This window comes from Streptomyces sp. NPDC014864, assembly GCF_043081525.1.
In the GTDB taxonomy this organism is placed as follows: domain Bacteria; phylum Actinomycetota; class Actinomycetes; order Streptomycetales; family Streptomycetaceae; genus Streptomyces.
The window spans coordinates 1-56413 of record NZ_JBIBWT010000024.1; the positions used below are offsets into that span (position 1 = coordinate 1).

Genomic DNA, 56413 nt, shown 5'->3' on the forward strand with positions numbered 1-56413 from the left:
TAACTCACCCCGGAGCCGTTCCACCTCCCCCAGCCTCATGCCAGGAAGATGCCCACCACCAGACGAGATCACCCAAGGTAACGAAGCACTACTAGCCGCCGTTCTCACCCCGGGGGCCGCGGTTCCAGGGGTGGCGTGAGAGGCACACGAGGCCCGGTTCCCTTCGGGGGCCGGGCCTCCGCCCTGTCCGGCACCCCGGTTGTCGGTCCCGTTTGGTAAGAATGCAAGCGTGAGCAGCGAGAACGGGCCGGGGGACGGCGAGGCCGGTCAGGCCCCGCCGGAGCAGCTTGCGCTCATCCGGGAGAGCGTGCGCAAGGCCAGGGAACCCCGCGCCAAACCCCGCACCTGGCGCGGCGCCGCGCTCGCCGGGGAACTGCCCGTGGCCCGGGTGCTGGTCGACAAGGGCGTGCTCCACCTCGACCGCTCCTTCGACTACGCGGTGCCCGCCGAGCTGGACGCCGACGCGCAGCCCGGCGTGCGGGTGCGCGTGCGGTTCGGGGCCGGACGGCACCGGGTCCGGGAGGGGCGCCGCGAGGGCGGCGGCCTCATCGACGGGTTCCTGATCGAGCGGCGCGCCGCGTCCGACTACTCCGGCCCGCTCGCCGCCCTCGCCCAGGTCGTCTCGCCCGAGCCCGTGCTCGGCCCGGAGCTGCTGGGCCTGGCGCGCGCCGTCGCCGACCGGTACGCGGGCAGCCTCGCCGACGTGCTGCAGCTCGCCGTGCCTCCGCGCAGCGCGCGCGCCGAACGGCGGCCCTCGCCCGCCCCGCTGCCGCCGCCCCCCGCGCCCGAGCCGGGCCCCTGGGTGCGCTACGAGCGGGGGGCCGCGTTCCTGGCGGCGCTGGCCGCGGGCGGCACCCCGCGCGCGGTGTGGAACGCGCTGCCCGGCCCCGAGTGGAGCGAGGAACTGGCCCGGGCCGTCGCGGCGACGCTCGCCTCCGGGCGCGGCGCGCTGGTCGTCGTACCGGACGGGAGGGCCGCCGCCCGGGTGGACGCCGCGCTGACCGCCCTGCTGGGCGAGGGCCGGCATGTGCTGCTCACCGCCGATGCCGGGCCCGAGAAGCGGTACCGCCAGTGGCTCGCGGTGTCCCGGGGCTCCGTCCGGGCCGTCGTCGGGACCCGGGCGGCCATGTTCGCGCCGGTGCGCGACCTCGGGCTCGTCGCGCTCTGGGACGACGGGGACGACAGCCACAGCGAGCAGCACGCGCCGCAGCCGCACGCCCGCGAGGTGCTGCTGCTGCGCGCGGCGCAGGACAAGTGCGCCTTCCTGCTCGGCAGCTGGAGCTGCACCGTGGAGGCCGCGCAGCTGGTGGAGAGCGGCTGGGCCCGGCCCGTCGTGGCCGCGCGGGAGCAGGTGCGGCGGGCCGCCCCGCTCGTCCGGACCGTGGGGGACGGGGACCTCGCCCGCGACGAGGCCGCCCGGGCCGCCCGGCTCCCCTCGCTCGCCTGGCAGGCGGCCCGGGAGGGGCTGCGGCACGGGCCCGTCCTGGTGCAGGTGCCCCGGCGGGGGTACGTGCCGCGGATGGCCTGCGCGCAGTGCCGCGCGCCCGCGCGCTGCCGGCACTGCGCGGGCCCCCTCCAGGGGGAGGACGCCGGAGTCCCGCGCTGCGAGTGGTGCGGGCGCGAGGAGCCCGCCTGGCACTGTCCGGAGTGCGGATCCTTCCGGCTGCGGGCCCAGGTCGTCGGGTCCCGGCGGACCGCGGAGGAACTGGGGCGCGCCTTTCCCGCCGTGCCGGTACGGACGTCGGGACGCGAGCACGTGCTCGACACGGTGCCGGGGACGCCCGCGCTGGTGGTGAGCACCCCCGGCGCCGAACCGGTCGCCGAGGGCGGCTACGCGGCGGCCCTGCTGCTGGACGGCTGGGCCATGCTGGGCCGCCCCGACCTGCGGGCCGGCGAGGACGCGCTGCGACGCTGGATCGGCGCCGCCGCGCTCGTCCGGCCGCAGGAGGCGGGCGGGACCGTGGTCGTCGTCGCCGAGCCGACGCTGCGGCCGGTGCAGGCGCTCGTGCGCTGGGACCCCGTGGGGCACGCGGTGCGGGAGCTGGCCGAGCGGGCCGAACTGGGTTTCCCGCCGGTGTCCCGGATGGCGGCCGTGTCGGGCCCGCCGGAGGCGGTCGCGGAGTTCCTCCGCGCGGCCCGGCTGCCTCCCGAGGCCGAGGTGCTCGGCCCCGTGCCGTTCCCGGTCACGTCGCCCGGGCGGCCCCGCCGGTCGGGGGAGCCACCGCCGGGCGAGCACTGGGACCGGGCGCTGGTCCGGGTACCGCCCGGCAGCGGAACCGCGCTGGCCGCCGCGCTGAAGGCCGCGCAGGCGGCCCGGACGGCACGCGGCGGCGCCGACGCCGTCCGGGTGCGCATCGATCCGCCGGACATCGGGTGACCCGGCATCCTGCGCGGGCGGGCCCGGCTCCCGGTACCGCGGGGCCGGACACACCGCCGCCCTCCCGGACGTCCCGGGAGGGCGAGGCGGGGGTGGGTCAGCCGTTGCGGGGACCGGGGAAGGGCGTCGGCCGGACGTCCTCGCGCAAGGACGGGCTGCCCGCCGTCGGCTGGGTCGGCATGGAGCGGGCCGCGGGGACCGTCGGCACCACGGGGATCGAGCCGCCGACGACCGCGCGGCTGCCCGTCGGCTCCGGGGCCCGCTCGGGCTCGGCGGCCGCCTGGGCCGCGGCGCGGCGCGCGCCGTAACGGCGGTGGACCGCCTGCTTGGTGACACCGAGGGCCGAGCCCACGGCGTCCCACGAGAAGCCCAGTGAGCGGTCGAAGTCCACGGCGGCCGTGACCAGGGTCTCGACACTGTCCCGCAGTTCCTGCGCGAGACGGACCGTCGGGGCGGGGGCGCGTCCGTAGACGACGAAGCCCGTGGAGGGACCGGAGCGGCGCGGGCGGTAGACGTTCCCCAGCTGGGCGGTGAGCGTGCGCAGTGCGTCCACCTGCCGGCGGACCCGCTCGATGTCCCGCACCAGCAGGTGCAGGCTGGCCCGGGCCTGGGCGTCGTGGGTTGCGTGGTCGGCCATGAAAAAGCCTCTCGAACCGGCGTTGAAGGGAACCGGGCCGCGCGGGCGGCCGGCTGTGGTCAACTCTTTCTTGACCAACGCGCTCACCCTCCGCTGGTCACGCTCTGGGGCGTAAGAGCATCCGCGTACGCCCCCGCGGAAGGGCGTGCGCTGCGGGGTGCCCAGTCGCCGGACATCGCCGGAGGCCGCCGGTCCTCGTCGGCCGTCGGCCGTCGTCCGTCGTCCGTCGGCGGCGGCGCCGCGGCCATGGCCATAGACTGGTGCGCTGCCCGCCGCCCACCCTGCCCGAGAGGCCCAACTCCGCCCATGAAGCTCGTCTTCGCCGGTACCCCCGAGGTCGCCGTTCCCGCTCTGGACGCCCTGATCGCCTCCCGGCGGCACGAGGTGGCCGCCGTCGTCACGCGGCCCGACGCGCCGGCCGGCCGCGGGCGCAGGCTGGTCGCGAGCCCCGTCGCCGAGCGGGCGGAAGAGGCCGGCATCGAGGTGCTCAAGCCCCTCAAGCCGCGCGACCCCGACTTCCTGGCGCGGCTCGCGGAGATCGCCCCGGACTGCTGCCCCGTCGTCGCCTACGGCGCCCTGCTGCCCCGGGTCGCCCTCGACATCCCGGCGCACGGCTGGGTCAACCTGCACTTCTCGCTGCTGCCCGCCTGGCGCGGCGCCGCCCCCGTGCAGCACGCCGTCATGGCCGGGGACGAGATCACCGGTGCCTCGACCTTCCTGATCGAGGAGGGCCTCGACTCCGGACCGGTCTACGGCACCATCACCGAGGAGGTCCGCCCCACCGACACCAGCGGCGACCTGCTCACCCGGCTCGCCTTCGCGGGCGCCGGCCTGCTCGTCGCGACCATGGACGGCATCGAGGACGGCACGCTGAAGGCCGTACCGCAGCCGGCCGAGGGCGTCACCCTCGCGCCGAAGATCACGGTCGAGGACGCCCGGGTCGAGTGGACGACCCCGGCCCTGCGCGTCGACCGCGTGGTGCGCGGCTGCACCCCGGCCCCCGGCGCCTGGACCACGTTCCGCGGCGAGCGGCTCAAGCTGATGCACGTCGTCCCCGTCCCCGAGCGGACGGACCTCGCCCCCGGCACCCTGTCCGTCGGCAAGAACAACGTGTACGCGGGCACCGGTTCCTACGCGGTCGAACTGCTGTGGGTGCAGGCCCAGGGCAAGAAGCCGATGCGGGCCGCGGACTGGGCGCGCGGGGTGCGGATCGCGGACGGCGAGACCCTCGGGGGGTGACACCCGGCGCGGGGCGCGCGGAGCGGGACGTAGGGTAGGTGCACAGCGCACCCAGACTTCCGGAGCACCTTTTTCGTGAGCGACACCACCCGTCGGCCCCGCAAGCCCGCCAAGCCGTACCGCCGTCCCCAGAAGGACCCCGTCCGCGTCCTCGCCTTCGAGGCGCTGCGCGCCGTGGACGAGCGGGACGCGTATGCCAACCTCGTCCTGCCGCCGCTGCTGCGCAAGGCGCGGGAGAAGGGCGACTTCGACGGCCGGGACGCGGCGCTCGCGACCGAGCTGGTGTACGGCACGCTGCGCCGGCAGGGGACGTACGACGCGATCCTCGCGTCCTGCGTCGACCGGCCGCTGCGGGAGGTCGACCCGCCGGTGCTCGACGTGCTCAGTCTCGGCGCCCACCAGCTCCTCGGGACGCGGATCCCGTCGCACGCGGCCGTGTCCGCCACCGTCGAGCTGGCCCGGGTCGTGCTCGGCGACGGGCGCGCCAAGTTCGTCAACGCCGTGCTGCGCAAGGTCGCCCGGCACGATCTCGACGCCTGGCTGGAGAAGGTCGCGCCGCCCTACGACGAGGACCCCGAGGACCACCTCGCCGTCGTGCACTCCCACCCCCGCTGGGTCGTCTCCGCCCTGTGGGACTCGCTCGGCGGCCCACGCGCCGGGATCGAGGACCTGCTGGAGGCCGACAACGAGCGGCCCGAGGTCACCCTGGTCGCCCGGCCGGGCCGCGCCACCCCCGACGAACTGCTGCGCGAGGACGCCGCGGTTCCGGGGCGCTGGTCCCCGTACGCCGTGCGCCTCACCGAGGGCGGCGAGCCGGGGGCCGTGGACGCCGTCCGGGAGGGCCGCGCGGGGGTGCAGGACGAGGGCAGCCAGCTGGTCGCCCTCGCCCTGGCCAATGCCCCGCTGGAGGGCCCGGACGAGAAGTGGCTCGACGGCTGTGCCGGGCCCGGCGGCAAGGCGGCCCTGCTGGCCGCGCTCGCCGCCGAGCGCGGGGCGGCGCTGCTCGCCTCCGAGAAGCAGCCCCACCGGGCCGGGCTGGTGGCCAGGGCGCTCGCCGGGAACCCCGGGCCGTACCAGGTGATCGCCGCGGACGGGACCCGGCCGGCCTGGCGGCCCGGCAGTTTCGACCGGGTGCTCGTGGACGTGCCGTGCACCGGGCTCGGCGCACTGCGCCGGCGGCCCGAGGCGCGGTGGCGGCGCCGTCCGGAGGACCTGGACGGCTTCGCCCCGCTCCAGCGCGGGCTGCTGCGCACGGCGCTGGAGTCCGTGCGCGTGGGCGGAGTCGTCGGCTACGCCACCTGCTCGCCCCACCTCGCCGAGACCCGTGCCGTGGTCACCGACGTGCTCAAGCAGTTCCCCGGGGCCGAGCTGATCGACGCCCGGCCCCTGCTGCCGGGTGTCCCCGCCCTCGGGGACGGACCGGACGTCCAGCTGTGGCCGCACCTGCACGGCACCGACGCGATGTACCTGGCCCTCGTCCGCCGGACCGCCTGACCGGCGCTCAGCCCCCGGACTCCGGGGCGGTCTCCCGCCTCCGCCGAATCATCCGCCACCCCGGCATCACGTAGTGGGCGACCAGCGCCAGCCCGAACGGCAGGAAGCTGACGGTCAGCATGGTGAGCCGCAGCCCGTAGCTGAAGTCCAGCCCGAGGTTCAGCCCGGCCGACTGCCGGAGCAGGTTCGGGTCGTACACGGCGGTGCCCGGCGGGCTCACCGCCAGCTGGCTGCGTACGGCGTTCACGGCCTGCTCCGCCTGGGACTCGGAGAGCCCGCGCGTACGGGCGTCCGCCAGCCACTCGTGCTGGAAGTAGAAGTTCAGCAGCAACAGGTAGATGGTGGGCCCGAACGCGTTGCCGGTCATGGAGGCGGCCGACTGCACGGAGGACACCGTGCCGGTGCGCCCGGAGGGCGCGTGGGCGAGGACCGTCTCCGACACCGAGGTCGAGGTGATCGTGACGCCGAGGTTGCACAGCCAGGTGGCCAGCAGAAGCAGCCACATCGCCATCCGGGGGTCGGCGGAGCCCGCCATCACCAGGCCACTGGCCGTCAGCACCAGCAGACCGGTCACCATCACCGGTCGCGTGGTGTACCTGCCCATCACACGCCCGGCGAGGACCGCGGTTCCGGCGATCAGCCCGGTGCCGGGCAGGAACAGCAGACCGATGGTCTCCGGCGGCAGCGCCAGCACCGCGCCGCCGAACTGCCCCAGGGAGAAGCTGAACCCGGCGCCCAGGAAGTTCAGCGTGAGGGCGGCCGCCAGGGCCAGGTTGAACGCGGGGACCCGGAACAGCGCCAGATCCACGGCGGGTTCGGGGGCACGGCGCTCGTGGAGCACGAACAGCACGGCGGCGAGCACGGTGATGAGCAGGGGCACCCAGGTCGCGGGCCGGGCGACGCCGTTCTGTGCCGCGGACATGCCGACGACGAGGGACAGCAGGGCCACACCGATCAGCAGGACGGCGATCACGTCGAGCGGGCGCCGCTCGTGGGCGGGCGGCTCGGGGACGCGCCGGGCGGTCAGCCAGAACGAGCACAGGCACAGCAGCGGGGAGATCAGGAACAGCGACCGCCAGCCGACGGCCTCCACCAGCCAGCCCGCGACCGCGGGGGTCACCCCGACCACGAACATCTCGATGGCCATGAACACCCCGAGGGCGGCGGGCCGCTTCTCCGACGGCACCGAGGCCTTCAGCAGGGCCATGGAGACACCCAGCAGCGCGGTCAGACCCACGCCGTCCAGGAAGCGCATCGCCAGCAGGAAGCGGTAGCCGGAGGAAAGCGTCGAGAGCAGATTGGCGACCGTGACGATCACCAGCCCCACCATGAGCAGCCGCTTGAGCCCGAACGCGTCGCCCACGCCGCCCGCCGCGAGGACGGCGGCGGCCACCACCAGCGTCGCCGCGCCGCCGAGCAGCCCGACCAGGTCCTGCGGCACGTGGAGGGCCCGGCTCACCTCGGCCAGGTTCAGGCTGAGCAGCAGCGGGTCGAGGACCGTGACCGTGAAGGCGAGGGAGAGCCCGAGGACGATGGGCAGATTGCTTCCTCTGGTCTCTGACCGGGCCCTCGGCACCGCAAAACACCTCCCGTGGTCCCCCCGCGGGTCGTCTGCCGGTCGACGATAGAGCGGCCTTCCCACGACGGCGCGCTTTTGCGGTCCGACGCGCACGAGGCGACCGGCGTTCGAGTCGGCCGGGGCGCCGCCTGGAGCCCCGCGCGCTTCAGCCGGGTACCGGGGCGAACAACCGTGCCCGGGCATGGCAGTCTTGGGTCATGGCCGTGCAGATCAACCCCAGCATTCTGTCCGCCGACTTCGCGCGCCTCGCCGACGAGGCGAAGGCGGTCGACGGCGCCGACTGGCTCCATGTGGACGTCATGGACAACCACTTCGTCCCGAACCTGACCCTCGGCGTGCCGATCGTGGAGTCCCTGGCCCGGGCGACGGACACCCCGCTGGACTGCCACCTGATGATCGAGGACGCGGACCGCTGGGCCCCGCAGTACGTCGAAGCCGGTGCCTCCTCGGTCACCTTCCACGTCGAGGCGGCCGCCGCTCCCGTCCGGCTCGCGCGCGAGATCCGTGCCAAGGGCGCGCGGGCCTCGATGGCGCTCAAGCCCGCCACGCCCATCGAGCCGTACGAGGACCTGCTCCCCGAGCTCGACATGCTGCTGATCATGACGGTGGAGCCGGGCTTCGGCGGTCAGGCGTTCCTCGACATCATGCTGCCGAAGATCCGCCGCACCCGTGAGCTGATCAGCAAGCACGGTCTCGAACTGTGGCTCCAGGTCGACGGCGGCGTCTCGGCCTCTACGATCGAACAGTGCGCGGACGCCGGCGCGGACGTGTTCGTCGCCGGCTCGGCGGTCTACGGGGCCAAGGACCCCTCGGACGCGGTACGTGCATTGCGCACCCAGGCGGAAACGGCCGTCGCCCGGGCGTCGTGGGCGTGCGACCACTGAGCCACAGGTACGTGAACGGCTCCCATCAGGGCTGATCGAGTGCGCCGGATCTGCGAGGATGAACGGCGAATCCAGAGTGTGAACAGCAGTGAGGAGATCGCCGTGTCGGGTATGTCGGCGGGCCGGTCAGCCATGCGGATGGGACCCGCTGAGCTGGTGCAGGCGGCGGCCATGGCCCGCCGCTTCTACCTCGAGGGCAAGTCCAAGATCCAGATCGCGGAGGAGTTCGGCGTCAGCCGCTTCAAGGTGGCCCGGGTTCTGGAGACCGCCCTCGAACGGGATCTCGTGCGCATCGAGATCCGTGTCCCGGCCGAGCTGGACGCCGAGCGCTCCGACGCGCTCCGCGCCCGCTACGGCCTCAGGCACGCCGTCGTGGTGGAGTCCCCGGCCGAGGCCGAGGAGACGCCCGACCCGGAGAACCTCGGCGAGGTCGCCGCGGATCTGCTCGGCGAGCTGGTCGACGAGGGGGACGTCCTCGGTCTGGCCTGGGGCAGGTCCACCATCCACATGGCCGCGGCCCTCGACCGGCTGCCGCCGTGCACGGTGGTGCAGCTGACCGGCGTGTACGACGCCGGGACCTCCGAGCGCGGCTCGGTGGAGGCCGTGCGCCGTGCCGCGCAGGTGTCCGGCGGCGACGCCCACCCCATCTACGCGCCGATGCTGCTGCCGGACGCGGCCACCGCCGCGGCGTTGCGCCACCAGACGGGGATCGCGCGGGCCTTCGAGTACTTCGACAAGGTCACGGTCGCCTGTGTGTCCATCGGTTCCTGGGAGCCGGGCATCTCGACGGTGCACGACATGCTCAGCGAGGAGGAGCGCGCCCACTACGCCTCGCTCGGCGTGGCGGCCGAGATGGCGGCGCACCTCTTCGACACCGAGGGCCGCCGGGTCGGCCGGGACCTGGGGGAGCGGTGCATCACGGTCAAGGCCGACCAGTTGCGCCGGATCCCGGAGGTCGTCGCGATCGCGGGCGGTCAGCGCAAGGCGGCGGCGATCGACGCGGTGCTGCGGTCCGGGCTGGTCACCAGCCTGGTCACGGACACGTCGGCCGCGGACTACCTGATGACGGCGGGCCCGACGCCGAAGCCGGCCCTGAACCGGGCGGACCCCGACGGCGTCTGACGGGCGCCGGACGCCTCCGGCGACACGCCGTGCGGGGACGGGCCGCGGCAGCAGCGTGCCGCCGCGGCCCGTCCCCCGGTCGGTGCCCTCTCCTCCCGGGCGGTGCCGGGATGACGGAAGACCCGGCGGGCCGGCCCGCGGTCGTGCTGGACCTGGACGGCGTCAGGGACAAGGCGGGGCCGATGGACCGGTGCGTCCGCGCCCTCGCGCTGCCGGACTGGTTCGGACGGAACTGGGACGCGCTCGCCGACAGCCTCTCCGACTCCTCGGTGTGGCCCGGTGCGGGGGCGGCCCAGGGCCTCCTCGTGGTCGTACGGGGCCGGCAGCCGTACGCGAAGGCCCGCCCGAAGGATCGGGGAGACTGCGCGGGAGGTGTTCTCCCAGGCCGTGGGCACGACGCCCGCGCTCCGCGTGGCGCTCGCCTTGGACGTTCCTCCGAAAGGCCCGCTGACCAGCCTGGACGTTTCAACCGGGGATGACGATCCGGACTCCATGGGACAATGAAGTACGTGCTCTTCCCCCCTGGCTGACCTGTCGGGGGGCCACCTTGAGATCGACTGGGATGTGCAGCACGTGCGTTTCCTCAATGACATCCGGCCCGCCTACGACCTGACGTACGACGACGTCTTCATGGTGCCGAGCCGCTCCGCGGTCGGTTCGCGTCAGGACGTGGACCTCAGCGCCCCGGACGGCACGGGCACCACCATCCCGCTCGTCGTCGCCAACATGACCGCCATCGCCGGCCGCCGCATGGCCGAGACGGTGGCGCGCCGCGGCGGCCTGGTGGTCATTCCGCAGGACATCCCGATCGACGTGGTCACCGAGGTGATCTCCTGGGTGAAGAGCCGCCACCACGTCCTTGACACCCCGATCGTGCTGGCGCCGCACCAGACCGTCGCCGACGCCCTGTCCCTGCTGCCCAAGCGGGCGCACAACGCCGGCGTGGTCGTCGACGAGAACCATCGGCCGGTCGGCGTCGTCACCGACCGTGACCTCAGCGGCGTGGACCGTTTCACCCAGCTCGAAGTGGTCATGTCCCGGGACCTGCTGCTGCTCGACGCCGGGATCGACCCGCGCGAGGCCTTCAACACCCTCGACGCGGCCAACCGGCGCTACGCCCCGGCCGTCGACCGGGACGGCAGGCTGGCCGGCATCCTGACACGCAAGGGCGCGCTGCGCGCGACGCTGTACGCGCCGGCCGTCGACGCGGACGGCAGGCTCCGCATCGCCGCCGCCGTGGGCATCAACGGCGATGTCGCGGGCAAGGCGAAGCAGCTGCTGGACGCGGGCGTGGACACGCTCGTCATCGACACCGCGCACGGCCACCAGGAGTCGATGGTCAGCGCCGTCAAGGTGGTCCGCGACCTCGACCCGCGGGTGCCGCTCGTCGCGGGCAACATCGTCTCCGCCGAGGGCGTCAGGGACCTGGTCGACGCGGGCGCGGACATCATCAAGGTCGGCGTGGGCCCGGGTGCCATGTGCACCACCCGCATGATGACCGGCGTCGGCCGGCCGCAGTTCTCCGCCGTGCTGGAGTGCGCGGCCGAGGCGCGCAAGTACGGCAAGCACGTGTGGGCCGACGGCGGTGTCCGCCACCCGCGGGACGTGGCGATGGCGCTGGCCGCCGGCGCGTCCAACGTCATGGTCGGCTCGTGGTTCGCGGGCACCTACGAGTCGCCGGGCGACCTCCAGCAGGACGCGAACGGCCGGCTCTACAAGGAGTCGTTCGGCATGGCCTCGGCCCGCGCGGTGCGCAACCGCACCTCGGAGGAGTCGGCTTACGACCGCGCCCGCAAGGCGTTGTTCGAGGAGGGCATCTCCACCTCCCGCATGTTCCTGGACCCGGCGCGCCCGGGCGTGGAGGACCTGATCGACTCGATCATCGCGGGCGTCCGCTCCTCCTGCACGTACGCCGGTGCCGCCTCCCTGGAGGAGTTCGCCGAGAAGGCCATCGTCGGCATCCAGAGCGCGGCCGGCTACGCCGAGGGCAAGCCCCTGCACGCCAGCTGGAGCTGACCGGCGCCGCCCCGCCCCCGGCCCTCGTGCCCGGGAGAGCCCCCGCGCGGCGAGTGGAGGGCCGGAGGGCGGTCGGGCCCGTGTTCTACTTCGTATACGGCGACCGCCGTCCCGCCCCGCGGCGGCCGGCGGTGCCGTGACCGCCGACGGCCCCGCGACGGCGCAGAAGTGACCGAACCGAAGAAGTGATCCACACCCCGTGCTCAACGATCTCGACGAACGCATCGTGCACGCCCTCGCCGAGGACGCCCGCCGCTCCTACGCGGACATCGGGCAGTTGGTCGGACTGTCCGCCCCCGCCGTGAAGCGGCGCGTGGACCGGCTGCGCGCCACCGGTGCCATCACCGGCTTCACCGTCCGGGTCGACCCGGCGGCGCTCGGCTGGAAGACCGAGGGATACGTCGAGATCTACTGCCGGCGCAACACCTCCCCGGAGACCATCCAGCGCGGCCTGGAGCGCTACCAGGAGGTGGTGTCCGCGTCCACCGTCACCGGGGACGCGGACGCGGTGGCCCAGGTCTTCGCCGCCGACATGCGGCACTTCGAACGGGTCCTGGAGCGCATCGCGGGGGAACCGTTCGTGGAGCGGACCAAGTCCGTCCTGGTGCTCTCCCCGCTGCTGCGCAGATTCTCGTCCGGGGCGCCGACGTAGCCCCGGGGGCCGGGGCGAGACCGCGCGCCCGCCCACGCTATTCCGCGGTCTTGCGGGCCAGCGCGTTGTTCCCCGTCGAGTTGTGCACGCTGAAGCTGACGGCGTCGGAGCGGTAGCGGTCGTCGGACCACTCCACCGGCCGGCCTTCCCGGGTGGTCGTCACCCTGCGCACCCGTAGCAGCGGACTCGTGCGGCGCACCCCGAGCAGTTCGGCGTCCCGGGCGCCCGCCGCCACCGCGTCGATGACGTGCTCGCCGTAGGCGAAGACCAGGCCGGTGTCCTCGTAGAGCCGCCGGGTGACGGACGGGCAGTCCGGCGGGATCGACTCGACCGCGGGGGAGATCCAGTCCGCGTACACGGTCCGCTCCAGCAGCACCGGCTCCCCGTCCAGGCCGCGCACCCGCAGGACGTGCAGCACCGGTGTCCCCCCGGGCAGGTGCAGGCGCACGGCGTCCTCCTCGCCGGCCGGGCGGTACCCCTGCTCCACCACCCGGCCCGACGCCCGGCGGCCCATGGCCCGGGCCCACTGGGCGAAGCTGCGCAGTTCGGCGAAGCTCTGGCTGCGGCGGCTGGCCAGCACCACCCGGCGGGCGCCCTGACGGGACCCGATCAGGCCCTCGGCGGTGAGGGCCGCGACCGCCTGGCGGACCGTGCCGCGCGAGACGCCGTACTGCGCGGCGAGCTCCGTCTCCGGCGGCAGCCGGCTCCCGACGGTGTACTCCTCACGGCCGATCGCCCGCCGCAGGGCGTCGGCGATCTCCTCGTGTCGCGCCGGCATGTTCCCCCTCCGAGTCGGCGACTGTGCACAGCGTGAGCAGCCTAAACCAGATCCGGAGGTGCCCGGGGGCCGTGCGAAGTGTGCAAGCCGAAGGCGGCCGGGGTTTCGCGGCAGTTCACGGACAGGACACCGAGGGCGGGCGTACTGGGGTCGACTTGTTCAGACAAGTTCTCCGCACTGCCTCAAACCCCGTGTGCATCCCAGGAGAGTCCCGTGACCGTGTCCCTGCCGAGAACCGCCGTCCTGGGCGGTTCCCTCGCCGTCGTCGCCGCGCTCGCCCTGAGCGCCTGCGGTGCCGCCCCCGACAACGCGTCGGCCACCGCCGACGGCAAGAGCGCCGCCACCGCCGCCTCCGTCGCTGAGTTCGGCGGCATGGACGCGCTCGTGAAGGCGGCCAAGAAGGAGGGCATGCTGCACGCCATCGCGCTGCCCCGCGACTGGGCCAACTACGGCGCCCTCATCGACGGCTTCCGGAAGAAGTACGGCATCAAGGTCGAGGTGGAGAACCCCGACGGCTCCAGCCAGGACGAGATCAACGCAGTCACCTCCCGCAAGGGCCAGGACCGCGCCCCCGACGTGCTGGACCTCGGCAGCTCCTTCGCGCTCAGCGCCGCCCAGCAGAACCTGCTCGCGCCGTACAGGGTGACCGGGTACGCCGGCATCCCGGCCGCGCAGAAGGACCCGCGGGCCCGCTGGTACAACGACTACGGCGGCTACGTCTCCATCGGCTGCGACGCCGAGCGCGTCAAGCAGTGCCCCACCACCTTCAAGGACCTGCTGAAGCCGCAGTACAAGGGCCAGGTCGCCCTCAACGGCAACCCCACCAAGTCCGGCTCGGCCTTCGGCGGCGTCTACGCGGCCGCGCTGGCCAACGGCGGCTCCTTCGACGACATCCGGCCCGGCCTGGACTTCTTCGCCAAGCTGAAGAAGAACGGCAACTACACGCCCGTCGAGTCCACCCCGGCCACCGTCGAGAAGGGCGAGACGCCGATCAGCATCGACTGGGACTACCTGAACGCCGGCTACGCCGACGAGTTCAAGTCCAAGGGCGTGGACTGGAAGGTCACCGTCCCCTCCGACGGCAAGTACGCCCAGTACTACTCCCAGGCCATCACCAAGGACGCCCCGCACCCCGCGGCCGCCCGCCTGTGGCAGGAGTACCTCTACAGCGCCGAGGGCCAGAACCTGTGGCTCAAGGGCTACGCGCGCCCGGCCCTGATGGCCGCCCTGCAGAAGGACGGCACCCTCGACGCGGCGGCCGCAGCAAAGCTCCCCAAGGTCTCCGGCACGCCCCTCTTCCCCGCCGAGGCCCAGCAGAGCAAGGCCAAGACGGTCATCGCGCAGGGCTGGGGAAGGGCCGTCTCCGGATGACCACCGTCCTCACCCGGGTGGACGTGGCGCCCGCCGCTTCGGCGAAGCGGCGGCGCCGCGCCCCGGGCGTCCTCGCCGTGCTCCCGCTGCTCGCCTTCACCGCGGTCGCCTTCGGGCTGCCCGCCCTGGCCATGCTGAACGGCGCCTTCACCGTCGAGGACCAGGCCACCGGTGCCACCACCTACAGCACCGCCAACCTGACGACCTCGCTGCACGGCGCCTATCTGACCTCCCTGCTCGGCAGCGTCAGACTGTCCGCGATCTCCGCCGCCCTCGGTGCCGCGTTCGGCCTGCCGCTCGCGCAGGCCGTGGTGACCTCCCGCTCCCGGGCGCTGCGCGAGGCCGTGCTCACCGCCTCCGGGGTGCTCGCCAACTTCGGCGGCGTCCCGCTGGCCTTCGCCTTCGTCGCCACCCTCGGCAACGCGGGCGTGCTGACGCGGCACCTGGGCCTGACCGGGAAGGGCTGGGACCTCTACAGCTTCTGGGGCCTGGTGATCGTCTACCTGTACTTCCTGATCCCGCTGATGGTCCTCACCATCACCCCGGCCCTGGAGGGCCTGCGCTCCCAGTGGCGGGAGGCCGCCCAGAACAGCGGCGCGGGCGTCGCCCGGTACTGGCGGCACGTCGCCCTGCCGGTCCTCGCGCCGTCCCTGCTCGGAGGCCTGGTCCTCCTCTTCGGCAGCGCCTTCGCCGCGTACGCCACCGCCGCCGCCATGGTCGGCAGCTCGGTTCCGCTGGTCACCCTGCAGATCGCCGACGCCATCTCCGGCAACGTGCTGGTCGGCCAGGAGAACGTGGCGCTCGCCCTCAGCCTCGACATGGTCCTGGTCGCGGGCCTGGTCATGGCCGTGTACCTGCCTCTGCAACGTCGGAGCGCGCGATGGCTCGCCTGAATCCGTGGCGAGGGACCGTGCTCGGCCTCGCCGCGCTGTACTTCCTGGTCCCGCTGGCCGCGTCCGTGGTCTTCACCGTGGAGGTCCCCGGCCGGGGCGTCACCTTCGACGCCTACTCCCAGATCCTCTCCACCGACGGCTTCGGCTCCAGCCTGCTGCTGTCGCTGGAGCTGGCGGCCGCCACCATCGCCCTGGTGCTGCTGCTGATGGTGCCCGCCGTGGTCGCGCTCCGGCTCGGCGCCCCCCGGCTGCGGCCCGTCGTCGAGGTGGTGTGCTCACTGCCGCTGGTCGTGCCCCCGATCGCCTACGTCGCCGGCATCGCGACCGTGCTCAAGTGGGGCCCCGACCACCTCTCCCGCACCCTGCTGTTCCAGACGTTCGTGGCCGTCCAGAACCCGGACTTCCCGTTCGTGCTCGTCCTCGCCTACGTCGTGATGGCGCTGCCGTTCGTGTACCGGGCCCTCGACGCCGGGCTGCGCGCGATCGACGTGCGCACGCTGGTGGAGGCGGCGCGCAGCTGCGGGGCCGGCTGGCCGCAGGCCCTCCTGCGCGCCGTGCTGCCCAACCTGCGCGGCGCCCTGCTCAACGCCGCCTTCCTCACCCTCGCGCTGGTGCTCGGCGAGTTCACCGTGGCCCAGCTGCTGGGCTTCAGGCCCTTCGCCGTGTGGATCTACGGCATCGGCGGCTCGCAGGCCCAGCTGTCCGTCGCCGTCTCCGTGCTCAGCCTGCTCGTCACCTGGGCACTGCTCCTCGCGCTCGCCGGTGCCGGCGGACGCACCCGAACCGCTCCGTCCCGGGGATGATCATGACCGCCACTGCCCTTGAGAAGGCCGCCGAGACCCAGGCCGCCACCGTCGAGTTCCGCGGTCTGCGCCGGGAGTTCGGCTCCACCGTCGCCCTCGACGGGCTCGACCTGACCGTGCGGCCGGGAGAGTTCCTCGCGCTGCTCGGCCCCTCCGGCTGCGGCAAGACCACCGCGCTGCGGATGCTCGCCGGGTTCGAACACCCCGACTCCGGCGAGGTGCTGGTGGACGGCGAGGACGTCACCCGCGTCCCGGCCCACCGCCGCGACGCCGGGATGGTCTTCCAGTCGTACAGCCTCTTCCCGCATCTGAGCGCCCTCGACAACGTCGCCTTCGGGCTGCGGATGCGCAAGGTCCGCACCGCCGAACGGCGCTCCCGCGCGGCGGAGTTGCTGGACCTGGTCGGGCTCGCCGAGAAGGGCGACCGCTACCCGCACCAGCTCTCCGGCGGCCAGCAGCAGCGCGTCGCGCTGGCCCGGGCACTCGCCCTGCGTCCGCGCGTCCTCCTGCTCGACGAGCCGCTGTCCGCCCTCGACGCCAAGGTCCGGCTGAACCTGCGCGAGGAGATCCGCAGGCTCCAGCAGGAGCTCGGCATCACCACCCTGTTCGTGACCCACGACCAGGAGGAGGCGCTGTCGGTCGCCGACCGGGTCGCCGTCATGCGCGCCGGCCGGCTCGAACAGTGCGCCGCCCCGGCCGAGTTGTACGGCCGGCCCGCCACCGCCTTCGTCGCCGAGTTCGTCGGCACCATGAGCCGGATCCCGGGCCGGCCGGCGGGGGACACCGTCGAGGTGCTCGGCCGCCGGCTGCCGGTCGACGGCCCGGCGCCGGAGGCCGGCGAGGTGGACGTGCTCGTACGGCCCGAGTCGGTCCGAATACGGGCGGACGAGGACGGCGAGGCACGGGTCGTCGCCACCGCCTTTCTCGGCGCGGCCGTCCGGATCACCGCCCGGCTCGCCGACGGCTCCGAGGTGAAGGCGGACCTGCCCGCCCACGAGGCCGCCGGGCTCGCCGCCGGCGCCCTGGTGCACGTGTCGCTGCCGGACCGGCCCGTCCTGGTGACGGAACGCACCCCCCGGCCGTGACCTCGCAGCGGCCCTGACCCCCCCACTGCGGAAAGAGAGAGACGTGACCCCCCACCCCCGGCTCCCGCTCCAGGCCGTGCTGTTCGACATGGACGGCACGCTCGTCGACACCGAGCGACTGTGGTGGGAGGCGGTGGAGCACGTCGCCGGACGCCCGCTGACCGAGGCGGACCAGCCGGAGGTGCTCGGCCGGGCCGTCGAGGACACGGCGCGGTGGCTCGGCGCGGCCACGGGCGCCCCGGCCGGCCCTCTCGCGCGTGAACTGCACCGGGAGTTGGTCTCCCGCGTCCGCACCGGCGTCGTGCCGCGCCCCGGCGCCCTCGACCTGCTCGACGCCCTCGCCCGCGACGGCGTCCCCCTCGCCCTGGTGACCGCGTCCCCGCGCGCCGTCGCCGACACCGTGCTCGAAGCCCTCGGCCACGGCCGGTTCGCGGCCTCCGTCACCGCCGACGACACCGAACGCACCAAGCCCGCCCCCGACCCCTACCTCGCCGCGTGCCGCGCCCTCGGCGTGGACCCGGCGGCCTGCGTGGCCGTCGAGGACACCCGCACCGGCGTCCGCTCCGCGGAGGCGGCCGGGTGCGCGGTGCTGGCCGTGCCCTCCCTCGCCCCGATCGAGGCGGCACCCGGCCGGACCGTGCGCCCGAGCCTGGCCGGGGTCACCCCGCAGGAACTGAGCGCCCTGGTCCCCGTCGAACTGCGCGTCATGAGCTGGAACCTGTGGCTCGGCGGCGCCGAGGTGGCCGACCACCGGGCCAAGCAGCTCAAGGCGATCCTGGAGACCGGCGCCGACGTCGTCGGCCTGCAGGAGACCGGCGGCACCGCGGCCGGGGAACTGGCCGAGGCCCTCGGCTGGCACCACCACCGGGCCGGCGAGAACCTCGGCGTCATCAGCCGCCACCCGGTCACCGCCCGCCTCGGCGACCCGGACGTCGGCTTCTACGGCGCCGCCGGGGTCCGTGTCGCCGTCGCCCCGGGCCGCGAGGTCGACATCTGGACGGCCCACCTGCACTACACGCCCTACGGTCCCTACGAGGCCGCCTTCGACGGGCTCCCGGCGGCCGAGCTGATCGCCCACGAGGAGGTGCGGCTCGCCCAGATGCGGGACATGCTGCGGCGCATCGCCGACGAGGGGGACCCCGCCGTGCCGGTCGTCCTGGTCGGCGACTTCAACTGCCCCTCGCACCTCGACCGGCCCGACGTGGCATGGCCGGTGACGCGGGCCGCCGAGGAGGCGGGCCTGCGCGACTCCTACCGGGAGGCCCACCCGGACCCGACGGCCGACCCGGGCCACACCTGGTCGCCGGTCCACCCGGTGCACGAGGACGGCAGCGGGCGCCCCGAACCGCAGGACCGCATCGACTACGTCCTGCACCGCGGCCTGACGGTGCGCGACGCGCGGACGTTCGTCAGCGGCGTCCCGTGCCCCTGGCCGGACGTCGCCGCCAACGACTGGCCCTCCGACCACGCCGCCGTGATCACCACCTTCGCCGTGCCCGGCCCCGCGTGAGCGGGGACCGCCGGGGGTGACCCGCGCGGGCCCGGACGCTCGCGTGGGACGTCCCCGCGGGCCCGCCGGGGCGGCGGACCGGGGCAGGACGGACACGGCCGGCCGCGATCAGCGGGTGACGCCGGCGGAGGGGGTTTCCGGGGAGACCGGGGCGGGGGAGGGGGCCGGCGGCGAGGGCGCGCAACGAATCGCCGCGGGGCCCCGGTGGGACGCAACGATCCGCTCACCGGCGTGCAACGGCTCCCGCTTGTCGGCCCGAGCCCGCCGACCGTACGGTCTAACCGACCCCCGAACCCCCTCCGTCACCGGTGAGGACCACGCATGCGCACCGCCCTGTTCCAGAGCTCCGGCCGCCCCGGCTCCGTCGCCGAGAACCTCAAGGTCCTCGACGAGGCCGCGGGCCGCGCCGCCGCCGCGGGCGCCGGGCTGCTCGTCGCGCCGGAGATGTTCCTGACCGGGTACGCCATCGGCGACGGCGTCGGCCGCCTTGCCGAGCCCGCCGACGGTGAATCCGCGGACGCGGTCGCGTGGGTCGCCTCCCGGCACGGCCTCGCCGTCGCCTACGGCTACCCGGAGCGCGACGGCGAGGCCGTCTTCAACTCCGCCCAGCTGATCTCCGCCGACGGCACCCGGCTGGCGAACTACCGCAAGACCCACCTCTTCGGCGGCTTCGAGCGCGCCCACTTCGCACCGGGCGACCGGCCGGTCGTCCAGGCCGAGATCGGCGGCCTGACCGTGGGCCTGATGATCTGCTACGACGTGGAGTTCCCCGAGAACGTCCGCGCGCACGCCCTGGCCGGCACCGACCTCCTGCTGGTCCCGACGGCGCAGATGCACCCGTTCCAGTTCGTCGCCGAGTCCGTCGTCCCGGTGCGCGCCTTCGAGAACCAGATGTACGTGGCGTACGTCAACCGGGTCGGCACGGAGGGCGAGTTCGACTTCGTCGGCCTGTCCACCCTCGCCGGACCCGACGGCGTCGCCCGGACCCGCGCGGGCCGCGCCGAGCAGCTCCTCCTCGCCGACGCCGACCCGGCCTTCCTCGCCGCCTCCCGCGAGGCCAACCCGTACCTGAAGGACCGCCTCCCCGGCCTCTACGGCTCGCTGATCTGACCCCGCGGCCCGCCGTCCTTCCCCGACCTCCTCCCCCAGAACACCTTTTCGCGCAAGGAGTCCGTGCCCCATGACGTCCACCGTGCCCAACGCCGTCGAGCACGCCGACGGGCAGCAGCCGCCGATCACCATGTTCGGCCCGGACTTCCCCTACGCCTACGACGACTTCCTCGCCCACCCGGCGGGGCTCGGCCAGGTCCCGGCGACCGAGCACGGCACCGAGGTGGCGGTCGTCGGCGGCGGCCTGTCCGGCATCGTCGCCGCCTACGAGCTGATGAAGATGGGCCTCAAGCCCGTCGTCTACGAGGCCGACCGGATCGGCGGCCGGCTGCGCACCGTCGGCTTCGAGGGCTGCGACCCCTCCCTGACCGCCGAGATGGGCGCCATGCGCTTCCCGCCGTCCTCCACGGCCCTGCAGCACTACATCGACCTGGTCGGGCTTCAGACGCGGCCCTTCCCCAACCCCCTCGCCGAGACGACCCCGTCGACGGTCGTCGACCTCAAGGGCGAGACCCACTACGCCGAGACCATCGAGGACCTGCCGCAGGTCTACCGGGACGTGGCGGCCGCCTGGAACCGGTGCCTGGAGGAGGGCGCGGACTTCTCCGACATGAACCGCGCCATGCGGGAGCGGGACGTCCCGCGCATCCGCGAGATCTGGTCGAAGCTGGTCGAGAAGCTCGACAACCAGACCTTCTACGGCTTCCTCTGCGACTCCGAGGCCTTCACGTCCTTCCGGCACCGCGAGATCTTCGGCCAGGTCGGCTTCGGCACCGGCGGCTGGGACACCGACTTCCCCAACTCCATCCTGGAGATCCTGCGCGTCGTCTACACCGAGGCCGATGACCACCACCGCGGCATCGTGGGCGGTTCCCAGCAGCTGCCGCTCCGGCTGTGGGAGCGCGAGCCGGAGAAGATCGTCCACTGGCCCTACGGCACCTCGCTGAAGTCGCTGCACGTGAACGGCGAGCCCCGCCCGGCCGTGACCCGGCTGCACCGCACCGCGGGCAACCGGATCACCGTGACGGACGCGAACGGCGACGTCCGCACCTACCCGGCGGTGATCTTCACCGCCCAGTCCTGGATGCTGCTGTCGAAGATCGACTGCGACGACTCGCTCTTCCCGATCGACCACTGGACCGCGATCGAGCGGACCCACTACATGGAGTCCAGCAAGCTCTTCGTGCCCGTGGACCGGCCCTTCTGGCTGGACAAGGCCGTCGACGACAGGGGCAATCCGACCGGCCGGGACGTCATGTCGATGACGCTCACCGACCGCATGACCCGCGGCACCTACCTGCTCGACGACGGCCCGGACAAGCCGGCCGTCATCTGCCTCTCCTACACCTGGTGCGACGACAGCCTGAAGTGGCTGCCGCTGTCCGCGAACGAGCGGATGGAGGTCATGCTGAAGTCGCTCGGCGAGATCTACCCGAAGGTCGACATCAGGAAGCACGTCATCGGCAACCCGGTGACCGTCTCCTGGGAGAACGAGCCCTACTTCATGGGCGCGTTCAAGGCCAACCTGCCCGGCCACTACCGCTACCAGCGGCGCCTGTTCACGCACTTCGTGCAGGACCGGCTGCCCGAGGACAAGCGGGGCGTCTTCCTCGCCGGCGACGACATCTCCTGGACGGCGGGCTGGGCCGAGGGAGCCGTCCAGACCGCGCTGAACGCGGTCTGGGGCGTCATGCACCAGTTCGGCGGCGAGACCGACCCGGGCAACCCCGGCCCGGGCGACGTCTACGACGAGATCGCGCCCGTCGAACTTCCCGAGGACTGAGCCCCGTCTCCAGGGGCCGGGTCACACTCCGGCCGCCCGCGCCGTCCGGTGGACCTCCGCGGCGACGTCCTTCAACTCGCCGGCGTCGCGCGCGGAGCTCTGCAGATCGATCAGGATCTCCTCCAGGCCGATCCCGGCGTACGCGACGAGATCCTCGACGATCTGGTCGGTGCTGCCCTGGAAGGGGCGCCGGCCGGGGCCGTCGTAGGGCTTGGCCGTGTGCGCCGCGTTCACCCGGAGGACCGTCCGGATCGGTTCCCGGCGGCCGCGCTCGGCGGCGAGGTCCCGCAACGCCCGCCACTGGGAGGCGACCTGCTCGACGCCCATGCCGATCGGCAGCCAGCCGTCGGCGCGGTCCACGAGCCGGCGCCACGCCCTCGGGGTGCTCGCGGCCAGCAGAATGGGGATCGGCCGGGCGGGCTTGGGGCCGACCGCCGCCGAGTCGATCCGCGTGAGCGGGCCGACGTGCCGCACCGGGTCCGGGCCCCACACGGCGCGGCAGACGTCGATCACCTCGTCCAGCACCCGGCCGCGCTCCTCGATCGGCCGGATTCCCGAGGCCGCGTACTCGTCGCGGGACCAGCCGGTGCCCAGGCCCGCGATCACCCGGCCGCCGCTCGCCGCGTCCAGGGAGGCGAGGGCCCTGGCGAGCTGGAAGGGCATGTGCAGGGGAGCCACCAGCACGCTGCTGCCCAGCCGGACCCGCTCGGTGACCGCGGCGGCGAGGGTCAGCGTGACCAGCGGGTCGGCCACGTGGCGGTAGGACTCCGGCCAGGGGAGGCCCTCGATTCCGTACAGCCCCTGGGTGGCCGGCTCGGGGAACAGGGCCCGCTCGTACACCCACAGGCTGTCGTAGCCGATCCGCTCCGCGGTCCGGGCCACGTCCGGCACGTCCCGGCCGAGGTCGTACTGCCGGTTCTGCGGGAGACCGAGTCCCAGACGGGTCGCCATGACGGTGTGCTCCCTCGCGATCGCCGGTGTCCGGCGGCCAACGTAACCCGGACGCGGGGAGGTTCCGGGCAGAACGCCCGGAAGTGTCCGGATCAGTCCGGCAGTGGCGTGAGCAGCATGCGTCCGGCGAGGCCAACCGCCGCGTCCAGCCGTTCGGTGAACTCCCCGGCCACGTCGGGGAGTCGGCGCAGCGCCCACAGGGCCCGCGCCGCCGACCAGGTGGCCTCCCGGGCCTTCTCCAGACTCCACGCGCCGAGCAGGTGGGTGAGCGGGTCGGCGATCTGGAGCAGGTCGGGGCCCGGCATCAGATCCTCGCGGACGCGCTCCTCCAGGGAGACGAGCAGGTCGCCCACGCGGTCGAACTCGTCCTCCAGGGCGGCCGGTTCGCAGCCGAGCGCGCGGCAGGCGTCGACGACGGCGAGAGCGAGGTCGTGGCCGATGTGCGCGTTGATGCCCGCCAGGGCGAACTGCAGCGGCCGTACGCCCGGATGCCGGCGGAACTGGAACAGCGGACGCCAGCAGGCCGGCGGGCGGCCCTCGCCGTCCGCCGCGTCCACGGCGGCGAGGTACCGCCGCGCGAACCGGACGTCCAGCGTGGCCGCCGCCCGCGCGTCGGCGAACCGCCCCGCGGCCAGGCGCCGCCCGACCTCCTCGGTCACGGCGAGGTAGACGCGGTTGAACACCGCGAGCCCGTCGTGCTCCGGAAGAGCGGCGTCCAGGGCGCGCATCCGGGCGACGACCGCGTCAACGGTGTCCACGTCATGGGTGAGTTGTGCCGATTGCCCCATGGGGGCAGGGTCCCAGTCCCGGCCCGGCCCGGGGGCCGACGGGCCCGGCGCTTCCCCAGATCGGGGGAACGCCGCCGTCACGCCGGCGAGCGAACGCCCGGCCCGGAGGGGAACGGGCCGCGAGGCGGGGGAGCGGCAGCGTACCCGGATCAGGTGCCCGGTCCACGTGCCCCGGGCGGTGGTCAGCGGGTGCGGTGCCCTGCGTCGGTGTCGGCCCCGGTCGTCCCGGTCGCCTCGGCGGCCTCGGCCGTCTCGTCGTAGGAGGACGTGCCCTCGTCCAGCAGCGGTTCCTGCGGCTTGAGGTGGGCCGGAGCGCACACCCGCAGGGCGTGGTAGCCGGTGATGACGACCAGCGTGCCGAGCGCGATGCCGCTGAGCGAGAAGGTGTCGGTGAACTTCATGGTGACGTTGCCGACGCCGATGATGATGCCCGCCGCGGCCGGCACCAGGTTCAGCGGGTTGCGCAGGTCCACCCGGGCGTTGGTCCAGATCTGCGCGCCGAGCAGGCCGATCATGCCGTACAGGATCACGGTGATCCCGCCGAGCACACCGCCGGGGATCGCGGCCACCACCGCGCCGAACTTGGGGCAGACGCCGAACAGCAGCGCGAACGCGGCGGCGGCCCAGTAGGCGGCGGTGGAGTAGACGCGGGTCGCGGCCATCACGCCGATGTTCTCCGAGTACGTGGTGTTGGGCGGCCCGCCGACGGCGGTGGACAGCACCGAGGCGACGCCGTCCGCGGAGATGGCGGTGCCCAGCTTGTCGTCGAGCTTCTCGCCGGTCATCTCGCCGACCGCCTTGACGTGGCCGGCGTTCTCCGCGACCAGGGCGATGACCACGGGCAGCGCCACCAGGACCGCCGACCACTGGAAGGACGGCCCGTGGAAGGAGGGCAGCCCGATCCAGTCGGCCTTGTCGACGCCGGAGAGGTCCAGGCGCCAGTGGTCGGTGAGCTTGCCGCTCGCGTCAACTGAGTGGATCTTGCCCAGGACGCGGTCGAAGACCCAGGAGATGCCGTAGCCGAAGGCCAGGCCGATGAAGATCGCGATCCGGGACCAGAAGCCGCGCAGGCCGACCACGGCCAGCCCGGTGAACAGCATCACCAGCAGGGCCGTCCACTGGTCCTGCGGCCAGTAGGTCGAGGCGGTCACCGGGGCGAGGTTGAAGCCGATCAGCATCACGACCGCGCCGGTGACGATCGGCGGCATCGCGGCATGGATGATCCGCGCCCCGAACCGCTGCACGGCGAGGCCCACCAGGAACAGCGCGACGCCGACGACGAGGACCGCGCCGGTCACGGTCGCGCTCGTGCCGCCCTGCGCCCGGATGACCGCCGCGACGCCGACGAAGGACAGCGAGCAGCCCAGGTAGCTGGGCACCCGGCCGCGGGTGGCGAGCAGGAAGATCACGGTCGCCACGCCGGACATCATGATCGCGAGGTTGGGGTCCAGGCCCATGAGTACGGGGGCGACGAAGGACGCGCCGAACATGGCCACGACGTGCTGGGCGCCGAGTCCGACCGTGCGGGGCCAGGAGAGCCGTTCGTCGGGCCGCACCACCGCTCCGGGTGCGGGCGTCCGCCCGTCACCGTGCAGCTTCCAGCGCACGCCGAGGTCCATGGTGGGGTTTCGCTTTCTCTGTACTGAAGACTGTCCGGTCCATTGTCGGGGGTGCCTGGCGGTCCTCCGCACCCGAGGTCCTCCCCGTGGACCGTGTTCACGGATGTGATCCGCCGCTCCGGCCGGGGAAGGGATCCCGCGCAGGAAGGGCCGCTGAGCGTCCGCTTAGGATGGAGTCGTCCCACCGCTCGACCGCGATGTCCCTGGAGTCCCGCCGTGACCGCCGAAGCCCCGACCGCCCCCGCCCCGTCGTACGGCCGGCTCGTCCCGGTCGCCGTCCACTTCGACGACCTGGACGCCCTCGGACTGCTGCACAACGCCCGCTACCCGCTGATGGTCGAGCGGGCCTGGGCCGAGCTGTGGCGGGAGCACGGCTTCCACTTCGAGGGCGACTGGGTGGCCGCCGGTGACGCCTGCAACGCGGTCAAGGAACTGCGGATCACCTACGAGGCTCCGGTGACCCGGCCCGGCGCGTACGCCGTCCATCTGTGGCTGGAGCGGCTCGGCACGAGCGGGCTGACGTACGGCTTCCGCTTCTGCTCGGCCGACGGCGCGGTGACCTACGCGCACGGCACTCGGGTCCTGGTCCGGCTGGACGCGAAGACCCTGCGGCCCGCGCCGTGGAGCGAGACGTTCAGGGCCGCGGGTCGGGAACTGCTGCGGGCCGCGGACTGACCTTCGGCCGGTCCCGGTCGCCCGCCCGCAGCACCCCGGCGAAGGCCGCGAGCCCGCAGGCCAGCACGGTCACCAGACCGAACGACACCACCAGGCTGGTGGCCTGGGCCAGGCCGCCGATCGCGCTCGGCGCGACCAGCCCGGAGGTGTACGTGATGGTCGCCACACCGGCGATCGCCTGGCTGGGATTCGGCCCGCTGCGGCCCGCCGCCGCGAAGCACAGCGGCACGACCACCGCGATGCCGAGCCCCATCAGCGCGAACCCGGTCATCGCCACCGCCGGACGGCCACCGGCGACGATCAGCAGGCCGCCGAGGACGGCCAGCGCACCGCTCGCCCGCACCGTGCGCACCGAGCCGAAGCGGTCCACCACCCGGTCGCCGGCGATCCGGGCGACGGCCATGGTCAGCGTGAAGCCCGTCGTGCACGCCGCCGCGAGAGCGGCGGAGGTCCCCAGGCGGTCCCGCAGATACACCGCCGACCAGTCCAGGCTGGCGCCCTCCGCGAACACCGCGCAGAACCCGATCGCCCCGATCAGCAGGGCCGACCTCGGCGGCAGCGCGAACCGCGGCGGCGGCTCCTCGTCCTCGGCCGGCTGCAGGTCGAGCACCCAGGCGCAGGCTCCCACGCCCACCACGGTCAGCACGGCGGCCGCCAGGACGTGGTGCAGCCGGGCGTCCGCGCCGAGGTGCGCGGCCAGCGTGCCGGCCGCGGAGCCGATCAGCGCGCCCGCGCTCCACATGCCGTGCAGCCCGGACATGATCGACCGGCCGAGCCGGTTCTCGACCTCCACGCCGAGGGCGTTCATCGCGACGTCCGCCATGCCCGCCGTGCCGCCGTAGACGAACAGGGCCAGGCACAGCGTGAGGAGGTTCGGGGCGAGGGACGGCAGGACCAGGGCGAGTGTCCACAGGGCGATCAGCCCGCGCAGGGCGTTGCGGGCGCCGAAGCGGTGGCTGATCCCGCCCGCGAGCGGCATCGCGAGCGACGCGCCGAGCGCGGGGAACGCCAGCGCGAGGCCCAGCTGGCCCGCGCCGACCCCGGCGTGGTCCTGGATCCACGGCACTCGGGTGGCGAACGAACCGGTGACGGCACCGTGCACGGCGAAGACGGCCGCCACGGCGTACCGGGCGCGCCTGACCTGGCGTCGTTCGCAGACCACTGCGCTCATTCTCGGGCCCCTCCCCGGCTGGCTGTCTCCCCCACTGGCGCCGTAAACTATCAGGAACCCTGCCTGATAGAAAAGGGGGCTCACGGCCGTCCGTCCGCACGCGGCGCGGCCCCGCAGATCTGGGAGGATTCCCGGCATGCCCGCATCCCCGAGCACCGCCCGGGCCATCAACGACCGGCTCGCCCTGCGGCTGATGCAGCGGGAAGGACCGTTGACGGCAGGGCAGTTGAAGCAGCTCACCGGCCTGTCCCGGCCGACGGTCGCCGACCTCGTCGAACGCCTCACGGCCTCCGGCCTGGTCACCGTCGTCGGCGAGTCGGGAGCACAGCGGCGGGGCCCGAACGCCCGGCTGTACGGGATCGTCGCCGACCGCGCCCATCTGGCCGCGCTGGACGTCCGCACCGAGAGCGTCTCCGTGACCGTGTCCGACCTGCTCGGCCGGGTGCTCGCCGAGGCGTCCGTACCGATCGGCGGGGACACGGGCACCGGTGCCGCGGTGCAGCGGGCGGTGGCCCTGGTGGAGCGTACGGCCGCGGAGGCCGGTGTGGCGGGCGTGCCGCCGGGGGAGGGTCCGGGGCGGGGGAGCCTGCACACGGTCGGCATCGGCGCGCCGGGACTGATCGACCCGGTGTCCGGCGAACTCCGGGACTCCACCGGTCTGCCCGAATGGCACCGCCGACTGGTGGCCGCCCTGCAGGAGAGGCTTCCGCGGGCCCGCGTCATCGTCGAGAACGAGACCAACCTCGCCGCCGTGGCCGAGCAGCGCGAAGGGGCCGCCCGGGACCGGGACACCTTCGTCCTGCTGTGGCTCGGCCACGGCACGGGCGCGGCCGTCGTCCTGGACGGCGCGCTGCGCCGCGGCGCCTCCGGCGGCACCGGCGAGATCGGCTTCCTCCCGGTACCGGGCACGGCCGCGCTGCCGTCCGCGACGGACTGCGCGGGCGGCTTCCACTCGCTGGCGGGCTCGGCGGCGGTCGTGGAACTGGCGGCGAGGTTCGGCCTGGTGGCGGAGCCCGGGCCGGCCCAGCCCGGCCGGAGGCGCAAGTCCGGGCTGACGGAGCCGCGGGCGCTGGGACCCGTGGGGACGGAGCCGGGGCCGCTGGGACCCGTGGGGACGGAGCCGGGGGCGCTGGGGCCCGGACGGGCGGAGTCCGCGCTGACGGAGCCGGGGGTGACCGTGCCCGGGCAGACCGAGCCCGAACCTGCGGAGTCTCGAAGGACGGGGGAGTCCGGCCTCGACAGGGCCGGGGGCGGGCCGGTCGCCGTCACCGGGGCCGGCGGGGACGGGGCCGAAGCAGTGTCCCCAGCCCGAGCGCGGACCGGAGCCGAAGGCGGAGCCGCCTCCGGCGTCGGGCCGGAGCCGGTCGCCGCGGAGGTGGTGCGCGGGGCGGTCGCGGCGGTCGCGTCGGACCCCGGCGACCTGGACCCGGCGGCCCGCGCCGACCGCTTTCTCGACGCGCTCGCCGACCGGCTGGCGGTCGGGGCCGCGTCGGTCGTGGCCCTGCTGGACCCCGGATGCGTGGTCCTGGGCGGTGAGGTGGGGCAGGCCGGCGGAGAGGTGCTCGCCGCGCGCGTGGCCCAACGGCTGCGCCGGATGTCCCCCCTGCCGACCGAGGTGCGGCCCGCCGTCCTGGGCGGAGGAGCCGTACTGCGCGGGGCCCTGCTGACCGCCCGGGACCACGCCCAGGACGAACTCTTCACCCCGCCGGACCGCTGACGCCGGACACGGCCCGCCACGGCGCGGCCCACCCGCGGGCGGCCGTCACCCCACCGCGCGCGGGCGGCCGGTCCGGTGAGTCACGTGCGGGCCGCCGTAAGGTCACCACCGGCCGGGGCCCGTCACCCCGCCAAGCCCCGTTCAGGCCCCGCCCCCGCCCCGAAGCGCTCCGCGAGGTGCTCCTCGAACGTGCGCTTGCCGACCGCGTTGCCCGGGGTCAGGTGGCCGCCGCCGCGGAAGCCCCGGTACGTGCGGCCCGGCAGCGGCACGTTCAGGACCGGGCGCCGCCGCCCCGCGGCCTTCAGGTACGCCCGGGCCAGCGACTCGAAGGAGCGCACCTCGGGGCCGCCCACATCCGCCACCCGCCCCGCGGGCGCCCCCACCGCCAGCTCGGCCAACCGTTCCGCGACCTCCGCCGCCTCGACCGGCTGGTCGCGCACCCCGGCCGGAAGCAGCATGACCGGCGGCTTGGCCAGCACCCCGAACAGCGTCACCAGCAGATCGTGGAACTGGGTGGCGCGCAGCACCGTCCAGCCCAGCCCCGACTCCTCGATCAGCTTCTCCACGGCGAGCTTGGAGCGGTAGTAGCCGTACGGCACCCGGTCGACGCCCACGATGGAGATGTAGACCAGATGCCCCACCCCCGCCTTCCGCGCCGCCGCGATCAGATGCCCGGCCGCCTCCTCGTCACCGCCGCGGGGGGAGCTCGCGCAGTGCACGACCGTGTCCACGCCCGCGACTGCCGTGTCCAGAGCGGGCCCGCCCGCGCGCAGATCGACGGCGTACGGCGGGGTGTGCCGGCTGAGCACCCGCACCTCGTGCCCGTCCGCGCGCAGCCGCTCGACGACGAGCCGGCCGAGCGTGCCGGTGCCGCCGGTCACCAGGATCGTGGTCATTCTGTTCCTTCCCTTCGCGTGCCGGCGCCCCCGGACGGAGCGCCCGCCGCCCACTGAGACCGGGCAGCCCCGCGCCGTGTGACAGCCCGCCGTCAGCGCGCCAGCTGACGTCGTACGAAGTCCAGCTTGTCCGGGTTCACCACGGCCCGCACCTGCGCGACGAGCCCGTCCCGCAGTGTGAAGGAGACGACCCCGGCCAAGGTGTCACCCGCCCACGCCGCGAGTCCCGGCGCGCCGTTGACCTCGGCCACCGTGAAGTCCAGCCCCGCCGCGAACCGCCCGCCGCCGCCGGTCAGCAGGCGTACGACCTTCTCGCGCCCCTCTATCGGCCGCCGCGCCGCGGACACCCTGCCGCCGCCGTCGCCCCACCAGGTCACGTCGGCAGCGAGCAGCTTCTCCAGACCAGCCAGGTCACCGCCGCGGGCCGCCGCGAGGAACGAGGCGAGCAGTTCCTCCTGCCGCTCGGGAGCGGGCTGGAAGCGGGCACCCGGATCGCCCACCCGCCGCACCGCCCGCCGGTACAGCTGACGGCAGTTGGCCTCGGCCAGCCCCAGCACCCCGGCGATCTCCCCGTGCGGGTAGGCGAACGCCTCCCGGAGCACGTACACCGCCCGCTCGGCCGGGGTGAGCCGCTCCAGCAGCACCAGCACAGCCATGGACACCGCGTCGCGCTGCTCGGCCGACTCCAGGGGGCCGAGCGTGCCGTCGGAGGTGAGCACGGGCTCCGGCAGCCAGGGCCCGACGTAGCGCTCGCGCCGGGCCCTGGCCGAAGTCAGCCGGTTCAGGCAGAGGTTGGTGACGACCTCGGCGAGCCAGGCCGCCGGGTGCTCCACGGCCGGGCGGTCGGCGCCGAGGTAGCGCAGGTACGCGTCCTGGACCGTGTCCTCGGCCTCGTGGGCGGAGCCGAGCATCCGGTAGGCCAGGCCGAACAGGCGCGGCCGGTGCTGCTCGAACTCCTCGGCGCTCGTCATGAGTTCACCCTGCCAGACGGGTCGGGCCAGGACGGGACCCGGCTGGTCCGTACCTGTTGACCGCCCTGGTCTAGTCCTCTTAGGGTCGAGTCCGGCCGGCCCGTGTGCGGGCGCCCGCGCAGACAGGTCCGGCGGCGGTGACGACGGCCCTTGCCCGCCGCCGGGCCGCCGGCCCGCGTGGGGCGGACGCCACGGTCTGTGAGGCACTGCACACCGATCGTCTGTCGGGACCTCGATCAGGCGTGGCACACTGGCCCTGTACCAGTAGCAGCGCACTCCGGGGTCGGTGAAAGTCCGAACCGGCGGTTACAGTCCGCGACCCGGTCGCTTCCAGCGGCCGGTTGACCAGGTGAAATTCCTGGACCGACGGTTAAAGTCCGGATGGGAGGCAGTGCGCGGCGAGCGAGCACACACGTGCGAGCCGCCGACTACGGGCTCGCCCTCACGGGCGGATCCCGTCCGGCGTCGTACCCGGTGTCCTCGCTCGTACCTTCTGTCGTCATCGACAGCCCCGGAGTCCGTGCCCGAAGAGGCAGGAGGACCCGGGAAGTGTTCACCGGAATCGTCGAAGAGCTGGGCGAAGTCACCGCCGTGGAGGACCTCGGCGACGCCGCCCGCTTCCGGCTCCGCGGCCCGGTCGTGACCGACGGCGCGCGGCACGGCGACTCCATCGCCGTGAACGGGGTCTGTCTCACCGTCGTCGAGCACGAGGGCGAGGAGTTCACCGCCGACGTCATGGCGGAGACCCTGAAGCGTTCCAGCCTGGGCGTCCTGGCCGTCGGCTCCCGCGTCAACCTCGAACGCCCCACCGCCGTCGGCGCGCGCCTCGGCGGGCACATCGTGCAGGGACACGTCGACGGCACCGGCACGATCCTGGACCGAACCCCCTCCGAGCACTGGGAGATCGTCAGGATCTCACTCCCCGCGGAACTCGCGCGCTACGTCGTCGAGAAGGGCTCCATCACCGTCGACGGCATCAGCCTCACCGTCGTCGAGGCCGGCCCCGACTACTTCACCGTGAGCCTCATCCCCACCACCCTCGCCCTGACCACCCTCGGCCTCAAGCAGAGCGGCGACCCGGTCAACCTCGAGGTGGACGTCGTCGCCAAGTACGTCGAGCGGCTGCTCGCCCATCCGGGGGCCACCAAGTGAACTGGCTCAACTCGGAGGCCTTCACCCTCCTCGGCCAGCACATCAAGTGGTCGGACATGATCGGCAACGTCATCGGCCTGATCGCCCTTGCGTTCGGCTGGCGGCGCTCCCTGTGGAGCTGGCCCACCCAGTTCCTCTCCGGTCTCGTCCTCTTCGCCGCCTTCGCCACCGCCCACCTCTCGGGCAGCGCGGGCAAGCAGATCGTCGTCATGGCGGTCGCGGTCTACGGCTGGTGGCAGTGGAACCGCGGCAAGGACCGGGCGGCGGACGGCCACATCGCCGTACGGTTCGCCACCTGGCGGGAGCGGGCCGCCCTGCTCGGCGCCGCGGCCGTCGGCACGGTCGCGGTCGCGAGCCTGTTCCAGGCGTACCCGTCGCTGTCCTGGGACCCCTGGCCGGACGCGTACATCTTCGTCGGCACCGTCGTCGCCATGTACGCCCAGGCACGCGGCATGGTCGAGTTCTGGTTCGCCTGGCTGCTCGTCGACGTCGTCGGCGTCCCGCTGAACTTCACCAACGGCTTCGCCTTCTCCGGCTTCGTCTACGTCATCTACGGCGCACTCGTCCTGTGGGGCATGCGCGACTGGTGGCTGCGCTCCCGCAGGGAAGCGCGGCCCGTCCTGGAAGGAGCGCCGGCATGACCGCGGCACCGATCCTGTACAGCACGGACGGCATGGAGGACTTCGCGCTCGACCCGATCGAGCAGGCCGTCGCGGACATCGCGGCCGGCCGCCCGGTCGTGGTCGTCGACGACGAGGACCGCGAGAACGAGGGCGACCTCGTCATCGCCGCCGAGAAGGCGACCGAGGAGATCGTCGCCTTCATGATGAGCGAGTGCCGCGGCCTGATCTGCGCCCCGATGGAGGGCCCGGAGCTCGACCGGCTGAAGCTGCCGCAGATGGTCGACGACAACACCGAGTCGATGAAGACCGCCTTCACCGTCTCCGTCGACGCCTCCGCCGCGCACGGCGTCACCACCGGCATCTCCGCCTCCGACCGCGCCACCACGCTCCAGCTGCTGGCCAGCGGCACGGCCGAGCCCACCGACCTCGTCCGCCCGGGCCACGTCTTCCCGCTGCGCGCCAGGCCCGGCGGCGTCCTGGTCCGCAACGGCCACACCGAGGCCGCCGTCGACCTGGCCCGGCTCGCCGGACTGCGCCCCGCCGGCGCGATCGTGGAGATCGCCGGCGAGGACGGCCGGATGCTGCGCCTGCCCGAGCTGATCCCCTTCGCCCGCAAGCACGGCCTGACGATCATCTCCATCGAGGACCTGATCGCCTACCGCCGCTCCAGCGAGCCCACCGTCCGCCGCGAGGCCGAGGTCCACCTGCCCACCGCCCACGGCACCTTCACGGCCCACGGCTACCGGTCCACGGTCGACGGCGTCGAGCACGTCGCCCTGGTGCACGGCGAGATCGGCGACGGCGAGGACGTCCTGGTCCGGATCCACTCCGAGTGCCTCACCGGCGACGTCTTCGGCTCCCAGCGCTGCGACTGCGGCCCCCAGCTCGACGCCTCCCTGGAGCGCATCCAGAGCGAGGGCCGGGGAGTGGTGGTCTACCTGCGCGGCCACGAGGGGCGCGGCATCGGCCTGATGTCCAAGCTGCGCGCCTACGAGCTCCAGGAGCGCGGCCGGGACACCCTCGACGCCAACCTGGAACTCGGCCTGCCCGCCGACGCCCGCGACTACGGCGCCGGCGCGCAGATCCTGCAGGACCTCGGGGTGCGCAGCGTCCGCCTGATGACCAACAACCCCGACAAGAGCGACGCTCTCGTCCGCCACGGCCTGCAGGTCACCGGACGCGAGCCGATGCCCGTCCAGGTGGGCGAGCACAACCTCCGTTACCTGCGCACCAAGCGGGACCGGATGGGGCACGACCTGCCCTGGCTGGACACGACGGCCGTGTCCAGCTGCGGCAACCAGTAAGCAGAGAGCACCGAGGAGACACGTGAGCGGCAAGGGCGCACCGGAACTGTCCGTACGGAACGTCGGGGACCTCAGGGTCGCCGTCGTCGCGGCGCAGTGGCACGAGAAGGTGATGGACGGGCTGGTGGACGGCGCGCTGCGCGCCCTGCGCGAGCTGGGGATCGACGAGCCGACCCTGCTCAGGGTGCCCGGCAGCTTCGAGCTGCCGGTGGTCGCCAAGGTCCTCGCGGGCCGCGGCTACGACGCGATCGTCGCCCTCGGCGTCGTCATCCGCGGTGGCACGCCCCACTTCGACTACGTGTGCCAGGGCGTCACCCAGGGCCTGACCCAGGTGTCGGTGGAGACCGGCGTCCCCGTCGGCTTCGGCGTGCTCACCTGCGACACCGAGGAGCAGGCCCTGGACCGGGCCGGGATCGAGGGCTCCCGCGAGGACAAGGGTCACGAGGCGGTGACGGCGGCGGTGGCGACGGCCGCCACGCTGCGTTCGGTATCCGAACCCTGGCGCTGAGGAGTCGCCCGGACCGCGTAGGGTGGGGACCACCATGTCCAAGAAGACGTTCGAGGAGCTCTTCACCGAGCTCCAGCACAAGGCCGCACACGGCGACCCCGCCTCCTCCCGCACCGCCGAACTGGTCGGCAAGGGGGTCCATGCCATCGGCAAGAAGGTCGTCGAAGAGGCCGCGGAGGTCTGGATGGCCGCCGAGTACGAGGGCAAGGAGGCGGCCGCCGAGGAGATCTCGCAGCTCCTCTACCACGTCCAGGTCATGATGGTCGCCCGGGGCATCTCCCTGGACGACGTCTACGCCCACCTCTGAGCACCACCCCGCACACCGCCGTACGCACACCACGCAAAGGAAGCCGACCTCATGCTGCGCATCGCCGTGCCCAACAAGGGTTCACTCTCCGGCCCTGCGGCGGAGATGCTCCATGAGGCCGGCTACCAGCAGCGCCGCGAGTCCAAGGAACTGCGCATCGTCGACCCGGGCAACGAGGTGGAGTTCTTCTACCTCCGCCCCCGCGACATCGCGATCTACGTCTCCTCAGGCCGCCTCGACATCGGCATCACCGGTCGTGACCTGCTGATCGACTCCGGCGCCAACGCCGAGGAGATCCTGCCCCTCGGCTTCGCCCGCTCGACGTTCCGCTACGCCTCCAAGCCCGGCACGGCCGACGCGGTGACGGACCTCAACGGCAAGACGGTCGCCACCTCCTACGAGGGCATCGTCGCCAAGCACCTCGCCGACAGCGGCATCGACGCCTCCGTCGTCCACCTCGACGGCGCCGTCGAGACCGCCATCGAGCTCGGCGTCGCCGAGGTCATCGCGGACGTCGTGGAGACGGGCACCTCGCTGCGCAACGCGGGCCTGGAGGTCTTCGGCGAGCCGATCATGAAGTCCGAGGCGATCGTCGTCCGCCGCACCGGCGCGGACGCCGGGGAGCCCAAGGTCCAGCAGTTCCTGCGCCGCCTCCAGGGTGTCCTGGTGGCCCGGACCTACGTGATGATGGACTACGACTGCCGGGTCGAGCAGCTGGAGAAGGCCGTCGCGCTGACCCCCGGCCTGGAGTCCCCGACCGTCTCCCCGCTGCACAACGAGGGCTGGGTCGCCGTGCGCGCCATGGTCCCGGCCAAGGAGGCCCAGCGGATCATGGACGACCTGTACGCGATCGGTGCCCGGGCCATCCTGACCACGGCGATCCACGCCTGCCGCCTCTGAGGGGGCACACAGAGATGTCCGACCTGCCCGCACTCCCGGTCACCTTCCGGCCGGGCCGCACCCGCGCCGTGCTGCTCACCGCAGCGGTCGCGATCTTCGCGGTCATCACGACCGTCGCGCTGCTGCTGGAGCGGCTCGGCCCCGGCGAGCGCCTCAGCTTCGTCCTCACCGGCGCGCTCCTGTCCGGCGTGCTGCTGATGCTCGCCCGGCCGAAGGTGGTCGCCGACGAGACCGGCGTCACCGTCGTCAACATCGTCTCCCGGCGGCACCTGGACTGGGCGGAGATCCTTCAGGTGAACCTGCGCCAGGGCGACCCCTGGGTCTTCCTCAACCTCAGCGACGGCACCAGCCTGCCCGCGCTCGGCATCCAGCCGGGCATCGCCAGGCAGCGCGCCGTCGCCGACGCGCGGACCCTGCGCGCACTGGTCGAGGCGCGTTCCCTCCAGGATCCCGAGCACTCCTCCGGGGACGCTCAGGGCTGACCCGGTGACGTCGCCCCTGCCGCATCGGCCGGGGTCTTGATTAATCTGGTGACGGAGGCGTTTTTCGCTGTGCCTCCGCCCCTGTGCTCCGACCGGCGCCAGGGGTTCCTGCTACCCGAGGAGTGACTCCCTCCGGCGATGGACGGACCGTCCTGCAGTACCTGCGCCGCCCCCTGCCGACATAGCGCGGACCGAAGTCTCAAGGTCCGCGCGCACGCGGAGGCGGCGGCATCATGACCATCCCCCTGCTGCTCCTCGGAGCGGCTTTCCTGCTGATTCTGGCCAACGGCTTCTTCGTGGCGGCCGAATTCGGCCTGGTGACCGTGGAGCGGCCGGAGGCCGAGAAGGCCGCCGCCGAGGGCGACCGACGCGCCCACACGGTCGTCGAGTCGCTCAAGGAGCTGTCCTTCCAGCTCTCCGGCACCCAGCTCGGCATCACCATCACCTCACTCGTCGTCGGCATGCTCGCCGAACCGGCGCTGGCCGCGCTCCTGCACGGCCCGTTCACCGCGATCGGTGTCCCCGAGGGCGCCGTGTCCGGGGTCGCCGTGGTCGTGGGCATGCTGCTCGCCTCGGCCATCCAGATGGTGATCGGCGAGCTCGTGCCCAAGAACTGGGCCGTGTCCCGGCCGCTGCAGGTCGCACGGTTCGTGGCCGGCCCGCAGCACCTGTTCTCGCGGCTGTTCCGCCCCGTGATCGCCGCGCTGAACGCCGTGGCCAACCGGCTCGTCCGCGCCCTCGGCGTCGAGCCGGCCGAGGAGCTGGCCTCCGCCCGCACCCCCGGCGAGCTCGTGTCCCTGGCCCGCCACTCGGCGCGGGCCGGCGCGCTGGAGCAGGACACCGCCGACCTGTTCGTGCGGACGCTGTCCCTGGGCGACCTGACCGCGCAGCACGTCATGACCCCGCGCGTGAGGGTCAGCGCCCTGCAGTCCTCGGCGACCGCGGAGGACGTGGTGAACCTGACCCGCGCCACCGGCCTGTCCCGCTTCCCCGTCTACCAGGAGCGGATCGACGAGGTCGTCGGCATGGTCCACCTCAAGGACGCGCTGGCGGTCCCGTCCCACGAGCGGCTGCGCACCCCCGTCGGCCGCATCGCGCGCCGGGCGCTGCTCGTCCCCGAGACCCTGCCCGTCCAGCCGCTGCTGGCGCAGCTGCGCAGCGAGCAGCCCATCGCGGTGGTCGTCGACGAGTACGGCGGCACGGCGGGCGTCGTGACGCTGGAGGACATCGTCGAGGAGATCGTCGGCGAGGTCCGCGACGAGCACGACGCCAAGGACCTGCCCGAACTGGCCCCGGTCCCGCCGGAGGACGGCCGGCCCGCGTGGGACGCCGACGGCAGCTGCCGGGTCGACCTCCTGGGCCGCATCGGCCTCGACGTGCCCGAGGGGCCGTACGAGACCGTCGCAGGCCTGGTCGCCGACCTGCTCGGCCGTATCCCGGCCCCCGGCGACCGCGCCGAGCTGCCCGGCTGGCGGCTCTCCGTGCGCCAGGTCGGGCACTACCGCGCCGAGCGCGTCCGCCTGGTGCGGACGGCCGCCGCGACGGAGTCCGCCGCCCGTGCGGAGGCCGCCCGATGAGCGTCCTCCAACTCTTCTTCGCCGCTCTGCTGGTGCTGGCCAACGGCTTCTTCGTGGGCGCCGAGTTCGCGCTCGTGTCGGTCCGCCGCAGCCAGATCGAACCGCTCGGCACCGCCCGGGCCCGCCAGGTCCTGTACGGCCTGGAGCGGCTGCCGCAGATGATGGCCGCCGCCCAGTTCGGCATCACCGTGTGCTCGCTGACCCTCGGCGCGGTGGCCGAGCCGACGGTGGCCCACCTGCTGGAGCCGCTGTTCGAGTGGATCCACCTGCCCGACGGGGTGATCCACCCGCTCGGCTACGTCATCGCGCTGGCGGCCGTGGTCTTCTTCCACCTCGTCATCGGCGAGATGGTGCCGAAGAACCTCGCGATGGCCGCGCCGGAGAAGGCCGCGCTGTGGCTCAGCCCGGGCCTGGTCGCCTTCGCCCGGCTCTGCCGGCCCATCACCGTGGCCCTCGGCGCCTGCGCCCAGGGCATCCTGCGGCTGTTCCGCGTAGAGCCCAAGGACGAGATCGAGGCGGTGTTCACCAGCGAGCAGCTCAACCGGCTGGTGGAGGACTCGGGACAGGCCGGCCTCCTCGACCCCGAGGAGCAGGAGCGGCTGGAGGACGCGCTGGAGCTGGGCTCCCGGCCGGTGACCGACGTACTGCTCAGGCGGGAGGCCCTGGTGACCGTCAGCCCGTCGGTCACCCCGGGCGAGATCGTCGCCCTGACCGCCCGCACCGGCTACTCCCGTTTCCCGGTCGCCGCGGAGTCCGGAGCCTTCATGGGCTATCTGCACGTCAAGGACGTCCTCGACCTGGAGGAGTCCGAGCGGGCCGTGCCGCAGCGGGTCTGGCGGCCGATGACCACGCTCAGGTCGGAGCTGCCGCTGGACGACGCGCTGACCGTCATGCGGCGGGCGGCGACCCACCTGGCCCAGGTCGCCGACGCCAAGGGCAGGGTGCTCGGCCTGGTCGCGCTGGAGGACGTACTGGAACTGCTGGTCGGTGAGGTGCGCGACCCCGCGCACCGGGTGGCAGCTGCCCCGGAGGTCAGGCTGACGGAGCCGCGCAGCAGCGGGGAGCAGGAAGAGGCGCTGGCCTCCTAGGACCCGCTCCGGCCGGCCGCCCCGCGTGCGCGGCGCGGCCGGCCGGAGCGGGCGCCACCGGGCGCGGTCGCCGGGGGCTCCTCAGAGAGCCGACGGGTCCTGCGGCCCCCGCCCCGACAGCACCTCTCCGTACGCCTGCATCAGGTCCGGCAGCCGCAGCGTGGCCAGATCGTCCCGCGACAGCGTGCCGGGATACGCCGACAGGCGCAGGTCCCGGTACGCGCAGCTCTTCTCGTACAGCGTCCGCAGGAACCGCCCGTTGCCGAGTTCGTCGATCCATCCCTGGTCGACCACGTGCCCGGCGATGGAGCGCAGCTCGTCCAGGGCCTCCTCGTCCCACCGGTCGCCGTTCTCCGCGGCGAGTACCTTGCCGATCTCGGTCAGCTCCAGGGGCCGGTAGGAGGGGAAGTCGACGCGGGTGGTGAAGCGGGAGGACAGGCCCGGGTTGGCGGCGAGCAGACGGTCCATGCCCTCGGGGTAGCCGGCGAGGATCACCACGAGGTGGTCGCGGTTGTCCTCCGCCCGCTTCAGCAGCACCTGCAGGGCCTCGTCGCCGTACGCGTCGCCCTTGCCGTATCCGGAGTTGGACAGGGAGTAGGCCTCGTCCACGAAGAGCACTCCGCCGATCGCGGAGTCGATCAGTTCGTTGGCCTTGACGGCGGTCTGGCCGAGGTACTCGCCGACCAGGTCGGCGCGCTGGGCCTCCACCAGATGGTCGCCGCCGAGCAGGCCGAGCGCGTAGAAGACGCGGCCGAGGATGCGGGCGACCGTGGTCTTGCCGGTGCCCGACGGGCCGGAGAAGACGAAGTGGCGTTTCGGCGGCTGTACGGGCAGGCCCTGCCCGGCCCGCAGCCGGGCCATGTTGAGCTGTGCCGACAATGCCTTGACCTGGCGTTTCACCGGCTCCAGGCCCACCATGCGCTCGAGCTCGGCAAGCGCCTCCTCCAGTAAGCCCGGGTCGGTCGGCCCGGTGGGCAGCGGCTGGGCGGGGACCGCGGTCCGCTGCCGCACCGCCGGGTCGGCGGCCGACGGCAGCGGCCCGGACGCCGGCAGTTCGGGCTCGGGGAGCCTCAGGTCGCGGCCCTCGACACCGAAGAGCGGGTCCAGGACGTCCGGACCGTCCACGGCGTCCTGCCCGAGACCGGTGAGCGTGATCGCCGCGAGGCCGGCCGCGTCGTCGTACCCGTCGCCCTCGGAGATCGCCGCGAGCCGGGCCGAGGTGTCCATGAACGCGGGGTCCACCCGGTGCACCGCCCGGTACAGGGGGAGCGCGGCGGCGCTGCGGCCGGTGCCCTCGTGCGCCCGCGCCAGCCAGTACCGCAGCTCCTTGCGCTGCGGCTGCTCGCTGCGGCACCGCATCAGCGCGGCCGCCAGCAGCGGCTCGGCCTGCCCGTACATCTCCAGCCGGACCCGCGCCATGCCGCCGAACAGGCCGGCCTCGATGCCGAGCATGGGGTCGTCGAGCAGGGAGTCGGTGTGCCGGACGAGCTGCTCCCAGTCCTTGACCAGATAGGCGCGGCAGGCCTGCAGGAAGCGGACCTGGGCGTCGGTGTCCACGGGCGGCAGCCCGGCCAGCGCGCGGTCCAGCTCGGGGACGTGCCGGCCGTCCAGCCAGTGCGAGGCGTGCGCCAGCAGCAGGTCCCGGGGGCTCTCCAGTACGGGCTGCACCCACCAGCCCAGCCAGTACCAGGAGTTGAGGGCGCGGCGGTGCCGGGCGCGCTGCTCGCCGAAGCGGTCCCGGTGCCGGAACATCCTGAGCAGCGCGGTCGTCGTGTCCACCCGCAGCGCGTGCAGCCCGAGCCAGCCGTCGGCCATCCCCGGATCCATCCGCACCGCGGTGCGGAACTCCTCCTCCGCCTGCGGATAGGCGCCCATGGTGTAGGCGTCCACGCCTCGCAGCCAGGCGAGGTCGGCCGGCGCCTCGGGGCCCCGCGTGCCGAAGTCCATCACGTCCCCCACAGACCGTGCCCCCGTAGGTTCACCGCCCGACCGTCGTCGGCGGCTTCCTTGGTCGAACGGCTGTGCCGCGGACCGGAGTTGCCGGTGCGCGAAGCAGCCGTTCGAAGGTCGCACCGAGGGCATCGTACCTGCGGGACCGGTGCCCGCCGAAGGGTGCCGCACGGCCCGTTCGGCGGGGTGGGGGCGGGCGGGGCGCGGACGGCGCGGTGACCGAGGGTGACCGGATGGCGTCACGCGGCGTCCGGAAAGCGGGACGCGGGCAGAACGAAGCCCCCGATCACGGGGGAACAACCGGGGGCTTCGCGTCTGGGGGCGGTCCCGATAGACCGCACATTGAGAACGTAAGACCTGTACGTCCCCCCGGTCAAGCCGAGTTGAAGCACTCGGCGAAGTTCGCCCGCACGGGTTTTCACAGCTTCAGCACACTGCCGATGGCCCGTCACGGTGGGTGACATTCTGGTGCGGTTCAACCGCTTTTTCCTGCCCCGGCAGCACCTCGTACCCCTGCTTCACCTGCCGCACCAGAAGGTCGGCGTACGGGCGGGAGGGGTCCGCGGCGAAGTGCCGCCGCTCCGCCTCGACCCACCCGGCCCAGAACTCCCGCTGCTCCTCGCCGTCCCGGGACCGGCCCCGCGTCCACGCCTCCTCGCGCGGCAGTTCCATCCACAGCAACTGGGTCAGGTAGGGGCGCAGGGCCCGGCGGCCGGCGCCCACGCCCTCGACGAGGATCACCGGCGCCGGCGGCAGTGCCCGGGCGGGGCCGAAGTCCCGGGCGCGCCAGTCGTAGGGGGCGTAGTGCGCCGTCCGGCCCCGGGCGAGCGGCTCGACCACGTCGGCCAGCAGCCGCCGGTCCCACGCGAACAGCTCCTCGTGGCTGGCGACGTCGTCCAGATGCAGCACGGGGGCGCCGTCCAGGGCGGCCGCCAGCCGGCCGGCGAAGGTGGACTTGCCGGACCCGGCATGCCCGTCCACGCCGACGAGGCGCACGGGGCCGCACAAGGGCGGCAGGCGCCGCAGGCGGGAGGCGAGGGCGTGAATGACGGTTCCCGGGGGCTGATCGGGCGGGGGCTCGGGCGGTGGCATATTTCCGCGGAACATTCTAACCGGGCGTTTCCAAGGGCCGGGCAGCGGGCCGGGAAATTGGTGTCCCATTGAACTATCGCGGCCGCGGCCGTCGCACGCCGTTATTGGCCGGCGAATGGCCTCCGGGTAGATCGAAAACTGCGTTCCGGTTGTGCTCCGTGGTGAGTAAAGTGCCCCCTGCGCACCCGCGTGGCAGTGAACGGGGACGGACGGGGACGATGGCCGCTGGGCTTTTCGAGGGGCAGTACGTGTGGCATCCGGCGGCCGACGACCGGGTTCTGGCGACCGTGTGCGTGGACGTCAGGGCCGGACGCTGGGGCAGCGCGCGCGAGGCCCTGGCCGAGACGCGCGGCGCCTTCGGTCTGCGGGCCCACCGCTCCCTGGTCCTCGCCTCGGAGGCGGCCGATTCCGACCTCGCGGAACGCTGGCTGGCCGAGGAGCCCGAACCCGAGGCCGCGCTGCTGTGGGCGCGGGTGGCCGTGCTCCGGGCGCTGCGCGCCGCCGACGCGCGCGACGAGCGGGCCGGCGCCCTGGAGCGGATCGCCCTGTCCGCCTGCGACCGTGCCTCCGGCCTCGACCCGGCGGACCCCACTCCCTGGGTGGCGAGGCTCGCCATGGCCCGGCTGCACCGGCTGCGCGACCCGGCGCCCCAGGGCCTGCTCACCGCCCCACCCGGCCCCTGGCGGCTGTTCGCGCACGTCCTCTCCCTCGATCCCTGGCACCGCGAGGCCCACCACCGCTTCCTGGCCTGCTTCTTCGCCCGCCACGGCGGTTCGGCCAACGCGGCCTGGGACGTCGCCGCCTTCCTGAGCCAGCGGGCGCCCGCCGACTCCGCGCTGCGACTGCTGCCGCTGGTCGCGCTGGTGGAGAGCCACAACCCCGCCCGACGGCTCGCCGACCGGGTCTGGGAGGAGCCGCCGTGGCGCTCCACCGCCCTCGCGCTCCACCGGAACTGGCTGCCCACGGTCGCCGGCGGACCGTTCACCCCGGTGCTCGACCTCGCCTATCTCGCCCACGCGCTGGTGATGGCCCGGCGGCTGTCCGAGGCCCGCGCGGTCCTGATCGCCATGGGCCCCTACGCCTCGCGGATGCCGTGGTGCGCCTTCGGCGACCCCGCCGAGCAGCTCTCCCGGGCGCGGCGGGCCTGCGGCCTGCCGGTGCCCGGCGGCCCCTGACCCTCGTCCCAGCCCCCCACCCCCCACCGAGAGGAAGGTCGATCTGTGTCCGAACGGATATCGGCCCCGCACACCGGAGCCGGCGGCGCCGGGGACCCGGCCGCGCTCGACGACGACGCGACCCTGCACGCGATGGGTTATCCCAGAAAACTCACCCGGCGCTTTCAGGCCTTCGACAATTTCGCCATATCCTTCACCATCATCAACGTCATCTCCGGCATTTTCTCGTCCTTCGGGTTCGGGATGAACGCGGGCGGTCCCCGCATTCTCGTTTTCGGCTGGATCGGCGTCTCGGTCATGGTGCTGTTCGTCGGAGCGGCCATGGCCGAAGTCGCCTCGGCCTACCCGACGAGCGGGGCGCTGTATTTCTCCGCCGGAAAACTCGCCCGACGGTGCAAGGGCGCCTGGTCCTGGTTCACCGGCTGGCTGAACTTCGTCGGCCAGATCGGCGGCACCGCCGCCACCGGCTACGCCGCCGCCACCTTCGTCCAGGCCTTCCTCGCCCTCCAGTGGTCCTCCTACCGGCCGACCATGCACCAGACGGTGCTCCTCACCGCGCTGATCATCGTGCTTCAGGGGCTCGCCAACACCTACACCGTCCAGTTGGTCGCCGTCCTGAACCGGATCTCCGTGTGGTGGCTGCTGGTCGGGCTCGTCGTGATCGTGACCGCCCTGGCCGCCGTCCCCGACCACCACCGTCCGGCCTCCTTCGTCACCCATTTCGCGAACAACACCGGTTTCACCAACGGGCTTTACGGCGGGATGCTCGGCCTGCTGGTGACGAGCTGGACGTTCACCGGATTCGACGGCAGCTTCCACATGTCGGAGGAAACCGTCCGGGCGACCGTGAACGCGCCCAAGGGGATCACCCGGGCCATCGGGTGGTCGGCGCTCACCGGACTGGTGCTGATGCTCGCCCTCGTGGTCAGCATCCGCGACTACGACCGGGTGGCGGCCTCCGCCGCGCCGCCCGTCCAGATCCTCATCGACGCCCTCGGGCTCGGCACCGCCAAGGCGCTGCTGCTGATCGTGATCGGGGCCATGCTCTTCTGCGGACTGGCCAACCTGACCAGCAACACCCGGCAGATCTTCGCCTTCTCCCGGGACGGCGCCATGCCCGGCTCCCGCTGGTGGCACTCGGTCTCGCCGCGCACCCGCACCCCGGTCAAGGCGGTCTGGCTGGCGGTGGCCTGCTCGCTGGCCCTGGTGCTGCCCGGCTGGTGGTCGCACACCGCCTTCACCGCCATCGTCAGCGTCAACGTCGTCGGGCTGTTCCTCGCCTACGCCGTGCCGATCCTGCTCCGGCTGCGGCTCGGCGACGACTTCCGGCCGGGGCCCTGGCACCTGGGCCGCTGGGGGCGGCCGGTCGGCGTCGTGGCCGTGACCTGGATCGTGCTCAGCAGCGTGCTGTTCATGCTGCCGCAGGCCTCGCCCATCACCGTCGACTCCTTCAACTACGCCCCGATCGCCCTGGCCGTCGTCCTGCTCGTGGCCACGGTGTGGTGGTTCGCCACCGCCCGCCGCCGCTTCCGGGGCCCGGTCAGCTACGGCCGTCCGGACGAGGTCGCCGCGATGGACCTGGTCTGAGCGGACGGCCCCGGTCGAGCGCGCGCCGCGCTGCCGGGGCCGCCCCCGCCCAGCTCACGCCAGTGGTGGAGACCAATATTGGTGGGCGTGGCGTGGGGCGAAGTGCTGGCCGCGGGCGGTCGCCGCGGCCATAGTGGGCGCACTGTCGTGCACGGACCCGCCCCGACTCGGAACCTGGGGGTCTTCCACCCATGAGCAGAGCCGAACAGCCGTCCCGCAGATCCGTCCTGGCCGCCGCGGTGGCCGCCGCCGCGGCGACCGCAGCGGCCGCCGGCGCGGCCCCGGCGCTGGCCGCCGGCGCCGGCCCGGCCGTCGGGACCGGCCCCGCCGCTCCCGCCGGCCGCGCCCCGGCCCGCCCGGTCGACTACCGCTCCTGGACCACGTACGCCGACTGGCGCGGCGGCGGGGCCGACGGCACCGAGGCGGTCGCGGGCCTCCGCCCCGGCCTGCGCATCGCCGCCGCCGCGGGCACCACCGACTACACCGACCCGCACACCGGCAGGACGGCGTCCTGGGAGTACGCCACCTGGACCTCGCCGGTCCACCCGCTCGCCGTCCCCGCCACCGAGGCGGTCGCCTCCTGGAACGCGAGCACCCCCGCCGGAACCTGGCTCCAGGTGGAGCTGAAGGGCACGTACTCCGACGGCACGGACACCCCCTGGTACGTGATGGGCCGCTGGGCGGCCGGCGACCAGGACATCCGGCGGACCTCCGTCGACGGCCAGAGCGACGGCCGGAGCACGATCTGGACCGACACCTTCTCCGTCGACGGCCCGGCCTCCGGGCTGCGCCTGGCGTCGTACCGGCTCCGCCTCACCCTCCACCGCCGGCCCGGCACCGGGCTCACACCCACCGTGTGGCGGGTCGGCGTCATGGGCTCGGACGTGCCGGACCGCTTCACCGTCCCCGCCTCCGCGCCGGGCGTGGCCAAGGAGCTGGCGGTCCCGCGCTACTCGCAGGAGATCCACAGCGGTCAGTACCCGGAGTACGACAACGGTGGCGAGGCCTGGTGCAGTCCCACCTCCTCGCAGATGATCGTCGAGTACTGGGGCGGGCGCCTCACCGCCGCGCAGCTTGCCTGGGTCGACCCCGGCTACGCCGACCCGCAGGTCTGTCACGCGGCCCGCTACACCTACGACTACCAGTACGCCGGCTGCGGCAACTGGCCCTTCAACGCCGCCTACGCGGCCACCTTCCCCGATCTGCAGGGCGTGGTGACCCGGCTCGCCTCGCTCACCGACCTGGAGACGCTGATCGCGGCCGGCATCCCGGCCATAACGTCCCAGTCGTTCCTCAGGACCGAACTGACCGGCGCCGGTTACGGCACCTCCGGCCATCTGATGACGGTCGTCGGCTTCACCGCCGACGGCGACGTGATCGCCAACGACCCGGCCTCGCCGGACGATGCGGCGGTCCGGCGCGTGTACCGGCGCCGCGAGTTCGAGAACATCTGGCTGCGGACCAAGCGGTACAACGCCTCCGGCAAGGTCGTCTCCGGCACCGGCGGCGTCTGTTACCTGTACTTCCCCGCCCGGCCCACGGCCCACCAGCGCATGGCGCTGGCGGCGGTCGGCGTGCGCTGACGGCGGCGCACGCGGGCGAAGGCCCCTGGAATCCGCCCGGTGGTCCGGGGCCTTCGCTGTGACCAAGCTCTCCGCCGCGCCGGCGGCCGCGCATGGCAAGGTGGATCGGGGCGGGGGAGACCACCGAGCACGTCCGAGCACTGCGAGAGCCCATGACCGCACAGTCGGCGACCACCGCCCGCGCCCGCACCGGAGGCCCCCGGCGCGACGGGTCCGAGACCCTCGAACACGTCCTGGGCTGGATCCTGATCGTGGTGATCGCGATGCTCGTCACCCGGCTCGGCCTGCTGTGACCTGAGACAGGGCCCACCTGCCATACTGCGGGTCCCACCGCCAGTCGGAGACCCGGGGCCTGAAGTGCACATGAGCCAAGAGCGTGACGCCGTCCTCCCGGAGGCCCGCCACTACGTTGCGGCGGAGACCACCCCGCCCCGGGCCCGCGGCACCGAGCGCTCCGTGGCCCGTTGCGCCGAACTCATCGCCATCGGACGGCGGTTGTTCGCCGACACCTCCTACGACGCCCTGTCGATGGACGACATCGCCCGGCAGGCCCGTGTCGCCAAGGGGCTGATCTACTACTACTTCCGGTCCAAGCGGGGCTACTACCTGGCGATCATCGAGGACTCGGTCGAGGACCTGGTCGCCTTCGCGGGGAGCGGCCGCGAACTGCCGCCCGTGGACCGGCTGCACCGCACCATCGACGGCTATCTGCGCTACGCCGAGCACAACCAGGCCGCCTTCCGCACCATCGTCAGCGGCGGCGTCGGCTTCGACGCCCAGGTGCACGCCATCCGCGACGGGGTGCGTGAGGCGATCGTGGCGACCATCGCCGAGGGCGCCTACGGGCGCGCCGTCGTGGCACCGACGGCCCGGATGGGACTGCTGAGCTGGGTGTGCGGCGTCGAGGGCGCCACCCTCGACTGGATCGACCGCCCCGGACTGACCCGGGACACCATGCGCGACCTGCTCGTGAGGACGCTGGGCGGCGCGCTGCGGGCGGTCGAGGAGCTGGACCCGTCCTACCCGGCCCCCGTGCCCGCGCGCCGGGAGGGCTGAGGGCGAGAGGTCCTTGGGCTGGACCGGCCGGGTCAACGGCCCGGGCCGGTCTGAGGTCGCGGACCCTTTCTTGAAGTAAGCGGTCGTTAACCGGTGACTCCCTGCCGCCGATCGGGCATACTCACAGCGCACAGCCGCTGGTCAGCAGCTTCCGTGACCCGGGAGTGCGCGCACCGGCCGGCCTTCGAGAACGACCCGGCGGAGCCGCCCCCACCCAAGGCGCACGTCCGCCGATGTGCCCGAGAGGGAGGAGAGCGTCGCCATGCCCGACCGCGCCCCGCAGCCGGTGGACCGGCAACTGCCCACGGACGAGGCCCGGGATCTGATCTCGCTCGTCCGCGACATCGCGCAGCGTGAGATAGCCCCGAAGGCGGCCGAGGAGGAGGACGCCGGACGCTTTCCCCGCGAGGTCTTCGCCCTGCTGTCGGAGTCCGGCCTGCTCGGCCTGCCGTACGACTCCGAGTACGGCGGAGGCGACCAGCCCTACGAGGTCTACCTCCAGGTGCTCGAAGAGCTCGCCGCCGTCCGGCTCACCGTCGGCCTGGGCCTGAGCGTGCACACCCTCGCCGCCTACGGGCTCGCGACCTACGGCACCAAGCAGCAGCAGGTCGAGCACCTGCCGGCGATGCTCGGCGGCGGGCTGCTCGGCGCGTACGCCCTCTCCGAGCCGTCCTCCGGCTCGGACGCCGCCTCCCTGCGCACCCGGGCGGTCCGCGACGGCGACGGCTGGGTGATCACGGGTACCAAGTCCTGGATCACGCACGGCGGGGTCGCCGACTTCTACACGGTCATGGCGCGCACCGGCGAGGACGGCCCGCGCGGCATCACCGCCTTCCTGGTGCCCGGTGACGCCGAGGGGCTGAGCGCCGCGGCGCCGGAGAGGAAGATGGGGCTCAAGGGCTCGCCGACCGCGCAGATCCACCTCGACGGGGTGCGTGTGTCCGACGGCCGGCGCATCGGCGAGGAGGGCCAGGGCTTCGCCATCGCCCTGTCCGCGCTCGACTCCGGGCGGCTCGGCATCGCCGCCTGCGCGATCGGCCTCGCCCAGGCCGCGCTGGACGAGGCGGTCGGCTACGCCGCGGGGCGGCAGCAGTTCGGGCGGCCCATCGCCGACTTCCAGGGTCTGCGCTTCATGCTCGCCGACATGGCGACCCGGATCGAGGCCGGCCGCGCGCTGTATCTGGCGGCGGCGCGGCTGCGCGACGCGGGCCGGCCGTTCGCCCGGCAGGCGGCCATGGCCAAGCTGTTCTGCACGGACACCGCCATGCAGGTCACCACGGACGCCGTCCAGGTGCTCGGCGGGTACGGCTACACGGCGGACTTCCCCGCCGAGCGGTACATGCGCGAGGCCAAGGTCCTGCAGATCGTCGAGGGCACCAACCAGATCCAGCGGATGGTCATTGCCCGTCATCTAGCGGGTCCGGAGACCCGCTGAGCGATTCGAGGCCCGCCGGAGGCGCCGCCAGCCGGACCCACTCCGGGTCGTCGCGCCCCGGCAGGGTACGACCGCGGTCGGCCCAGGTGCGGACCAGATCGCGGTAGATCGGCGGATCCTGCGGCTGCGGCGGCACCGGCGGAACCGATTCTGCGGGCGGCACCGATTCTGCGGGCGGCGGCACGAAGATGAGGCGCTGACGCCCGGTCGCCGTGTACGAGGGAGCCATACCCCGCCAACGCGGCGACGGGCGCTCAGGTCACCGCCGTACGGAATCGGCCGTGCGTTCAGGGGTGTACCGCTCACGGGGGGCGGGGCGCCCCCCGCCGGCGTCGACCCCGGGACCGCTCAGGCGGCTTCGCGGCGCATCACCGGCACCCGCATCGGGCGCGAGCCCGGGCCGCCGACGTGCGAGAAGGGCTGCTTCCGCCAGTCCAGCCCCTGAGGGAGCGTCAACAGCAGCGCGGTGTCCTGCTCCTGGGGCCGGAAGGACTCGTCCGCGGGCCGGGCCTCGGTCGCGCGGCGGCCCGTACCGGCACAGACCGTGAGTCCGAACGGGTTCCACGGCGAGGCGCACCGGGCGTGCTCCGGGAGGACCTCCTCGTCCGCCAGCAGGGCGATGGGCTGCGCGCAGTCCGGGCAGATCACCCGGTACATCTCGAAGGTGTCGTAGGCGTCGAGTTCCTCGCCGTCGATGTCGTCGATGTCGTCGAGGGCGTCGGGTTCGACGCCCTCCGGCTGGGGCTCGACGACCGGCTGCTGCCGCTTGGGCACAGATCGACCAGGGCGCTTAAGACTCTGCATGGGATTCTCCCCCTAAGGCTGGGCCGTGAAGGCGCTGCGGCCTCGACCACAGCAAGCACTTCCCGCCAGGTCTCGGGGGTAACCACGCGGCCGTCACGGAGAGCGCCCAAGGGCTGTGGCGTTCGTCACATGGCGCCCGCAGGTGCCCGCCGCGCCCGTGTTGTCCCCCAGGTGGCGCACCGGTCGCTCCCGAGTCCCGCGCGAACCGGGGCATGACCTGCGGGGCCGAAGTGCCCGCGGAGATCACGGGCACTGTAGGTTCTTGCGCCATGGAGGAGCTGGACCGACAGATCGTGCAGCTGCTCGTCAAGGACGGGCGGATGAGCTACACCGACCTGGGCAAGGCCACGGGCCTGTCCACGTCCGCCGTGCACCAGCGGGTGCGGCGGCTGGAGCAGCGGGGCGTCATCCGCGGGTACGCCGCGGTCGTCGACCCCGAGTCCGTGGGGCTGCCCCTGACCGCGTTCATCTCGGTGAAACCGTTCGACCCCAGCGCCCCCGACGACATCGCGGACCGCCTGGCCGGCGTTCCCGAGATCGAGGCCTGCCACAGTGTCGCCGGCGACGAGAACTACATCCTCAAGGTGCGTGTCGCCACCCCGCACGAGTTGGAGGAGCTGCTGGCCCGGCTGCGGTCGCTGGCCGGGGTGTCGACGCGGACGACGGTGGTGCTGTCGACGCCGTACGAGGCGCGGCCGCCGCGCGTCTGAATCGACCTGCCTGCCGGGGCGCTCACCCCAGGGGCGAGACTGTTCCCCATGAGTGAGCGCACCGCCGAGCCCCAGACCGTCCTCCTCCGCCGCGGTGAGGTCCACAGCCCCGCCGACCCGTTCGCCACGGCGATGGTCGTCGAGGCGGGACACGTGGCCTGGGTCGGCTCCGAGGGCGCGGCCGACGCCTTCGCGGACGGCGTCGACGAGGTGGTCGACCTGGACGGCGCCCTGGTCACCCCGGCCTTCACCGACGCCCATGTGCACACCACCGCGACGGGACTCGCGCTGACCGGCCTCGATCTGTCCGGCGCCCCGACCCTGGAGGCTGCCCTCGCGGCGGTACGGGACTTCGCAGCCGCCCGCCCGGACGACCGTGTGCTGCTCGGCCACGGCTGGGACGCGGCGCGCTGGCCCGGTGGCCGCCCCCCGACCCGCGCGGAGCTAGACGCCGCCACCGGCGGCCGTCCCCTCTACCTGACCCGGATCGACGTCCACTCGGCGGTCGTCACCACCGCGCTGCTCGACCTCGTGCCGGGCCTCGGACCGGTGGACGGCCCGCTCACCGCCGACGCCCACCACGCCGTGCGCGCCGCCGCGTTCGCCGCCGTCACCCCCGCCCAGCGCGCCGAGGCCCAGCGCGCCGCCCTGGCCCGCGCGGCCGCCCTCGGCATCGGCTCCGTGCACGAGTGCGCCGGACCGGACATCTCCTCCGAGGAAGACTTCACCGGCCTGCTGCGGCTCGCCGCCGAGGAGTCCGGCCCGCGCGTGACCGGCTACTGGGCGGAGGCGGGCGAGGAGGGCGTCGCCCGGGCCCGCGCGCTGGGCGCGGCCGGCGCGGCGGGCGACCTCTTCGTCGACGGCTCCATCGGTTCGCACACCGCCTGCCTGCACCGCCCGTACGCCGACGCCGGCCACACCGGCACCGCCTACCTGGACGCCGAGGACGTCGCCGCCCACGTCGTCGCCTGCACCGAGGCGGGCCTCCAGGCGGGCTTCCACGCCATCGGTGACGCCGCCGTGACCGCGGTCGTGGAGGGGGTGCGCGCCGCTGCCGACAAGGTGGGCACGGCCCGCGTCCGCGCCGCCCGCCACCGGGTCGAGCACGCCGAGATGCTGACCCCCCGGACGATCGCCGCGTTCGCCGAACTGGGCCTGACCGCCTCCGTGCAGCCCGCATTCGACGCCCTGTGGGGCGGCGAGGACGGCATGTACGCGCGGCGCCTCGGCGCCGAGCGGGCCCGCACGCTGAACCCGTTCGCGGCCCTGCTGCGCGCCGGGGTCCCCCTCGCGCTCGGCTCCGACAGCCCCGTCACCCCGCTCGACCCGTGGGGCACGGTCCGGGCGGCGGCCTTCCACCGCACCCCCGGGCACCGGGTCTCGGTGCGCGCCGCGTTCACCGCGCACACGCGCGGCGGCTGGCGGGCGACCGGCCGGGACGACGCGGGTGTCCTGGTGCCGGGCGCCCCCGCGGACTACGCCGTCTGGCGCACCGACGAGCTTGTGGTGCAGGCCCCGGACGACCGGGTCGCGCGCTGGTCGACCGACCCGCGCTCCGGCACGCCCGGACTGCCCGACCTCACGCCGGGCCGTGACCTGCCCGTCTGCCTGCGCACCGTGGTGGGCGGGCGGACGGTTTTCGTACGGCCGGGGGAGTGATCTCCTGGGGTGGCGCGGCGGCGTTCACCGTCCGCCGCCCCGTCGCGCGACCTGCGCATCCTCCGCGCCGGAGCCGGCAGGGCGACCGTTTGCGCAGTTCAAACGGCTGTTGACAGGCAGCGGCAGGGGGCCGGTAGGTTCTGCCGGGTCCACCACCGGACGCCCGACCCGGGGAACTTCCGTGCACGCGTCGCGGCGCCGCTGGGTCAGGGACGGTGTGCCGCACCGGGTCACCGTCACTGGGAGCCAGGCTCAGCGCCCGCGTCGGCGGGGGAATGTTCCGGACGGTCGGCAAGGTGTGACCCGGGTGGGGCCCGGGTGCTCAGTAGACAACGGCTCTCGGCCGATCCGCAGCCAGCGGGCCCGAGGTCGGCCCGAAGGGCGCCGGGGCCCCCACTCGCAGGACGGGAAGACCCGGAAAAGATCCTGAAAAGTGCGGTCTTACCCCGCTCTTGTCGAACCGACACCACCGTACGAACGTGCCGTCACGTCGGCGCAGGCCGCGGCCACTATGGTGGACCTCTGCGTATGGACATGAAGGGGCAGCAGTGAACGACGGCGACGGCAACGGCGCGGCACAGGCCCGGCAGAGACGGTACGGCCCGCTCGGCACCCCCTTGGTGATCATCCCGACCTACAACGAGTCGGAGAACATCAAGGCGATCGTCGGCCGGGTGCGCAAGGCCGTGCCCGAGGCGCACGTGCTGGTGGCCGACGACAACAGCCCCGACGGCACCGGCAAGCTCGCCGACGAGCTGGCGGCCGACGACGCACAGGTCCACGTGCTGCACCGCAAGGGCAAGGAGGGCCTCGGCGCCGCCTACCTCGCGGGCTTCCGCTGGGGTCTGGAGCGCGACTACGGCGTGCTGGTCGAGATGGACGCCGACGGCTCCCACCAGCCCGAGGAGCTGCCCCGCCTGCTCACCGCCCTCAAGGGCGCCGACCTGGTGCTCGGTTCCCGGTGGGTGCCCGGCGGCCGGGTGGTGAACTGGCCGAAGTCCCGCGAGTTCCTCTCGCGCGGCGGCAGCACCTACTCGCGGCTCATGCTCGACGTGCCGATCCGGGACGTCACCGGCGGCTACCGCGCCTTCCGCCGCGGCACCCTGGAGGGACTCGGCCTCGAAGAGGTGGCCTCCCAGGGCTACTGCTTCCAGGTCGATCTGGCCCGGCGGGCCGTCAGAGCCGGCTACCACGTGGTCGAGGTGCCCATCACGTTCGTGGAGCGGGAGCTCGGCGACTCCAAGATGAGCCGGGACATCGTCGTCGAGGCGCTGTGGCGGGTCACGTCCTGGGGTGTGGGGGAGCGGGTGAGCAAGCTCACCGGCCGCGGCGGTCAGGAGCGGTCGTAGCCGGGGCGCGCACCGGGCGAGCGGGAGCGCGTGGGGGAGCCCCCCGTCCCGCTTATCCCGTGCTGAGCCGCGGCCAGGCACACTGGGGGCATGACGACAGGCGCTCCGACCTCTCCGCTCTCCACCCGGCCCCGGCGCTCCCGGCTCCTCCAATACCTGCCGCTGGGCGTGGTGGCGTGGCTGGCGCTGGAGATCTGGCTGCTGACGGTGGTCGCGGGTGTGGCCGGCGGCTTCACGGTCTTCCTGCTGCTGCTCGCCGGGTTCGTGCTCGGCGCGGCGGTGATCAAGCGGGCCGGCCGGCGCGCCTTCCAGAACCTGAACGAGGCCCTGCAGCGCGGCGGCACCCCGGATCGCCGCGGTGGAAACGGGCTGGTGATGCTGGGCGGCCTGCTGCTGATGCTCCCCGGCCTGATCTCGGACGTCGCGGGGCTGCTCCTGCTGATCCCGCCGGTCCAGCGGGCGGTGAGCCGCCTGACGGAGCGCACGGTGGACCGCAGGTTGCGCACGGCCGCCCCGGGCAGCCTGGGCGACGCCTTCCAGCAGATGCGCGTCCACCGGCCGGACGGCAGGGTCGTCCAGGGCGAGGTGATCCGGGAGGAGCCGGCGGACGGACCCCGGGAGCAGCGCCCGCCGCTCACCCGCTGAGCGGTACGAGCGGACTCGGGCGACTCGGGCGACTCGGGCACGAGCTGACCGGCGGCGCGAGCGGACCTCCGGCAAACGCGCGGGCTCGGGCACGACGTGGGCAGCAGCAAGACCGCGGGCGCCGTACGTCAACAACACGTACGGCGCCCGCGGTCATGTTGGCGTGCGCGGTGATCCGGCCGAGGGTCCGGCCGACGGGACTCAGGCCGACTTGCGGCTGTCCCGCGGATGGACCGCGATGTTCATTGCTCCGGACCGCAGAACGGCCAGACGCTCCTCGAGGACCTCTTCGAGTTCCTCACGGGTGCGCCGCTCCATCAGCATGTCCCAGTGCGTACGCGCGGGCTTGCCCTTCTTCTCCTCCGGACCGTCGCCGTCGACGAGGAGTGCCTGGGCCCCGCAGACCTTGCACTCCCACTCCGGCGGGATCTCCGCCTCGACCGAGAAGGGCATCTCGAACCGGTGCCCCTTCTCGCATGCGTACTCCACGGCCTGGCGCGGAGCCAGGTCGATACCGCGGTCGGTCTCGTAGCTGGTCACCACGAGGCGCGTGCCGCGAAGAGCTCGCTCACTCATGAATCGTGCCTCCCGGGCTTGTCGCCCACAGGACAGGTGTCGCTGTCGTCGTCATCCGGTCAACGTCCGGTCGGCGGTAAAGATTCCCGTTCCGATGTCCCGTTCCGGGTCATGCGTCGCCGTCGTAGCCGCAGCCTTGTCAACCAGTGCAGTACCCACCGGCGCCCGGTTTGTCACATCTGCAAGGAGATGTCACCCAGCGTTTCGGTATCTTTGACACGCAGTAACGGTACGCCTGGCAGGCCAAACGCGTACACTACCGCCCTTTCGGCCCGAGTGCTAAATCCGATCAGGGACCGGATTGCCCGCGGCACTGATCGCCCGCCGCACCGGAACCCGCGCGAGCAGCACGAACCCGAGCGCGAAGAAGACCACCAGCGAGACGATCGCGTCCCGGTAGCTGCCGGTCAGCTGATAGGTGAGGCCGAACAGCAGGGGCCCCAGCCAGCTCATGCCGCGGTCGCTCATCTCGTACGCAGAGAAGTACTCGGCCTCCTTGCCCGGCGGAACCAGGTGCGAGAACAGCGACCGGGACAGCGCCTGGCTGCCGCCGAGGACCAGCCCGATGCCGCCGGCCAGCACGAAGAACCCCACCGGCGCCCCGGCGGGCAGGAAGTATCCGGCGCCGAGCGTCACCGCCCACGCGATCAGCGAACCGAGGACCGTCCTCTTGGCCCCGTACCTGCGGGCCAGCCGCCCCATGCCGAGCGCCCCCGCCACCGCGAGCACCTGGACCATCAGCACCGCCGTGATCAGCGTCGACTGGCTCAGGCCCAGCTCCTCGGATCCGTAGACGGAGGCCTGGGAGATCACCGTCTGGATGCCGTCGTTGTAGATGAGGTAGGCGAGCAGGAAGGCCAGGGTGAGCGGTCGCTGCCGCATGTCCCGGAACGTGGCCGCGAGTTGCCGCCGGCCGTGCGCACGCGCCGCCGTCGCCGTGGCGTCCGCCGGCGCGCGGCGGTCCCGCAGCCGCCGCAGCGGCACGAGGGTGAAGGCGCCCCACCACAGGCCCGCCGAGGCCAGGCAGATCCGGACCGCCGCGGTCTCGGAGACACCGAAGGAGCCGTGCGCGGTGAAGAGCACCAGGTTCGCGATCAGCACCAGGGAGCCGGAGGCGTAGCCGAAGGCCCAGCCGCGCGCCGAGACCGCGTCGCGCTCCTCGGGCGGGGCGATCTGCGGCAGATAGGAGTTGTACAGGACCATCGAGACGGCCAGCGAGGCGTTGGCGACGATCAGCAGCACCCCGCCGAGCAGGTAGCGGTCGCCGTCCAGCAGGAACAGACCCGTGGTCGCGGTGGCGCCCGCATAGGCGGCGGCCGCCAGCAGCGGCTTCCTCCGGCCCGTCCGGTCGGCCGCGGCGCCCGCCACCGGCATCAGGAGGACGGCGAGGATCACGGACGCCGACACGCAGTAGGCGAAGAACGATCCGGCCCGCACCGGGACGCCCAGCGGGTGCACGAAGCCGTCCGCGTCCGCCGCCGACTCGGCCACCGAGGTGAGGTAGGGGCCGAGGAACACGGTGAGCACGCTCGTCGAGTAGACGGAGCACGCCCAGTCGTAGAAATACCAGCCGCGCTGCTCCCGCCCCCGTTCCGCGGCCTCGTCGGCCGTCTCTGACCGCACGGTGCCGGTGCCCACCCGTGCCCTCGCTTCCCCGCCGGAGATCCCGCGCGGCTTGTCGGAAGGGACGGGCCGGGGCTCAGACCCAGACGCCGCGGTCCTCCATGACCTCGCGCAACGTGTCGATGTGATCGGTCATGATGCCATCGACGCCGAGGTCCAGGAGCCGGTGCATCCACGCGGGCTCGTTGACCGTCCACACGTGCACCTGAAGCCCGCGCGCGTGGGCGGCGCGCAGGAAGCGCGGGTCCACCACCGGGACGCCCGACTGCGCCACCGGCACCTGCGCGGCGACCGCCGAGCGGCGCGGCGCGGCCGGCAGGCCCCAGGAGCGCAGCCGCAGCCCCAGCACCCCGCGGGTGCCGTACGACGTGGCCAGGCGCGGTCCGGCGAGCCGCTGGGCCCGGACCACACGTGCCTCGGAGAAGGAGCCGACGCAGACGCGCTCCCAGGCGTTCGCCCGCTCGACCAGGTCCAGCAGCGGGCGCAGCGCCGGCTCGGCCTTCACGTCGACGTTCCAGCGCACCTCGGGGAAGGTCTCCAGCAGTTCCTCGAAGAGCGGCACCGGCTCACGGCCCGCCACGCGCGCCCGCGCCACCTCCCGCCACGGCAGGTCCGCGATCCGGCCCGCGCCGTCGGTCACCCGGTCCAGGGTCGCGTCGTGGAAGGCGACGAGTCTGCCGTCCGCCGTGGCGTGCACATCGGTCTCGATGTAGCGGTAGCCCAGCGCGACCGCGCGCCGGAACTGCGCCACGGTGTTCTCCAGGCCGTCGGCCGCCCCGCCGCGGTGCGCGAAGGCGAGGGGGCCCGGGTGGTCGATGTACGGGTGGCGTACGAGCGTGGTCACGGTCGCAGTATCGCCCGTTCGGGTGTCCCGGTGGCAACGACCGTGCTGCCCGGGGATGCCGCCGGGGCGGCGAACACGCGCAGGAAGAACTGGGCCAGCGGGCCGATGGCGAGCGCGTACAGCAGGGTGCCGGTGCCGGCCGTGCCGCCGAGGGCGAAGCCGGTGGCGACGACCGCCACCTCCACGACCGTGCGCGTCAGGCGGATCGAGCGGCCCGTGCGCCGGTGCAGTCCGGTCATCAGCCCGTCCCGGGGGCCCGGCCC

52 protein-coding genes and 1 riboswitch (1 of these 53 cut by a window edge) are annotated in these 56413 nt (G+C 73.6%); of the genes, 36 read left to right on the top strand and 16 right to left on the bottom strand.

The window, feature by feature from the left end:
* The first annotated feature begins 229 nt into the window (after positions 1–229).
* Entirely contained in the window at positions 230–2377 is a 2148-nt protein-coding gene (locus tag ACF1A5_RS30540; RefSeq protein ID WP_392196111.1) for a primosomal protein N', read from the top strand.
* A gap of 97 nt (positions 2378–2474) precedes the next feature.
* Here ACF1A5_RS30540 and ACF1A5_RS30545 read toward each other — a convergent pair whose 3' ends face one another.
* On the bottom strand, positions 2475–3014 hold the full coding sequence (locus tag ACF1A5_RS30545) for a hypothetical protein (protein WP_392196112.1): 540 nt from the start codon (positions 3012–3014) through the stop codon (positions 2475–2477).
* A gap of 306 nt (positions 3015–3320) precedes the next feature.
* Here ACF1A5_RS30545 and fmt point away from each other — a divergent pair, with 306 nt between their 5' ends.
* Complete coding sequence (gene fmt / locus ACF1A5_RS30550) at positions 3321–4253, top strand: methionyl-tRNA formyltransferase (protein ID WP_392196113.1); 933 nt, start codon at positions 3321–3323, stop codon at positions 4251–4253.
* Between the two features lie 75 nt (positions 4254–4328).
* Positions 4329–5747, top strand: a complete 1419-nt coding sequence (locus ACF1A5_RS30555) for an RsmB/NOP family class I SAM-dependent RNA methyltransferase (protein ID WP_392196114.1) — start codon at positions 4329–4331, stop codon at positions 5745–5747.
* A 7-nt stretch (positions 5748–5754) separates the two neighbouring features.
* On the opposite strand, the gene ACF1A5_RS30560 is transcribed toward ACF1A5_RS30555, so the two are convergent.
* A complete protein-coding gene (locus ACF1A5_RS30560) occupies positions 5755–7323 on the bottom strand; it encodes an MFS transporter (RefSeq protein WP_392196115.1) in 1569 nt (522 codons plus the stop codon).
* A gap of 200 nt (positions 7324–7523) precedes the next feature.
* On the opposite strand from ACF1A5_RS30560, the gene rpe reads away from it, so the two are divergent.
* The 5 genes from rpe to ACF1A5_RS30585 all read left to right on the top strand — a co-directional run bounded on the left by rpe (position 7524) and on the right by ACF1A5_RS30585 (position 12000).
* Positions 7524–8210 carry a ribulose-phosphate 3-epimerase gene (gene rpe / locus ACF1A5_RS30565; protein ID WP_356185164.1) on the top strand — a complete coding sequence of 229 codons (687 nt, stop codon included), beginning with the start codon at positions 7524–7526 and terminating at the stop codon, positions 8208–8210.
* Positions 8211–8288: 78 nt separating this feature from the next.
* Entirely contained in the window at positions 8289–9332 is a 1044-nt protein-coding gene (locus ACF1A5_RS30570; RefSeq protein WP_356185161.1) for a sugar-binding domain-containing protein, read from the top strand.
* A 182-nt stretch (positions 9333–9514) separates the two neighbouring features.
* Positions 9515–9811 (top strand): barstar family protein, encoded by a 297-nt coding sequence (locus ACF1A5_RS30575; protein WP_392196178.1) that lies wholly within the window; start codon positions 9515–9517, stop codon positions 9809–9811.
* Between the two features lie 94 nt (positions 9812–9905).
* On the top strand, positions 9906–11348 hold the full coding sequence (locus ACF1A5_RS30580; protein WP_392196116.1) for a GuaB1 family IMP dehydrogenase-related protein: 1443 nt from the start codon (positions 9906–9908) through the stop codon (positions 11346–11348).
* 199 nt (positions 11349–11547) lie between these two features.
* Positions 11548–12000 (top strand): Lrp/AsnC family transcriptional regulator, encoded by a 453-nt coding sequence (locus tag ACF1A5_RS30585; protein ID WP_356185153.1) that lies wholly within the window; start codon positions 11548–11550, stop codon positions 11998–12000.
* A gap of 37 nt (positions 12001–12037) precedes the next feature.
* Here ACF1A5_RS30585 and ACF1A5_RS30590 read toward each other — a convergent pair whose 3' ends face one another.
* Positions 12038–12778 (bottom strand): GntR family transcriptional regulator, encoded by a 741-nt coding sequence (locus tag ACF1A5_RS30590; protein WP_392196117.1) that lies wholly within the window; start codon positions 12776–12778, stop codon positions 12038–12040.
* A 213-nt stretch (positions 12779–12991) separates the two neighbouring features.
* Between ACF1A5_RS30590 and ACF1A5_RS30595 the strand changes: the two genes are divergently transcribed.
* The 7 genes from ACF1A5_RS30595 (at position 12992) to ACF1A5_RS30625 (ending at position 21333) form a co-directional block, all read left to right on the top strand.
* A complete protein-coding gene (locus ACF1A5_RS30595; protein ID WP_392196118.1) occupies positions 12992–14149 on the top strand; it encodes an ABC transporter substrate-binding protein in 1158 nt (385 codons plus the stop codon).
* Positions 14146–15042 (top strand): ABC transporter permease, encoded by an 897-nt coding sequence (locus ACF1A5_RS30600; protein ID WP_392196119.1) that lies wholly within the window; start codon positions 14146–14148, stop codon positions 15040–15042. The genes ACF1A5_RS30595 and ACF1A5_RS30600 overlap by 4 nt, the downstream gene beginning before the upstream one ends.
* Positions 15030–15845 (top strand): ABC transporter permease, encoded by an 816-nt coding sequence (locus tag ACF1A5_RS30605; protein ID WP_392196120.1) that lies wholly within the window; start codon positions 15030–15032, stop codon positions 15843–15845. The genes ACF1A5_RS30600 and ACF1A5_RS30605 overlap by 13 nt, the downstream gene beginning before the upstream one ends.
* Before the next feature lie 2 nt (positions 15846–15847).
* A complete protein-coding gene (locus ACF1A5_RS30610; RefSeq protein ID WP_392196121.1) occupies positions 15848–16930 on the top strand; it encodes an ABC transporter ATP-binding protein in 1083 nt (360 codons plus the stop codon).
* 43 nt (positions 16931–16973) lie between these two features.
* The gene (locus ACF1A5_RS30615) at positions 16974–18440 is read left to right on the top strand and encodes an HAD-IA family hydrolase (protein ID WP_392196122.1); all 1467 of its coding nucleotides are present in this window, start codon (positions 16974–16976) and stop codon (positions 18438–18440) included.
* A gap of 321 nt (positions 18441–18761) precedes the next feature.
* Positions 18762–19550, top strand: coding sequence for a carbon-nitrogen hydrolase family protein (locus ACF1A5_RS30620; protein WP_392196123.1), 789 nt, complete (start codon positions 18762–18764; stop codon positions 19548–19550).
* Positions 19551–19620: 70 nt separating this feature from the next.
* A complete protein-coding gene (locus ACF1A5_RS30625; protein ID WP_392196124.1) occupies positions 19621–21333 on the top strand; it encodes a flavin monoamine oxidase family protein in 1713 nt (570 codons plus the stop codon).
* A 21-nt stretch (positions 21334–21354) separates the two neighbouring features.
* Here ACF1A5_RS30625 and ACF1A5_RS30630 read toward each other — a convergent pair whose 3' ends face one another.
* From ACF1A5_RS30630 to ACF1A5_RS30640, 3 genes are all read right to left on the bottom strand, one after another.
* Positions 21355–22284, bottom strand: coding sequence for an LLM class F420-dependent oxidoreductase (locus tag ACF1A5_RS30630; RefSeq protein WP_392196125.1), 930 nt, complete (start codon positions 22282–22284; stop codon positions 21355–21357).
* Positions 22285–22376: 92 nt separating this feature from the next.
* On the bottom strand, positions 22377–23072 hold the full coding sequence (locus ACF1A5_RS30635) for a DUF5995 family protein (protein ID WP_392196126.1): 696 nt from the start codon (positions 23070–23072) through the stop codon (positions 22377–22379).
* A 182-nt stretch (positions 23073–23254) separates the two neighbouring features.
* Positions 23255–24691: a uracil-xanthine permease family protein gene (locus ACF1A5_RS30640; RefSeq protein WP_392196127.1), complete on the bottom strand. Its 1437-nt coding sequence runs from the start codon at positions 24689–24691 to the stop codon at positions 23255–23257.
* 216 nt (positions 24692–24907) lie between these two features.
* Here ACF1A5_RS30640 and ACF1A5_RS30645 point away from each other — a divergent pair, with 216 nt between their 5' ends.
* Positions 24908–25366, top strand: a complete 459-nt coding sequence (locus ACF1A5_RS30645; RefSeq protein WP_392196128.1) for an acyl-CoA thioesterase — start codon at positions 24908–24910, stop codon at positions 25364–25366.
* On the opposite strand, the gene ACF1A5_RS30650 is transcribed toward ACF1A5_RS30645, so the two are convergent.
* Entirely contained in the window at positions 25326–26537 is a 1212-nt protein-coding gene (locus ACF1A5_RS30650) for an MFS transporter (RefSeq protein WP_392196129.1), read from the bottom strand. The genes ACF1A5_RS30645 and ACF1A5_RS30650 overlap by 41 nt on opposite strands.
* A 136-nt stretch (positions 26538–26673) precedes the next feature.
* Here ACF1A5_RS30650 and ACF1A5_RS30655 point away from each other — a divergent pair, with 136 nt between their 5' ends.
* A complete protein-coding gene (locus ACF1A5_RS30655) occupies positions 26674–28254 on the top strand; it encodes an ROK family transcriptional regulator (RefSeq protein WP_392196130.1) in 1581 nt (526 codons plus the stop codon).
* Positions 28255–28376: 122 nt separating this feature from the next.
* Here ACF1A5_RS30655 and ACF1A5_RS30660 read toward each other — a convergent pair whose 3' ends face one another.
* Together ACF1A5_RS30660 and ACF1A5_RS30665 are read right to left on the bottom strand one after the other, a co-directional pair.
* Entirely contained in the window at positions 28377–29150 is a 774-nt protein-coding gene (locus tag ACF1A5_RS30660; RefSeq protein ID WP_392196131.1) for an SDR family oxidoreductase, read from the bottom strand.
* 92 nt (positions 29151–29242) lie between these two features.
* On the bottom strand, positions 29243–30121 hold the full coding sequence (locus ACF1A5_RS30665) for an RNA polymerase sigma-70 factor (RefSeq protein WP_392196132.1): 879 nt from the start codon (positions 30119–30121) through the stop codon (positions 29243–29245).
* 268 nt (positions 30122–30389) lie between these two features.
* A riboswitch (FMN riboswitch) is annotated at positions 30390–30520 on the top strand.
* A 150-nt stretch (positions 30521–30670) separates the two neighbouring features.
* Here ACF1A5_RS30665 and ACF1A5_RS30670 point away from each other — a divergent pair.
* The 9 genes from ACF1A5_RS30670 to ACF1A5_RS30710 all read left to right on the top strand — a co-directional run bounded on the left by ACF1A5_RS30670 (position 30671) and on the right by ACF1A5_RS30710 (position 38062).
* Positions 30671–31273 carry a riboflavin synthase gene (locus tag ACF1A5_RS30670; protein ID WP_392196133.1) on the top strand — a complete coding sequence of 201 codons (603 nt, stop codon included), beginning with the start codon at positions 30671–30673 and terminating at the stop codon, positions 31271–31273.
* The gene (gene pnuC / locus ACF1A5_RS30675; RefSeq protein WP_392196134.1) at positions 31270–31914 is read left to right on the top strand and encodes a nicotinamide riboside transporter PnuC; all 645 of its coding nucleotides are present in this window, start codon (positions 31270–31272) and stop codon (positions 31912–31914) included. The genes ACF1A5_RS30670 and pnuC overlap by 4 nt, the downstream gene beginning before the upstream one ends.
* A complete protein-coding gene (locus tag ACF1A5_RS30680) occupies positions 31911–33200 on the top strand; it encodes a bifunctional 3,4-dihydroxy-2-butanone-4-phosphate synthase/GTP cyclohydrolase II (protein ID WP_392196135.1) in 1290 nt (429 codons plus the stop codon). The genes pnuC and ACF1A5_RS30680 overlap by 4 nt, the downstream gene beginning before the upstream one ends.
* Before the next feature lie 22 nt (positions 33201–33222).
* The gene (gene ribH, locus ACF1A5_RS30685; RefSeq protein WP_392196136.1) at positions 33223–33708 is read left to right on the top strand and encodes a 6,7-dimethyl-8-ribityllumazine synthase; all 486 of its coding nucleotides are present in this window, start codon (positions 33223–33225) and stop codon (positions 33706–33708) included.
* Positions 33709–33742: 34 nt separating this feature from the next.
* Positions 33743–34015, top strand: coding sequence for a phosphoribosyl-ATP diphosphatase (locus tag ACF1A5_RS30690; RefSeq protein ID WP_028423093.1), 273 nt, complete (start codon positions 33743–33745; stop codon positions 34013–34015).
* A 51-nt stretch (positions 34016–34066) separates the two neighbouring features.
* On the top strand, positions 34067–34915 hold the full coding sequence (gene hisG, locus ACF1A5_RS30695) for an ATP phosphoribosyltransferase (RefSeq protein WP_392196137.1): 849 nt from the start codon (positions 34067–34069) through the stop codon (positions 34913–34915).
* A 14-nt stretch (positions 34916–34929) separates the two neighbouring features.
* Positions 34930–35397 carry a PH domain-containing protein gene (locus tag ACF1A5_RS30700; RefSeq protein ID WP_392196138.1) on the top strand — a complete coding sequence of 156 codons (468 nt, stop codon included), beginning with the start codon at positions 34930–34932 and terminating at the stop codon, positions 35395–35397.
* 233 nt (positions 35398–35630) lie between these two features.
* On the top strand, positions 35631–36974 hold the full coding sequence (locus tag ACF1A5_RS30705; RefSeq protein ID WP_392196139.1) for a hemolysin family protein: 1344 nt from the start codon (positions 35631–35633) through the stop codon (positions 36972–36974).
* Positions 36971–38062 carry a hemolysin family protein gene (locus ACF1A5_RS30710; protein ID WP_392196140.1) on the top strand — a complete coding sequence of 364 codons (1092 nt, stop codon included), beginning with the start codon at positions 36971–36973 and terminating at the stop codon, positions 38060–38062. Before ACF1A5_RS30705 ends, ACF1A5_RS30710 begins: the two co-directional genes overlap by 4 nt.
* An 81-nt stretch (positions 38063–38143) precedes the next feature.
* Here ACF1A5_RS30710 and ACF1A5_RS30715 read toward each other — a convergent pair whose 3' ends face one another.
* Together ACF1A5_RS30715 and ACF1A5_RS30720 are read right to left on the bottom strand one after the other, a co-directional pair.
* On the bottom strand, positions 38144–40009 hold the full coding sequence (locus tag ACF1A5_RS30715; RefSeq protein ID WP_392196141.1) for an AAA family ATPase: 1866 nt from the start codon (positions 40007–40009) through the stop codon (positions 38144–38146).
* Positions 40010–40438: 429 nt separating this feature from the next.
* A complete protein-coding gene (locus ACF1A5_RS30720) occupies positions 40439–41104 on the bottom strand; it encodes a uridine kinase (protein WP_392196142.1) in 666 nt (221 codons plus the stop codon).
* A 218-nt stretch (positions 41105–41322) separates the two neighbouring features.
* On the opposite strand from ACF1A5_RS30720, the gene ACF1A5_RS30725 reads away from it, so the two are divergent.
* The 6 genes from ACF1A5_RS30725 (at position 41323) to ACF1A5_RS30750 (ending at position 47940) form a co-directional block, all read left to right on the top strand.
* On the top strand, positions 41323–42279 hold the full coding sequence (locus ACF1A5_RS30725) for a hypothetical protein (RefSeq protein WP_392196143.1): 957 nt from the start codon (positions 41323–41325) through the stop codon (positions 42277–42279).
* Between the two features lie 45 nt (positions 42280–42324).
* Positions 42325–43866, top strand: a complete 1542-nt coding sequence (locus ACF1A5_RS30730; protein WP_392196144.1) for an amino acid permease — start codon at positions 42325–42327, stop codon at positions 43864–43866.
* A 191-nt stretch (positions 43867–44057) separates the two neighbouring features.
* Positions 44058–45449 carry a peptidase C39 family protein gene (locus tag ACF1A5_RS30735; protein WP_392196145.1) on the top strand — a complete coding sequence of 464 codons (1392 nt, stop codon included), beginning with the start codon at positions 44058–44060 and terminating at the stop codon, positions 45447–45449.
* 152 nt (positions 45450–45601) lie between these two features.
* Positions 45602–45742: an SCO1431 family membrane protein gene (locus ACF1A5_RS30740; protein WP_392196146.1), complete on the top strand. Its 141-nt coding sequence runs from the start codon at positions 45602–45604 to the stop codon at positions 45740–45742.
* A 70-nt stretch (positions 45743–45812) separates the two neighbouring features.
* On the top strand, positions 45813–46505 hold the full coding sequence (locus ACF1A5_RS30745) for a TetR/AcrR family transcriptional regulator (RefSeq protein WP_392196147.1): 693 nt from the start codon (positions 45813–45815) through the stop codon (positions 46503–46505).
* Positions 46506–46767: 262 nt separating this feature from the next.
* Positions 46768–47940 (top strand): acyl-CoA dehydrogenase family protein, encoded by a 1173-nt coding sequence (locus tag ACF1A5_RS30750; RefSeq protein ID WP_392196148.1) that lies wholly within the window; start codon positions 46768–46770, stop codon positions 47938–47940.
* 348 nt (positions 47941–48288) lie between these two features.
* On the opposite strand, the gene ACF1A5_RS30755 is transcribed toward ACF1A5_RS30750, so the two are convergent.
* A complete protein-coding gene (locus tag ACF1A5_RS30755) occupies positions 48289–48744 on the bottom strand; it encodes a hypothetical protein (RefSeq protein ID WP_392196149.1) in 456 nt (151 codons plus the stop codon).
* A 269-nt stretch (positions 48745–49013) separates the two neighbouring features.
* Between ACF1A5_RS30755 and ACF1A5_RS30760 the strand changes: the two genes are divergently transcribed.
* The 4 genes from ACF1A5_RS30760 to fxsA all read left to right on the top strand — a co-directional run bounded on the left by ACF1A5_RS30760 (position 49014) and on the right by fxsA (position 53107).
* Entirely contained in the window at positions 49014–49454 is a 441-nt protein-coding gene (locus tag ACF1A5_RS30760; RefSeq protein ID WP_392196150.1) for an Lrp/AsnC family transcriptional regulator, read from the top strand.
* A gap of 48 nt (positions 49455–49502) precedes the next feature.
* Complete coding sequence (locus ACF1A5_RS30765; protein WP_392196151.1) at positions 49503–51113, top strand: amidohydrolase; 1611 nt, start codon at positions 49503–49505, stop codon at positions 51111–51113.
* Between the two features lie 548 nt (positions 51114–51661).
* Positions 51662–52462 carry a polyprenol monophosphomannose synthase gene (locus tag ACF1A5_RS30770; RefSeq protein WP_392196152.1) on the top strand — a complete coding sequence of 267 codons (801 nt, stop codon included), beginning with the start codon at positions 51662–51664 and terminating at the stop codon, positions 52460–52462.
* 90 nt (positions 52463–52552) lie between these two features.
* Positions 52553–53107, top strand: coding sequence for an FxsA family membrane protein (gene fxsA, locus ACF1A5_RS30775; RefSeq protein WP_392196153.1), 555 nt, complete (start codon positions 52553–52555; stop codon positions 53105–53107).
* Between the two features lie 201 nt (positions 53108–53308).
* Here the strand turns inward: fxsA and ACF1A5_RS30780 are convergent, their stop codons facing one another.
* The 4 genes from ACF1A5_RS30780 to ACF1A5_RS30795 all read right to left on the bottom strand — a co-directional run.
* Complete coding sequence (locus tag ACF1A5_RS30780) at positions 53309–53683, bottom strand: RNA polymerase-binding protein RbpA (protein WP_109379407.1); 375 nt, start codon at positions 53681–53683, stop codon at positions 53309–53311.
* 279 nt (positions 53684–53962) lie between these two features.
* On the bottom strand, positions 53963–55321 hold the full coding sequence (locus ACF1A5_RS30785; RefSeq protein ID WP_392196154.1) for an MFS transporter: 1359 nt from the start codon (positions 55319–55321) through the stop codon (positions 53963–53965).
* A 61-nt stretch (positions 55322–55382) separates the two neighbouring features.
* The gene (locus ACF1A5_RS30790; protein ID WP_392196155.1) at positions 55383–56150 is read right to left on the bottom strand and encodes a glycerophosphodiester phosphodiesterase; all 768 of its coding nucleotides are present in this window, start codon (positions 56148–56150) and stop codon (positions 55383–55385) included.
* Positions 56147–56413 carry the 3' portion of a YitT family protein gene (locus ACF1A5_RS30795; protein ID WP_392196156.1) on the bottom strand. The gene runs 387 nt beyond the window's last position, so only the last 267 of its 654 coding nucleotides appear in the window; the start codon falls outside the window, past its right edge; it ends in the stop codon at positions 56147–56149. The genes ACF1A5_RS30790 and ACF1A5_RS30795 overlap by 4 nt, the downstream gene beginning before the upstream one ends.

Excerpts from the sequence above, each read along its gene's own strand:
- ACF1A5_RS30545 (WP_392196112.1), bottom strand. The coding sequence starts at position 3,014 with ATGGCCGACCACGCAACCCACGACGCCCAGGCCCGGGCCAGCCTGCAC.
- fmt (WP_392196113.1), top strand. The coding sequence starts at position 3,321 with ATGAAGCTCGTCTTCGCCGGTACCCCCGAGGTCGCCGTTCCCGCTCTG.
- rpe (WP_356185164.1), top strand. The coding sequence starts at position 7,524 with ATGGCCGTGCAGATCAACCCCAGCATTCTGTCCGCCGACTTCGCGCGC.
- ACF1A5_RS30575 (WP_392196178.1), top strand. The coding sequence starts at position 9,515 with ATGGACCGGTGCGTCCGCGCCCTCGCGCTGCCGGACTGGTTCGGACGG.
- ACF1A5_RS30590 (WP_392196117.1), bottom strand. The coding sequence starts at position 12,778 with ATGCCGGCGCGACACGAGGAGATCGCCGACGCCCTGCGGCGGGCGATC.
- ACF1A5_RS30600 (WP_392196119.1), top strand. The coding sequence starts at position 14,146 with ATGACCACCGTCCTCACCCGGGTGGACGTGGCGCCCGCCGCTTCGGCG.
- ACF1A5_RS30605 (WP_392196120.1), top strand. The coding sequence starts at position 15,030 with ATGGCTCGCCTGAATCCGTGGCGAGGGACCGTGCTCGGCCTCGCCGCG.
- ACF1A5_RS30610 (WP_392196121.1), top strand. The coding sequence starts at position 15,848 with ATGACCGCCACTGCCCTTGAGAAGGCCGCCGAGACCCAGGCCGCCACC.
- ACF1A5_RS30620 (WP_392196123.1), top strand. The coding sequence starts at position 18,762 with ATGCGCACCGCCCTGTTCCAGAGCTCCGGCCGCCCCGGCTCCGTCGCC.
- ACF1A5_RS30625 (WP_392196124.1), top strand. The coding sequence starts at position 19,621 with ATGACGTCCACCGTGCCCAACGCCGTCGAGCACGCCGACGGGCAGCAG.
- ACF1A5_RS30630 (WP_392196125.1), bottom strand. The coding sequence starts at position 22,284 with ATGGCGACCCGTCTGGGACTCGGTCTCCCGCAGAACCGGCAGTACGAC.
- ACF1A5_RS30635 (WP_392196126.1), bottom strand. The coding sequence starts at position 23,072 with ATGGGGCAATCGGCACAACTCACCCATGACGTGGACACCGTTGACGCG.
- ACF1A5_RS30640 (WP_392196127.1), bottom strand. The coding sequence starts at position 24,691 with ATGGACCTCGGCGTGCGCTGGAAGCTGCACGGTGACGGGCGGACGCCC.
- ACF1A5_RS30650 (WP_392196129.1), bottom strand. The coding sequence starts at position 26,537 with ATGAGCGCAGTGGTCTGCGAACGACGCCAGGTCAGGCGCGCCCGGTAC.
- ACF1A5_RS30655 (WP_392196130.1), top strand. The coding sequence starts at position 26,674 with ATGCCCGCATCCCCGAGCACCGCCCGGGCCATCAACGACCGGCTCGCC.
- ACF1A5_RS30660 (WP_392196131.1), bottom strand. The coding sequence starts at position 29,150 with ATGACCACGATCCTGGTGACCGGCGGCACCGGCACGCTCGGCCGGCTC.
- ACF1A5_RS30665 (WP_392196132.1), bottom strand. The coding sequence starts at position 30,121 with ATGACGAGCGCCGAGGAGTTCGAGCAGCACCGGCCGCGCCTGTTCGGC.
- ACF1A5_RS30680 (WP_392196135.1), top strand. The coding sequence starts at position 31,911 with ATGACCGCGGCACCGATCCTGTACAGCACGGACGGCATGGAGGACTTC.
- ACF1A5_RS30690 (WP_028423093.1), top strand. The coding sequence starts at position 33,743 with ATGTCCAAGAAGACGTTCGAGGAGCTCTTCACCGAGCTCCAGCACAAG.
- hisG (WP_392196137.1), top strand. The coding sequence starts at position 34,067 with ATGCTGCGCATCGCCGTGCCCAACAAGGGTTCACTCTCCGGCCCTGCG.
- ACF1A5_RS30700 (WP_392196138.1), top strand. The coding sequence starts at position 34,930 with ATGTCCGACCTGCCCGCACTCCCGGTCACCTTCCGGCCGGGCCGCACC.
- ACF1A5_RS30705 (WP_392196139.1), top strand. The coding sequence starts at position 35,631 with ATGACCATCCCCCTGCTGCTCCTCGGAGCGGCTTTCCTGCTGATTCTG.
- ACF1A5_RS30710 (WP_392196140.1), top strand. The coding sequence starts at position 36,971 with ATGAGCGTCCTCCAACTCTTCTTCGCCGCTCTGCTGGTGCTGGCCAAC.
- ACF1A5_RS30715 (WP_392196141.1), bottom strand. The coding sequence starts at position 40,009 with ATGGACTTCGGCACGCGGGGCCCCGAGGCGCCGGCCGACCTCGCCTGG.
- ACF1A5_RS30720 (WP_392196142.1), bottom strand. The coding sequence starts at position 41,104 with ATGCCACCGCCCGAGCCCCCGCCCGATCAGCCCCCGGGAACCGTCATT.
- ACF1A5_RS30725 (WP_392196143.1), top strand. The coding sequence starts at position 41,323 with ATGGCCGCTGGGCTTTTCGAGGGGCAGTACGTGTGGCATCCGGCGGCC.
- ACF1A5_RS30735 (WP_392196145.1), top strand. The coding sequence starts at position 44,058 with ATGAGCAGAGCCGAACAGCCGTCCCGCAGATCCGTCCTGGCCGCCGCG.
- ACF1A5_RS30740 (WP_392196146.1), top strand. The coding sequence starts at position 45,602 with ATGACCGCACAGTCGGCGACCACCGCCCGCGCCCGCACCGGAGGCCCC.
- ACF1A5_RS30745 (WP_392196147.1), top strand. The coding sequence starts at position 45,813 with ATGAGCCAAGAGCGTGACGCCGTCCTCCCGGAGGCCCGCCACTACGTT.
- ACF1A5_RS30750 (WP_392196148.1), top strand. The coding sequence starts at position 46,768 with ATGCCCGACCGCGCCCCGCAGCCGGTGGACCGGCAACTGCCCACGGAC.
- ACF1A5_RS30755 (WP_392196149.1), bottom strand. The coding sequence starts at position 48,744 with ATGCAGAGTCTTAAGCGCCCTGGTCGATCTGTGCCCAAGCGGCAGCAG.
- ACF1A5_RS30760 (WP_392196150.1), top strand. The coding sequence starts at position 49,014 with ATGGAGGAGCTGGACCGACAGATCGTGCAGCTGCTCGTCAAGGACGGG.
- ACF1A5_RS30765 (WP_392196151.1), top strand. The coding sequence starts at position 49,503 with ATGAGTGAGCGCACCGCCGAGCCCCAGACCGTCCTCCTCCGCCGCGGT.
- fxsA (WP_392196153.1), top strand. The coding sequence starts at position 52,553 with ATGACGACAGGCGCTCCGACCTCTCCGCTCTCCACCCGGCCCCGGCGC.
- ACF1A5_RS30780 (WP_109379407.1), bottom strand. The coding sequence starts at position 53,683 with ATGAGTGAGCGAGCTCTTCGCGGCACGCGCCTCGTGGTGACCAGCTAC.